Annotated in this window: 48 protein-coding genes; 25 read left to right on the top strand and 23 right to left on the bottom strand. The window is 70.2% G+C overall.

Annotated features, from left to right (window positions below; genetic code table 11):
- The first annotated feature begins 228 nt into the window (after positions 1-228).
- Together ACODT0_RS36315 and ACODT0_RS36310 are read left to right on the top strand one after the other, a co-directional pair.
- Positions 229-3,543 carry an efflux RND transporter permease subunit gene (locus ACODT0_RS36315; RefSeq protein ID WP_489043470.1) on the top strand — a complete coding sequence of 1,105 codons (3,315 nt, stop codon included), beginning with the start codon at positions 229-231 and terminating at the stop codon, positions 3,541-3,543.
- 44 nt (positions 3,544-3,587) lie between these two features.
- Positions 3,588-5,048, top strand: a complete 1,461-nt coding sequence (locus tag ACODT0_RS36310) for an efflux transporter outer membrane subunit (RefSeq protein WP_489043471.1) — start codon at positions 3,588-3,590, stop codon at positions 5,046-5,048.
- Positions 5,049-5,176: 128 nt separating this feature from the next.
- On the opposite strand, the gene ACODT0_RS36305 is transcribed toward ACODT0_RS36310, so the two are convergent.
- Positions 5,177-5,542 carry an SPW repeat protein gene (locus tag ACODT0_RS36305; protein ID WP_057592842.1) on the bottom strand — a complete coding sequence of 122 codons (366 nt, stop codon included), beginning with the start codon at positions 5,540-5,542 and terminating at the stop codon, positions 5,177-5,179.
- 86 nt (positions 5,543-5,628) lie between these two features.
- On the bottom strand, positions 5,629-6,495 hold the full coding sequence (locus tag ACODT0_RS36300; protein ID WP_057592841.1) for a MurR/RpiR family transcriptional regulator: 867 nt from the start codon (positions 6,493-6,495) through the stop codon (positions 5,629-5,631).
- Positions 6,496-6,668: 173 nt separating this feature from the next.
- Between ACODT0_RS36300 and ACODT0_RS36295 the strand changes: the two genes are divergently transcribed.
- From ACODT0_RS36295 to ACODT0_RS36285, 3 genes are read left to right on the top strand one after another with little or no spacing between them, the layout of a single operon-like run.
- Positions 6,669-8,003: an aspartate aminotransferase family protein gene (locus ACODT0_RS36295; RefSeq protein WP_489043469.1), complete on the top strand. Its 1,335-nt coding sequence runs from the start codon at positions 6,669-6,671 to the stop codon at positions 8,001-8,003.
- Between the two features lie 55 nt (positions 8,004-8,058).
- A complete protein-coding gene (locus ACODT0_RS36290; protein WP_413762872.1) occupies positions 8,059-8,958 on the top strand; it encodes an amino acid ABC transporter substrate-binding protein in 900 nt (299 codons plus the stop codon).
- Between the two features lie 16 nt (positions 8,959-8,974).
- Complete coding sequence (locus ACODT0_RS36285) at positions 8,975-9,637, top strand: aspartate/glutamate racemase family protein (RefSeq protein WP_489043468.1); 663 nt, start codon at positions 8,975-8,977, stop codon at positions 9,635-9,637.
- Here ACODT0_RS36285 and ACODT0_RS36280 read toward each other — a convergent pair.
- Positions 9,629-10,537, bottom strand: coding sequence for a hypothetical protein (locus ACODT0_RS36280; RefSeq protein ID WP_057592837.1), 909 nt, complete (start codon positions 10,535-10,537; stop codon positions 9,629-9,631). The two genes, ACODT0_RS36285 and ACODT0_RS36280, sit on opposite strands and share 9 nt — an antisense overlap.
- Before the next feature lie 205 nt (positions 10,538-10,742).
- Here ACODT0_RS36280 and ACODT0_RS36275 point away from each other — a divergent pair, with 205 nt between their 5' ends.
- Complete coding sequence (locus ACODT0_RS36275; RefSeq protein ID WP_057592836.1) at positions 10,743-11,570, top strand: undecaprenyl-diphosphate phosphatase; 828 nt, start codon at positions 10,743-10,745, stop codon at positions 11,568-11,570.
- A 17-nt stretch (positions 11,571-11,587) separates the two neighbouring features.
- Here the strand turns inward: ACODT0_RS36275 and ACODT0_RS36270 are convergent, their stop codons facing one another.
- Both ACODT0_RS36270 and ACODT0_RS36265 read right to left on the bottom strand, forming a co-directional pair.
- The gene (locus ACODT0_RS36270) at positions 11,588-13,510 is read right to left on the bottom strand and encodes a sensor histidine kinase (protein ID WP_479670386.1); all 1,923 of its coding nucleotides are present in this window, start codon (positions 13,508-13,510) and stop codon (positions 11,588-11,590) included.
- A complete protein-coding gene (locus ACODT0_RS36265; protein WP_489043467.1) occupies positions 13,420-14,169 on the bottom strand; it encodes a response regulator transcription factor in 750 nt (249 codons plus the stop codon). The genes ACODT0_RS36270 and ACODT0_RS36265 overlap by 91 nt, the downstream gene beginning before the upstream one ends.
- Positions 14,170-14,268: 99 nt before the next feature.
- Between ACODT0_RS36265 and ACODT0_RS36260 the strand changes: the two genes are divergently transcribed.
- Positions 14,269-14,784, top strand: a complete 516-nt coding sequence (locus ACODT0_RS36260; RefSeq protein WP_057592834.1) for an MOSC domain-containing protein — start codon at positions 14,269-14,271, stop codon at positions 14,782-14,784.
- A gap of 1 nt (position 14,785) precedes the next feature.
- Here ACODT0_RS36260 and ACODT0_RS36255 read toward each other — a convergent pair whose 3' ends face one another.
- Together ACODT0_RS36255 and ACODT0_RS36250 are read right to left on the bottom strand one after the other, a co-directional pair.
- Positions 14,786-15,754, bottom strand: a complete 969-nt coding sequence (locus tag ACODT0_RS36255) for a tripartite tricarboxylate transporter substrate-binding protein (RefSeq protein WP_489043466.1) — start codon at positions 15,752-15,754, stop codon at positions 14,786-14,788.
- Between the two features lie 16 nt (positions 15,755-15,770).
- Positions 15,771-16,454 carry a DJ-1/PfpI family protein gene (locus ACODT0_RS36250; protein WP_296729976.1) on the bottom strand — a complete coding sequence of 228 codons (684 nt, stop codon included), beginning with the start codon at positions 16,452-16,454 and terminating at the stop codon, positions 15,771-15,773.
- A gap of 156 nt (positions 16,455-16,610) precedes the next feature.
- On the opposite strand from ACODT0_RS36250, the gene ACODT0_RS36245 reads away from it, so the two are divergent.
- Entirely contained in the window at positions 16,611-17,606 is a 996-nt protein-coding gene (locus tag ACODT0_RS36245; protein ID WP_296729977.1) for a GlxA family transcriptional regulator, read from the top strand.
- Positions 17,607-17,613: 7 nt separating this feature from the next.
- On the opposite strand, the gene ACODT0_RS36240 is transcribed toward ACODT0_RS36245, so the two are convergent.
- The 3 genes from ACODT0_RS36240 to mutS are packed head-to-tail and all read right to left on the bottom strand — an operon-like array spanning position 17,614 to position 21,888.
- Complete coding sequence (locus ACODT0_RS36240) at positions 17,614-18,417, bottom strand: alpha/beta hydrolase (protein ID WP_489043465.1); 804 nt, start codon at positions 18,415-18,417, stop codon at positions 17,614-17,616.
- A gap of 5 nt (positions 18,418-18,422) precedes the next feature.
- Positions 18,423-19,262, bottom strand: a complete 840-nt coding sequence (locus tag ACODT0_RS36235) for a proteasome-type protease (RefSeq protein ID WP_057592829.1) — start codon at positions 19,260-19,262, stop codon at positions 18,423-18,425.
- 28 nt (positions 19,263-19,290) lie between these two features.
- Positions 19,291-21,888: a DNA mismatch repair protein MutS gene (gene mutS / locus ACODT0_RS36230; protein WP_057592828.1), complete on the bottom strand. Its 2,598-nt coding sequence runs from the start codon at positions 21,886-21,888 to the stop codon at positions 19,291-19,293.
- A 541-nt stretch (positions 21,889-22,429) separates the two neighbouring features.
- On the opposite strand from mutS, the gene corA reads away from it, so the two are divergent.
- Genes corA through ACODT0_RS36215 form a run of 3 tightly spaced genes read left to right on the top strand, consistent with a single transcriptional unit; the run spans position 22,430 to position 25,461 of the window.
- Entirely contained in the window at positions 22,430-23,407 is a 978-nt protein-coding gene (gene corA / locus ACODT0_RS36225; RefSeq protein ID WP_057592827.1) for a magnesium/cobalt transporter CorA, read from the top strand.
- 51 nt (positions 23,408-23,458) lie between these two features.
- The gene (locus ACODT0_RS36220; RefSeq protein WP_489043464.1) at positions 23,459-23,935 is read left to right on the top strand and encodes a MarR family winged helix-turn-helix transcriptional regulator; all 477 of its coding nucleotides are present in this window, start codon (positions 23,459-23,461) and stop codon (positions 23,933-23,935) included.
- Entirely contained in the window at positions 23,932-25,461 is a 1,530-nt protein-coding gene (locus ACODT0_RS36215) for a DHA2 family efflux MFS transporter permease subunit (protein ID WP_057592825.1), read from the top strand. Before ACODT0_RS36220 ends, ACODT0_RS36215 begins: the two co-directional genes overlap by 4 nt.
- A gap of 22 nt (positions 25,462-25,483) precedes the next feature.
- Here the strand turns inward: ACODT0_RS36215 and ACODT0_RS36210 are convergent, their stop codons facing one another.
- Positions 25,484-26,311 (bottom strand): siderophore-interacting protein, encoded by an 828-nt coding sequence (locus tag ACODT0_RS36210; protein ID WP_489043463.1) that lies wholly within the window; start codon positions 26,309-26,311, stop codon positions 25,484-25,486.
- A 13-nt stretch (positions 26,312-26,324) separates the two neighbouring features.
- Entirely contained in the window at positions 26,325-26,900 is a 576-nt protein-coding gene (locus tag ACODT0_RS36205; protein WP_203202007.1) for a PadR family transcriptional regulator, read from the bottom strand.
- Between the two features lie 181 nt (positions 26,901-27,081).
- On the opposite strand from ACODT0_RS36205, the gene ACODT0_RS36200 reads away from it, so the two are divergent.
- The 6 genes from ACODT0_RS36200 (at position 27,082) to ACODT0_RS36175 (ending at position 33,824) form a co-directional block, all read left to right on the top strand.
- On the top strand, positions 27,082-27,543 hold the full coding sequence (locus ACODT0_RS36200) for a Fur family transcriptional regulator (RefSeq protein WP_057592822.1): 462 nt from the start codon (positions 27,082-27,084) through the stop codon (positions 27,541-27,543).
- A gap of 99 nt (positions 27,544-27,642) precedes the next feature.
- Entirely contained in the window at positions 27,643-27,792 is a 150-nt protein-coding gene (ykgO, locus tag ACODT0_RS36195) for a type B 50S ribosomal protein L36 (RefSeq protein WP_057592821.1), read from the top strand.
- A 168-nt stretch (positions 27,793-27,960) separates the two neighbouring features.
- Positions 27,961-28,668 (top strand): ABC transporter ATP-binding protein, encoded by a 708-nt coding sequence (locus ACODT0_RS36190; protein WP_261212490.1) that lies wholly within the window; start codon positions 27,961-27,963, stop codon positions 28,666-28,668.
- A gap of 2 nt (positions 28,669-28,670) precedes the next feature.
- On the top strand, positions 28,671-30,071 hold the full coding sequence (locus ACODT0_RS36185; RefSeq protein WP_489043462.1) for an ABC transporter permease subunit: 1,401 nt from the start codon (positions 28,671-28,673) through the stop codon (positions 30,069-30,071).
- Positions 30,072-30,087: 16 nt separating this feature from the next.
- Positions 30,088-31,578 carry an ABC transporter permease subunit gene (locus ACODT0_RS36180; RefSeq protein WP_489043461.1) on the top strand — a complete coding sequence of 497 codons (1,491 nt, stop codon included), beginning with the start codon at positions 30,088-30,090 and terminating at the stop codon, positions 31,576-31,578.
- A 44-nt stretch (positions 31,579-31,622) separates the two neighbouring features.
- Positions 31,623-33,824 carry a TonB-dependent receptor gene (locus ACODT0_RS36175; RefSeq protein WP_489043460.1) on the top strand — a complete coding sequence of 734 codons (2,202 nt, stop codon included), beginning with the start codon at positions 31,623-31,625 and terminating at the stop codon, positions 33,822-33,824.
- Here the strand turns inward: ACODT0_RS36175 and ACODT0_RS36170 are convergent.
- The 3 genes from ACODT0_RS36170 to ACODT0_RS36160 all read right to left on the bottom strand — a co-directional run bounded on the left by ACODT0_RS36170 (position 33,821) and on the right by ACODT0_RS36160 (position 37,005).
- Positions 33,821-34,681 (bottom strand): glycosyltransferase family protein, encoded by an 861-nt coding sequence (locus tag ACODT0_RS36170; RefSeq protein ID WP_489043459.1) that lies wholly within the window; start codon positions 34,679-34,681, stop codon positions 33,821-33,823. The two genes, ACODT0_RS36175 and ACODT0_RS36170, sit on opposite strands and share 4 nt — an antisense overlap.
- A gap of 37 nt (positions 34,682-34,718) precedes the next feature.
- The gene (locus tag ACODT0_RS36165) at positions 34,719-35,492 is read right to left on the bottom strand and encodes an ATP-binding protein (protein WP_489043458.1); all 774 of its coding nucleotides are present in this window, start codon (positions 35,490-35,492) and stop codon (positions 34,719-34,721) included.
- Positions 35,493-35,655: 163 nt separating this feature from the next.
- The gene (locus ACODT0_RS36160; RefSeq protein ID WP_489043457.1) at positions 35,656-37,005 is read right to left on the bottom strand and encodes a cytochrome-c peroxidase; all 1,350 of its coding nucleotides are present in this window, start codon (positions 37,003-37,005) and stop codon (positions 35,656-35,658) included.
- 226 nt (positions 37,006-37,231) lie between these two features.
- Here ACODT0_RS36160 and acpA point away from each other — a divergent pair, with 226 nt between their 5' ends.
- Positions 37,232-39,454, top strand: a complete 2,223-nt coding sequence (gene acpA, locus ACODT0_RS36155) for an acid phosphatase (protein ID WP_489043456.1) — start codon at positions 37,232-37,234, stop codon at positions 39,452-39,454.
- A gap of 64 nt (positions 39,455-39,518) precedes the next feature.
- Here the strand turns inward: acpA and ACODT0_RS36150 are convergent, their stop codons facing one another.
- Positions 39,519-39,881, bottom strand: coding sequence for a VOC family protein (locus ACODT0_RS36150; RefSeq protein ID WP_489043455.1), 363 nt, complete (start codon positions 39,879-39,881; stop codon positions 39,519-39,521).
- A gap of 86 nt (positions 39,882-39,967) precedes the next feature.
- Between ACODT0_RS36150 and ACODT0_RS36145 the strand changes: the two genes are divergently transcribed.
- The 7 genes from ACODT0_RS36145 (at position 39,968) to ACODT0_RS36115 (ending at position 47,601) form a co-directional block, all read left to right on the top strand.
- On the top strand, positions 39,968-40,807 hold the full coding sequence (locus ACODT0_RS36145; RefSeq protein ID WP_057592812.1) for an AraC family transcriptional regulator: 840 nt from the start codon (positions 39,968-39,970) through the stop codon (positions 40,805-40,807).
- A gap of 89 nt (positions 40,808-40,896) precedes the next feature.
- Complete coding sequence (locus ACODT0_RS36140) at positions 40,897-41,793, top strand: DMT family transporter (protein WP_489043454.1); 897 nt, start codon at positions 40,897-40,899, stop codon at positions 41,791-41,793.
- Between the two features lie 24 nt (positions 41,794-41,817).
- Positions 41,818-42,543, top strand: a complete 726-nt coding sequence (locus tag ACODT0_RS36135; RefSeq protein ID WP_057592810.1) for an alanyl-tRNA editing protein — start codon at positions 41,818-41,820, stop codon at positions 42,541-42,543.
- 7 nt (positions 42,544-42,550) lie between these two features.
- Positions 42,551-43,687 carry an acetylornithine deacetylase gene (gene argE / locus ACODT0_RS36130; RefSeq protein WP_489043453.1) on the top strand — a complete coding sequence of 379 codons (1,137 nt, stop codon included), beginning with the start codon at positions 42,551-42,553 and terminating at the stop codon, positions 43,685-43,687.
- A gap of 55 nt (positions 43,688-43,742) precedes the next feature.
- Positions 43,743-44,393 (top strand): DNA-3-methyladenine glycosylase I, encoded by a 651-nt coding sequence (locus ACODT0_RS36125; protein WP_489043452.1) that lies wholly within the window; start codon positions 43,743-43,745, stop codon positions 44,391-44,393.
- A 218-nt stretch (positions 44,394-44,611) separates the two neighbouring features.
- On the top strand, positions 44,612-46,384 hold the full coding sequence (locus tag ACODT0_RS36120; protein WP_489043451.1) for an Ig-like domain-containing domain: 1,773 nt from the start codon (positions 44,612-44,614) through the stop codon (positions 46,382-46,384).
- Between the two features lie 92 nt (positions 46,385-46,476).
- Complete coding sequence (locus tag ACODT0_RS36115) at positions 46,477-47,601, top strand: hypothetical protein (RefSeq protein ID WP_489043450.1); 1,125 nt, start codon at positions 46,477-46,479, stop codon at positions 47,599-47,601.
- Positions 47,602-47,671: 70 nt separating this feature from the next.
- Here ACODT0_RS36115 and ACODT0_RS36110 read toward each other — a convergent pair whose 3' ends face one another.
- The 7 genes from ACODT0_RS36110 to ACODT0_RS36080 all read right to left on the bottom strand — a co-directional run bounded on the left by ACODT0_RS36110 (position 47,672) and on the right by ACODT0_RS36080 (position 55,230).
- Positions 47,672-49,450: a tannase/feruloyl esterase family alpha/beta hydrolase gene (locus tag ACODT0_RS36110; protein ID WP_489043449.1), complete on the bottom strand. Its 1,779-nt coding sequence runs from the start codon at positions 49,448-49,450 to the stop codon at positions 47,672-47,674.
- Between the two features lie 137 nt (positions 49,451-49,587).
- Positions 49,588-50,490, bottom strand: a complete 903-nt coding sequence (locus ACODT0_RS36105) for an SDR family NAD(P)-dependent oxidoreductase (protein ID WP_489043448.1) — start codon at positions 50,488-50,490, stop codon at positions 49,588-49,590.
- A 40-nt stretch (positions 50,491-50,530) separates the two neighbouring features.
- The gene (gene kce / locus ACODT0_RS36100) at positions 50,531-51,472 is read right to left on the bottom strand and encodes a 3,5-dioxohexanoate:acetyl-CoA acetone transferase (RefSeq protein WP_489043447.1); all 942 of its coding nucleotides are present in this window, start codon (positions 51,470-51,472) and stop codon (positions 50,531-50,533) included.
- A gap of 38 nt (positions 51,473-51,510) precedes the next feature.
- Entirely contained in the window at positions 51,511-52,230 is a 720-nt protein-coding gene (locus ACODT0_RS36095) for an ABC transporter ATP-binding protein (protein WP_057594876.1), read from the bottom strand.
- The gene (locus ACODT0_RS36090) at positions 52,227-52,982 is read right to left on the bottom strand and encodes an ABC transporter ATP-binding protein (RefSeq protein ID WP_057594875.1); all 756 of its coding nucleotides are present in this window, start codon (positions 52,980-52,982) and stop codon (positions 52,227-52,229) included. Before ACODT0_RS36090 ends, ACODT0_RS36095 begins: the two co-directional genes overlap by 4 nt.
- Positions 52,979-54,271, bottom strand: coding sequence for a branched-chain amino acid ABC transporter permease (locus tag ACODT0_RS36085; RefSeq protein ID WP_489043446.1), 1,293 nt, complete (start codon positions 54,269-54,271; stop codon positions 52,979-52,981). Before ACODT0_RS36085 ends, ACODT0_RS36090 begins: the two co-directional genes overlap by 4 nt.
- 17 nt (positions 54,272-54,288) lie before the next feature.
- Positions 54,289-55,230, bottom strand: a complete 942-nt coding sequence (locus ACODT0_RS36080) for a branched-chain amino acid ABC transporter permease (RefSeq protein ID WP_208509039.1) — start codon at positions 55,228-55,230, stop codon at positions 54,289-54,291.
- Positions 55,231-55,315 lie beyond the last annotated feature (85 nt).

Here is a 55,315-nt window from a genome sequence, read left to right as displayed (position 1 = left end):
TGAGCGAAGCGAGTTCTGCGAGACCCCGCGAAACGCGAGCACCGCAGGTTGCCCGCAGCTTCGCTGCGGGTCGCAGACAGTGGGGTCGCCTTTCTTTGCTTACTTTCTTTGGCGAGACAAAGAAAGTGAGTCGCCCGCCGGGGCGAGACCCGGCCTACGCCCTCTGCAAGAGGCAGACCGGCAGCAAGCCAACACGCCTAAGCAGGGAATCAAAGAAGGAGGCAAGAGATGAACCTCTCCCGCCCCTTCGTCCGCCGCCCCATAGGCACAGTCCTCCTGACCATAGGCGTGGCCCTGGCAGGCATCGCAGCCTTCTTCGTCCTCCCGGTCTCCCCCCTACCGCAAGTCGACTACCCCGTCATCTCGGTCCGCGCCTCCATCCCGGGCGCCAGCCCCGAGACCATGGCCACGAGCGTCGCCACGCCCCTCGAACGCCACCTGGGCACCATCGCCGGCGTCAACGAGATGACCTCGACCAGCTCGGTCGGCTCCACCCGCGTCACCCTGCAGTTCGACCTCAGCCGCAACATCGACGGCGCCGCGCGCGAGGTGCAGGCCGCGATCAACGCGAGCCGCGTCGACCTGCCCGCCACCCTGCGCAGCAACCCGACCTACCGCAAGGCCAACCCCGCCTCGTCGCCGGTCATCATCCTGGCGCTGACCTCCAAGACCAAGACCCCGGGCCAGATCTACGACGCCGTGTCGAACATCGTGAGCCAGCGGCTGTCGCAGGTCGACGGCGTGGGCGACGTGGAGATCGGCGGCGGGTCGCTGCCGGCCGTGCGCATCGAGCTGCTGCCGTTCGCGCTCAACCGCTACGGCATCAGCACCGAGGACGTGCGTGCCGCGATCCAGGCCTCGAACGCGAACCGGCCCAAGGGCATGGTGCAGGGCGAAGGGCGCAAGCTGCAGGTCTATACCCAGACGCCGGCGCTGCGCGCGAGCGACTACGCCACCATGCTGGTGGCCTGGCGCAACGGCGCGGCGGTGCGGCTGGCCGATGTGGCCGAGGTCTACGACGGCGTCGAGGACACGCGCACGCTGGGCCTGTTCAACGGCGAACCGGCGGTGATCGTGCTGATCACGCGCCAGCCCTCGGCCAACATCATCGAGACGGTCGACGGCGTGCGCGCGCTGCTGCCCGAACTGCAGTCTCAGCTGCCGCCCGACGTCGAGCTGCGCGTGGCCTCCGACAGCACCAGCTCGATCCGTGCCTCGCTGCACGAGGTCGAGTTCACGCTGGTGGCCTCGGTGCTGCTGGTGGTGCTGGTGGTCAGCCTGTTCCTGCGCAGCGCGCGCGCCACGGTGGTGCCCGCCGTGGCCACGGTGGTCGCGCTGCTCGGCACCTTCGGCGTGATGTACCTGCTGGGCTTCAGCCTCAACAACCTGAGCCTGATGGCGCTCACGGTGGCCACGGGCTTCGTGGTCGACGACGCGATCGTGGTGCTCGAGAACACCAGCCGCCACATCGAGGCCGGCATGACGCGCATGAAGGCCGCGCTGCTCGGCGCCAAGGAGGTGGGCTTCACGGTGCTGTCGATCAGCGTGTCGCTGGTGGCGGTGTTCATTCCGCTGCTGTTCATGGGCGGCCAGGTCGGGCGGCTGTTCCGCGAGTTCGCGGTCACGCTGTCGGCGGCGGTGATGATCTCGCTGGTCATCTCGCTGACCACCACGCCGATGATGTGCGCCTGGCTGCTCAAGCGCGGCGGCGAGGCCGAGAAGAGCAAGCCGCGCGGCCGGCTCGCGCGCTGGTCGGAGCGCAGCTACGAATGGGTGCTCAAGCGCTACGAGGTCAGCCTCGACTGGGCGCTCGACAGCAAGGCACTGGTGACGCTGATCCTGCTGGCGGTGATCGGGCTCAACGTCTACCTGTTCAGCGCGGCGCCCAAGGGCTTCTTCCCGCAGCAGGACAGCGGCCAGCTCAACGGCGGCCTGCGCGCCGACCAGAGCATCTCCTCGCAGGCGCTCGCGGCCAAGCTGCGCGAGGTGGTCGACATCATCCGGCGCGACCCGGCGGTCGACACGGTCACGGGCTTCATCGGCGGCTCGCGCGCGGGCGGCGGCTTCATGTTCGTCAACCTCAAGCCCGTGGACCAGCGCACGGAGAGCGGGATGGCCGTGATCGCGCGGTTGCGGCCGCAGCTCAATCAGGTGACCGGCCTGCGCGTGTTCCTCAACACGGTGCAGGACGTGCGCTCGGGCGGGCGCTCGAGCAACTCCACCTACCAGTACACGCTCAAGAGCGACAACCTGGCCGACCTGCGCACCTGGGCCGGCAAGCTGGCCGACGAGCTGCGGCTGCAGCCGAACCTCACGGACATCGACACCGACCAGGACCAGAACGGCGTGGAAACGGTGGCCGAGGTCGACCTCGACAGCGCGCGCCGGCTCGGCCTGACCTCGCAGGCGGTGGACAACGCGCTCTACAACGCCTTCGGCCAGCGTCAGGTGGCGACCATCTACACCGAGCTCAACCAGTACCACGTGGTGATGGAATGGGCGCCGCGCTACACGCGCAGCCCGAACGCGCTGCGCGACATCTACGTGCCGGCCACGCGCACCTCGGTGGTGGCGGGCCAGACCGTGACCACGCAGGTGGCGGCCAACGGCACGACCAACCAGTCGACCTCGGTGGCCACCACCAACACGGCCACGGCCTCGAAGACCGGTACCGCCTCGACCGCCTCGAGCACCACGCCCTCGGTGCCGGTGTCGGCCAACGCGGGCTCGCGCAACGCCTCCACCGGCAACGTGCTGAGCAACACGCCGACCGCGCTGGTGCCGCTGTCCTCGGTGGCGAAGTTCGTCGAGCGCTCGGTCGCGACCTCGGTGAGCCACGAGGACGGCGAACTGGCCACCACGATCTCGTTCAACCTGGCCGAGGGCGCCAACCTCGGCGATGCGCGCGAGGCCATCGCCAAGGCCGAGGCCAACATCGCGATGCCGATCAACGTGCGCGGCTCCTTCGCGGGCACGGCGCTCGCGGCGCAGCAGTCGCAGGGCCAGCAGGCGATGCTGATCCTGGCCGCGCTGGTGGTCATCTACATCGTGCTGGGCATCCTCTACGAGAGCCTGGTGCACCCGATCACCGTGCTGTCGACGCTGCCCTCGGCCGGCGTGGGTGCGGTGCTGGCGCTGCTGATGTTCCGCATGGAGTTCTCCATCATCGCGCTGATCGGCGTGTTCCTCCTGATCGGCATCGTGAAGAAGAACGCCATCCTGATCATCGACTTCGCGCTCGAGGCCGAGCGCTCGCGCGGCCTGAGCCCGCTGGAAGCGGTGCGCGAGGCCTGCCTGCTGCGCTTCCGCCCGATCCTCATGACCACCCTGGCGGCCGCGCTCGGCGCGTTGCCGCTGGCGATCGGCTTCGGCGAGGGCGCCGAGCTGCGCCGGCCGCTGGGCGTGGCGATCATCGGCGGGCTGATCGCCAGCCAGGTGCTGACCCTGCTCACCACGCCGGTGGTCTACCTGCTGCTCGACAAGCTGCGCCGCCGCGGCGCCGACGAGAGCCACCTGAGCCGCACGATGGAGGTCCAGCCATGACCGCAACGACAAAGACACCACGGCCCGCACGCGCCATCCGAAGAATGCCCGCCTCCCTGTTCCAGACCCCTTTCTTCCCGAAGCGCATCGCGCTGGCCGCGACCCTCGCGGCGCTGCTCGCGGGCTGCGCCGTCGGGCCGGCCTACCAGGTGCCCGTCGCCGTGTCGCCCGCGGGCTGGAAGGAGCAGAAGACCGCCGAGGGCTGGCTGCCGGCCGCGCCGGCCGACACGCTCGAGCGCGGCGAATGGTGGAAGCTCTTCGGCGATCCGTTGCTCGACGAGCTCGCGGGCCGGGTGCAGGTGTCGAACCAGAACATCGCGGCCGCGGTCGCCAACTATGCGCAGGCGCAGGCGCTGGTGCGCGGCGAGCGCGCGGCGCTGTTCCCCTCGGTCTCGCTGAGCGGCAGCGGCAAGCGCAGCGGCAACATCGGCGGCGACAGCAATGCCTCGAACAATTTCTCCGCCTCGCTCGCGGCCGACTGGTCGCCCGACGTCTGGGGCCGGCTGCGCGCGGCGGTCAGCAGCGCGCAGGCCAATGCGCAGGCCAGCGAGGCCGACCTCGCGGCCGCGCGGCTGTCGGCGGTGGGCGCGGTCGCGACCAACTACTTCTCGCTGCGCGAGGCCGATGCCGAGATGGTGCTGCTCGACGAGACCATCGAGGGCTACCAGCGCGCCTACGAGATCACCAACAACCGCTACCAGGCCGGCATCGCCGCGCAGACCGACGTGCTGCAGGCGCAGACCCAGCTCGTGAACGCGCGCGCCGAGCGCGTCGGCCTGCAGCGCACGCGCGCCACCTACGAGCATGCGATCGCGGTGCTCGTGGGCGCGGCGCCGGCCGACTTCAGCCTGGCGGCCGCGAAGTGGACGCCGAGCGTGCCGGGCGTGCCGAGCGGCGTGCCCTCGACGCTGCTGCAGCGCCGCCCCGACATCGCGGCGGCCGAGCGCTCGGTGGCCGCGGCCAATGCGCAGATCGGCATCGCGCGCGCGGCCTACTTCCCGAACTTCAGCCTCAACGCCTCGGTCTCGAGCAATGCGAGCAAGGTCAAGGACCTGTTCAATGCCTCGAACACCCTGTGGGCGCTCGGGCTGTCGGTGGCGCAGGTGGTGTTCGACGCGGGCGCCATCGAGGCCAACGTCGACTCGGCCAAGGCCAGCCACGAGGCGGCGGTGGCGCGCTACCGCCAGACCGTGCTCGCGGCCTTCCAGGCGGTGGAGGACCAGCTCAGCGCGGGCGCCACGCTGGCGCAGCAGGAAGGGCTGCGGCGCGAGGCCTCGGCCGCGGCCGACAAGACCGAGCAGCAGCTGCTCAACCGCTACCGCGCGGCGCAGGTCAACTACACCGACGTCGTGACCGCGCAGGTGGCCGCGCTCAATGCGCGCCGCACGCTGGTGCAGCTGCAGGTCAACCGCCAGACCTCGGCGATCGCGCTGATCCAGGCGCTCGGCGGCGGCTGGCACGCCGAGTGGATGGCCGACGCCGGCACGCAGCCCGCCACGCGCTGAACGCGCCGGTGGGGTACGGGCCGGGAAAGGGTGGCGGACGCACGCGGCTGCGCGCGCGCCCCTGAAGTCGCCGCCGCGCCGCGCGTGTTCTCGCGGCCGGCGGCGTTCGAAGCCGGACCTTCAGCGGTTCAATGGGCCGGGCGGTCCGTCATGCCGCCGAGATAGTCCTTGTCGGTCACCAGCACCCACAGCGCCAGCACCAGGATCGCCGCGGCCACGAACACCGCGTTGACCAGCGCCACCTCGAGCGTGCCGAAGCCCAGCACCCACGGCGACACCGCGAGCCAGACTGCGAGCGCGGCCTCGGTCCACTCTTCCCAGGCCTTCGGCACGAAGGTCGCCCCCAGTGCCACGGCACCGAGCACGAGCCCGGTGACGATCGCGCCCCACATGGCGAGCGCATGGCCCTGGAAACCCAGGACCCAGGGCGAGACGACCAGCCAGACGCCGAGGACGACGTTGACCGGGTCTTGCCAATGCTTCACTTGCTTCATGGTCTTTACCTCCTGTCGCGGCGACAGCAGGACGCGCGACCGCGACCGGGGTTGGACTGCGTGGCTTTGCCGGTGGTTCCGCGCGCTCAGCCGCCGCGCGCCACCGGCGGCACCAGGTAGGCTCCCGACTCGAACAGCTGCGCCTCGGCCTGGTCGATGCGCCGGATCACGGCCTTGCCCGCGCGGCTCGCGAGCAGCTCGACCAGCGCCTCGGCCACGGCCACGCCCGCGGCCACCGAGGGAAAGAACGAGGGGCTGTGGATGGTGAACAGCAGGGTCTCGTCGGCGCGCAGCGAAATCGGCGAGCCGAGGCTGTCGGTCAGCGCCACGATGCGGGCGCCCGCGGCCTTGGCGGCCTCGGCCACCTGCAGCGCCTCGCGCGAGTAGGGCGCGAAGCTCGCGATCAGCACCACGTCGCCGCGCCCGAAGGCGCGCTGCTGCATCTCGAGCGTGCCGCCCTGGCCGTCGACCAGGTGCACGCTGCCGCGAAAGAGCCGGTACACGTAGACGAAGGAGAAGGCGATCGGGTAGCAGGCGCGAAAGCCGGCCGCGTGCACCGCGGGCGCCTTCTCCATCAGCGCGCAGACCTTCTGCAGCGCCGCTTCGCTCTGCTGCTGCGTGGTCTCGAGGTTGCGCCGCTGCACCTCGAACATCTCGCCGGTCAGGCCGCGGTCGCGCGCGCGGCCCACGAGCTGCTGGGCGCGCGCGCCGTAGGCCTCGGCGCCCAGGCCCATGTCGGCGGCGAAGGCGGCCTTGAGCTGCGGCCAGCCGTCGAAGCCCAGCGTCTGGGCGAAGCGCACCAGCGTGGCGGGCGTGCTCTGCGCGCGCGTGCCGATGTTGCGCATCGAGCCCGTGACCACCTCGTTCGGATGGTCGAGCACGTAGCGCGCCACCTGCTGCAGCGCGGGGCTCAGGTCGTCGAAGCGCTGGCGGATCTGGTCTCTGGCGCCCATGGCGGCGTTCCTCGTTGTCTCTGGCGTTGGAACGAATGTACCGGAGGCGCGCCCGGCGTTCCGGGCCGGGGCTGGAACGGGTGAAGCGAGTGGAACGGTTGACGGAACAAATGTTCCAAGAAATAATTCACCCGAAACGTTGGTTCCAAATTCCATCCGCCGGTCTCCACGCCATGACGCACGTCTTCCATCGCCATCTCCGCCAGACCCCGCCCGTCGCCACGGGCTCGCATGGCCTCTACATCCGCGACGCCGAGGGCCGCGAATACCTCGATGCCTCGGGCGGCGCGGCCGTGTCCTCGCTGGGCCACGCGCATCCCGAGGTGCTGGCCGCGATGCATGCGCAGATCGACCGGCTGGCCTATGCCCACACCAGCTTCTTCACCAGCGAGGTGGCCGAGCGCCTGGCCGACGAGCTGATCGGCGCGGCGCCCGAAGGCATGAGCCATGCCTACCTCGTGAGCGGCGGTTCCGAGGCGGTGGAGGCGGCGCTCAAGATGGCGCGCCAGTACTTCGTGGAGATCGGCCAGCCGCAGCGCACCCACTTCATCGCGCGGCGGCAGAGCTACCACGGCAACACGCTGGGCGCGCTCGCGGTCGGCGGCAATGCCTGGCGGCGCGAGCCCTTCGCGCCGATCCTGGTGCCGGCCACGCATGTGTCGCCCTGCTATCCCTACCGCGAGCAGCGCGCCGACGAGAGCCCCGCGCAGTACGGCCAGCGGCTCGCGAACGAGCTCGAGGCCGCGATCCTCGCGCAGGGCGCCGACCGCGTGATCGCCTTCGTCGCCGAGACCGTGGGCGGCGCCACCGCGGGCGTGCTGGTGCCGGTGCCCGGCTACTTCCAGGCGGTGCGCGCGGTCTGCGACAGGTACGGCGTGCTGCTGATCCTCGACGAGGTGATGTGCGGCATGGGCCGCACCGGCACCTTGCATGCCTGCGAGCAGGAAGGCGTGGTGCCCGACCTGATGACCATCGCCAAGGGCCTGGGCGGCGGCTACCAGCCGGTGGGCGCGGTGCTCGCGCAGCGCCGGGTGGTCGAGGCGATGTCGCAGGGCAGCGGCTTCTTCCAGCATGGCCACACCTACCTCGGCCATCCGATGGCCTGCGCGGCCGCGCTCGCGGTGCAGCAGACGATACGGCGCGAAGGCCTGGTCGCGAAGGTGCGCGAGGACGGCACGGCCTTCGGCGCGATGCTGGCCGAGGCGCTCGGCGCGCATCCGCACGTGGGCGACATCCGCGGCCGCGGCTTCTTTTGGGGCCTCGAGCTGGTGGCCGAGCGCGCGGGCAAGACGCCCTTCGATCCCGCACTCAAGCTGCATGCGGCCGTCAAGAAGGAGGCGATGGCGCGCGGGCTGCTGTGCTATCCCTTCGGCGGCACGGTCGACGGCCGCCAGGGCGACCACGTGCTGCTCGCGCCGCCCTTCGTCGCCACGCGCGACGAACTGCGCGAGATCGTCGCGCGTCTCGCCGATGCCATCGACGCGGTCACGCGCCGCGCCGCGGGCTGAGTCCGCGCTTCTTCCTTCCCTTTTTCTTTCACCCACCGCCTCGAGGAGCACCTCCATGCCCAAGCCACGCCTGCCGTTTTCCTTCCTGCTCGCTGCCGCCCTCGTGCTGCCGGCGCTCTGCGCGAGCGCGCAGGAGAGCGACACCCTCGCCAAGATCAAGGCCAGCGGCGCCATCACCTTCGGCTACCGCGAATCCTCGTTCGGCTTCTCGTACCTCGACGCCAACCTCAAGCCGATCGGCTACAGCATCGAGATCTGCAAGCGCATCGTGGAAGCGCTGAAGAGCGAACTCAAAATGCCGGCGATCGAGATCCGCTACCAGGCCGTGACCTCGGCCAACCGCATCCCGCTGGTGCAGAACGGCACGGTCGACATCGAGTGCGGCTCCACCACCAACCTGGTCGAGCGCCAGAAGCTGGTGGCCTTCTCGCCCGACATCTTCCGCTACAACGTGCGCATGCTCGTGAAGGCCGATTCGGGCATCAAGAGCATCGCCGACCTGCAGGGCAAGACCGTGGTGACCACCACCGGCACCACCTCGTTCCGGCTGCTGCGCGAAGCCGACAAGGGCCGCAACCTCGAGGTCACGAGCCTCGGCGGCAAGGACCACAGCGACTCCTTCCTGCTGGTGGAGAGCGGCCGCGCGCAGGCCTTCGTGCTCGACGACATCCTGCTGGCCGGCCAGCTCGCGAACGCGCGCAACCCGAAGGATTTCGTGATCACCGGCGAGAGCCTGCGCACCGAGAACCAGTCGCTGATGTTCCGCAAGGACGATCCGGCCTTCAAGGCCATCGTCGACCGCGTGGTCTCGGGCATGATGAAGTCCGGCGAGATGGAGACTCTCTACGGCAAGTGGTTCACCTCGCCCATTCCGCCCAAGGGCATCAACATCAACTACCCGCTCAACGCCGAGACGAAGGACGCCTTCGCCAATCCCTCGTCGAAGGGCATCTGAGCCGCATCGCGTTCCCATGACCCGCATCGCCCTGATCCACGCGCTCGCGCATTCGGTTGCACCCATCAACGACGCCTTCGCGCGCGACTGGCCGCAGGCGCTGCGCATGAACCTGCTCGACGACAGCCTGTCGGCCGATCTCGCGCGCGGCGGGCGCGGGCTCGACGCGGCCATGCACGAGCGCTTCCAGCGGCTCGCGCAGTACGCGGTCGACACCGGCGCCGAGGGCATCCTCTTCACCTGCTCGGCCTTCGGTTCCTGCATCGAGGCGGTGGCGCGGCGCCATGCGCCGCTGCCGGTGCTCAAGCCCAACGAGGCGATGGTGGAAGAGGCGGTGCAGGCACTGCGCGAGGCCGGCCCCGGCGCGCGGCTCGGGCTGATCGCCAGCTTCGCGCCCACGCTGGCCTCGATGCCGCCCGAATTCCCGGCCGGCGTCGCGCTGGTGCCGGCACTCGCCGAAGGGGCGCTCGAGGCGCTGAATGCGGGCGACGGGGCGCGGCACGATGCGTTGATCGCCAAGCAGGCCGAGGCCTTGCGCGCGCAGGGCTGCAGCCACATCGCGCTCGCGCAGTTCAGCATGGCGCGCGCACGCGCGGCCTGCGAGAGCGCCTCGGGGCTGCCGGTGCTGACCACGGTCGACAGCGCGGTGCGCGCGCTGCGCCGGCGCACCTCAGGCTGAACGGTCGCCGCGCAGCAGCGTGTAGATCGCGGTGGCGGCGAGCTGCGCCGCGTCGCTGCGCCCGAGCGTGCGCGGGCGTCCGGTCGCGCGGTCCGCGGCCTGCAGGCCCTCGGCCAGGCGGCGGTAGATCTCGGCCGAAGGCATGGTGCCGCTGGTGCCCAGCGCATCGCAGTAGGTCTCGACCAGCAGTTCGTTGAGGCGTTCGCACTCGGCATTCGAGAGCTTCATCGCATCGCCGTCGAACAGCGTCGCCACCGCGTGCATCAGGTAGGCCTGGGTTTCGAGCGAGAAGCCCTGCTGCCGTACGCAGTCCTCCATCGCGCTCCAGAAGCAGGGGCCCGAGGTGCGGCGCCAGCTCTCGAGGATGCGGCGCGCGCGCGCCGTGAGGTCGGCCTGCGGGTCGCGCGGCGCGCAGGGCCGCAGCGCCAGGCCCTGCAGCGCGAGCGCGGGGGCGGCGTCGGCGCCGCCGAGCAGGAAGCTCCAGAGCTGCCAGCGCACATACCACTTGCGGTCGTGGGCGGGGTCGAGCGCCTGCGTCAGGCCGCGCTCGATGTATTCGGCCGCACCGGCCGTCTGCCAGGCCATGTGCCCGTCTTCCAGGTCCAGCGGCTGCATGCGCTGCGACATCCGGTCGGCCGCGACCTGGCCTTCGGCGACCAGCGTGGCGCCGCGGCCGCGGCGGTCGATCTCGCCCAGGCAGCGCGCGAGCCGTTCCAGTTCGCCGGTCGAGGCACCCGTGGCGCGGGTGGCGCGGGACAGGGCCGCCTGCCGGTCGGTCTCGCGGCGGCGCGCACCGTGGCGCGCATGCGCGGCGTAATCGTCGGCGGTCGACGCATGCTCCTCGAGGCACAGCAGCAGTTCGTGGGCGTCTTTTTCGCGCTCGGGCGCGGGGGCGAGCATGCAATGTCCTTCGGTTGGCCGTCGGCGCGGGACGCCGGCGCGATGGGACTGTGACCGCGCCCGGCGGTCGGCGCCATCCCCCAAACTAGGTATGTCATAGAACGATACGAAGATGGGTGAACGGGCCACGGCGGCGGCCCGCGGAGCCTGAACCGGACCTGACCGGCTCCCTCGCGATAATTGCCGCTCTTTCAAGGAGTACGCGTTGGATATCGTTCTGCTGGTCAAGGCCGCCGTCATGGGCATCGTGGAGGGGCTGACCGAATTTCTGCCGATCTCGTCGACCGGCCACCTGATTCTTGCGGGCTCGCTGCTCGGCGGCTTCGACGACGAGCGCGGCAAGGTGTTCGAGATCGCGATCCAGACCGGCGCGATCTTCGCGGTGATCATGGTCTATTGGCAGAAGATCCGCTCGACCGTGGTGGCGCTGCCGCGCCAGGCCAAGGCGCAGCGCTTCGCGCTCAACGTGCTGATCGGCTTCCTGCCCGCGGTGGTGCTGGGCCTGCTGTTCGGCAAGGTGATCAAGGAACACCTGTTCACGCCGGCCGTGGTGGCCAGCACCTTCATCATCGGCGGCTTCATCATCCTGTGGGCCGAGAAGCGGCCGCCGGGCTCGGTGCGGGTCGAGAACGTCGACGACATGACGCCCTGGGACGCCCTCAAGGTCGGCCTGGTGCAGTGCTTCGCGATGGTGCCGGGCACCAGCCGCAGCGGCTCCACCATCATCGGCGGCATGCTGCTGGGGCTGTCGCGCCAGGCGGCCACCGACTTCTCGTTCTTCCTCGCGATCCCGACGCTGATCGGCGCCGGCGTCTACAGCCTCTACAAGGTGCGCTCGCTGCTGTCGGTGGCCGACATCCCGCTGTTCGCCGTCGGCCTGCTGTTCTCGTTCCTCAGTGCCTGGCTGTGCGTGCGCTGGCTGCTGCGCTACATCAGCTCGCACAGCTTCGTTCCCTTCGCCTGGTATCGCATCGCCTTCGGCATCCTGATCCTCGTCACCGCCTGGCAGGGCTGGATCGTCTGGGCCGAGTGAGGCCCTAGCCTGTCGTCTCAGACGGCGCCGACCGGCATCCGCAGCCCGACGCGGGTGGCGCCCGGCGCCGAGGCGATCTCGAAGGCCCCGCCCAGCCGCCGCGCCCGCGTGCGCAGGCTGCGCAGGCCGGTGCCCTCGGGCCGCGGCGGCGCCTCGGGCTCGAAGCCGCGGCCGTCGTCGCGCACCTCCAGCCGCAGCTGGCCGTTCTCTTCCACCAGCGACACGTCGACCCGCCGCGCGCCGCTGTGGCGCAGCACGTTGGTCAGCGCCTCCTGCAAAAAACGCAGCAGGTCGAGGTTCTGCGAGGGCGCGAGCGTCAGCGCCTGCAGGCCTTCCACGCGCCAGCGGCATTCGATGCCGTTGGCCTCGAGCAGTTGCGTGAGCCGGTGCCGCAGCGGCGCGACCAGGTCCGCGAGCGCGTGCGCGCCGTCGTCGCGGCCGTTGGTGTCGATGATCAGCCGCAGGTCGTCGCGCAGCCGCTTGAGCATGGCCAGCAGCTGAGGTGCGCTCAGGTGCTCGGGCGTGCGCTCCAGCGTCGCGATGCTGCCCACCAGCATGCCGCCCAGGCCGTCGTGCAGGTCGCTCGCGAGGTTCACGCGCTCGCCGATGCGCGCATGCGCGAGTTCCAGCGCATGGCGCTGCGACAGCGTGGCCGCGAGCTCGTCCTTGGCGGCGTTCACCTCCTGGATCAGCTCGGTGTTGAAGTTCTCGATCCGGCGCAGGCTCTGCACGAAGCGCCCGGCCTGCGTCAGCGCCATGCCCAGCAGCAGCGCGTAGGACGACATGGTCGTGTAGTAGGTGTTGCTGTCGATCACCTGGGTGAACACCAGCAGGTCGTGCGCGCCCGTGAGTCCCGACACCGCCATGAAGGGCGCGAGCGAACGCATCGGGCTGCCGCGGTGGCGCCAGGCGTGGACGATGGCGGCGCTGTTGACCACGATGATCGTGAGCCCGCCCACCAGCGTCCACACCGCGCGGTGCAGCGGCAGCGCCGCGGGCGCGGCCAGCCACAGGTCGAGCACGCCGATCGCCGCCGCCAGCAGCGAGGCGCCCTCGAGCAGCGGCATGCGGCGCTCGCAGAAGCGCAGCGCGAACACCGCGTAGGCGGTGCTGAAGACCAGCAGCAGCGAGGTGTTGAGCGCCTGCCAGGCCGAGGTGGTGGCGAAGGGCCAGGGGCTGGTGGCGATCTGGTTGTAGCCGAACAGCAGCCACAGCATGGACATCAGCGCGAACCAGCCGTAGGCGGTCTCGCGCCGCCGCAGCAGCCACAGCGCCGCGAAGAAGGCCGACACCGCCGCGCTGACCGCGAGGCCCAGCACCTGCAGGTCGCGCCGCACCACGCGCTCGCGTTCGTAGGTGGCCTGCAGCACGGCCGGCGGTCCGACCACGACGGGCCCGAGCCCGGCCTGGTAGACCGCGAGCCCGGAGACGCGCACCAGCAAGGTGTTGGTGCCCGTGCGCAGCAGCGGCGGTGCCAGCAGCCAGTAGCGCGGCGTGTTCCAGGCCCGCGTGAGCGGCTCGACCAGGCTGGCGTCGCGCGAGATCGGCGTGCCGTTGAGGTACACGGCGCCGGCCATGTTGAGGTAGTGCAGCAGCAGGCCGGTTTCGCGCGGCTCGGCGGGCTGTTCCCAGCGCAGCCGGTACCAGGCCACGCCGTCGAAGCCGCTCCAGCGGTCGGCCCAGTTGTCGGGCAGGGCGGCGACCGGCTCCCAGCCGTCCTCGGGCGGACGGGTGTCGTTCCAGCCGGCGGCGCGCACGGCCTCGATGCGCAGCGCGGGGAAGTCCTGGGCCAGTGCGCCGTGCGCGCACAGCAGCAGCGCCAGCGCCGCGGCCAGGCGGCGCAGGAAGCTCAGCGCAGCAGCCCGTGCAGCCGCGCCTGGTACACCGCCTCGGTGCGCGATCCGACGGCCAGCTTGCGGTAGATGTTCTTGGTGTGGCATTCCACGGTCAATCGGGAGATCGAGAGCATTTCGGCCATGTCGCGGTTGCTGAGGCCTTGCGACACCAGTTCGAGGATGCGGTGCTCGCGCCGGCTCAGCAGCGCAGACGAGGCCCCCGCCGAGGCGGGCAGCAGCTCGCCCGGCTGGGTGTCGGCGGTCATGGCCGGGACCGGCAGCGATGCCGGCAGCGCGCTCGGCTGGAGCGTGAGCCAGCCCAGGATGCGCCGCGCGATCGCGGGATCGATCGGCGCGCCGCCCTGCGCGATGCTGCGCAGCGCGATGCCGAGCTCGAGGTCGTCGCGTTCCTTCAGCAGGTAGCCGATGGCGCCCGCGCGCAGCGCCGCGAAGATGGTTTCCTCGGTGCGGTAGGCCGAGATCACCACGGCCGGCAGCCGCGGATGGTGCGCGCGCAGCCAGCCGATCAGGTCGACGCCGCTGCCGTCGGGCAACCCGATGTCGACCAGCGCCACGCCGAAGCTGCGTCCGGCCAGCAGCGCCTGCGCCGAGGCCACGCTGTCGGCCCAGGCGATCTGCGGCGCGGTGCAGCCCAGCGTGCCGAGCACATGGGCCAGCCGCTGCTGCATGGCCGGATCGTCCTCGACCACCAGCGCGGGGGTCAGCGACACGGGTTCTGGGGTTTCCGGAAGAGGCGTGGACATGGCGGCGGGCGTTTTCCCTGGATTGTCGCCAGTTATTGCAATTTGTATCGCCGTCGTGGTTTTCCTGGCGTCCGCCGGGAGCCACGGACAATCGCGCGCATGCCCGACCTTCGCGAACTCATGCGCCAGTTTCCGCGCGCCGGCCGCCTCGAGGCCGTCTACCTGCGACCCGCGCGGCGCCAGCCGGTGCAGGCCGTCGAGGGCGCGCGGGCGCTCGCGGGCCTGGGACTGGAAGGCGACCGCGCGAGCGCGGCCCGGCCCGGCGGCAAGCGCCAGGTCACGCTGATCCAGGCCGAGCACCTGAGCGCGATCGCCGCGCTGGCCGGCCATGCGGCCGTCGACGCCGCGCTGCTGCGGCGCAACCTTGTGGTGTCGGGCCTGAACCTGATCGCCGCGCGCTCGCTGTTCCGCGACCAGCCGCTGGTGCTGCGGCTCGGCGACACGGTGCGGCTCGAGATCACGGGCCCGTGCGAGCCCTGCTCGCGCATGGAGGAGCTGCTGGGCCCAGGCGGCTACAACGCGATGCGCGGCCATGGCGGGCTGACCGCGCGCGTGCTCGCGGGCGGCCCCTTGCGCGCGGGCGACGCGGTGCGCTGCGAGCCCGCCGAGGTCTGACTCAGAGCCTGAAGCCCGAATCCTTCACGAGCTGCCCGAGCATGCGGTCGATCTTCGCGAGCCGCTCGCCCTGGTCGGCCGGCGTGCCGGGCACGGTCGTCATGTCGAGGCCCCTGAACTTCTCGACCACCTCGGGCTGCGCGAGCACCTGCGCCAGCGCGGCGTTGTAGCGCGCCACCGTGGCCTCGGGCACGCCGGCGCCCGCGTAGAGGCCCAGCAGCTCGGTGAGCTCCATGCCGGGCAGGCCTGCCTCCTCGAACGAGGGCACCTCGGGCAGCAGCGGCGTGCGCCGCGTCGACGCGAGGATGCGCAGCCGGCCGTTGCGGTGGTAGGGCAGGAAGTCCGACACGCTGGTGATCGCGCCGTGCAGCGTGCCGCCGAGCAGGTCGGGCAGCATCGGCGCCGAGCCCTTGTAGGGCACGGGCAGGCTCTCGACCTGGAAGTGGCGCGCGATCCGGCTCGCCATGAACTCGGGCGCGCTGGCCGCGGCCGGCACGCCGATGGCGGCGTCGCCGCGGTGCGTGGCCAGCCAGCGCCCGAAGGCCGCGAGGTTCGAGGCGTTGGTGGTCGCGGGATTCGTCGCGAGCGCCAGCTCGAAGGTGGCGACGCTGCCCACGGGCCGGAAGTCGCGCGTGGTCGAGAAGCCCGGGTTCTTCACCGTCAGCGGCACCGTCGCCACCGTGTGGGTGTTGGTCAGCATCAGCACCGAGCCGTCGGCCGGCGCGGCCTTGAGCGCGATCGCCGCGAGCTGGCCGCCGGCGCCGGGCCGGTTGTCGACCACCACCGGCTGCTGCAGCTGCAGTGCGAGCTTCTCGGCCACGATGCGCGCGGCGATGTCGGCCGGGCCGCCGGCCGCGTAGCCGACGAGGATGCGGATCGGGTTGCCTTCGGCCCGCGCACGCAGGAAGGGCGCGGCCAGCAGGCCGGCGCCGAGGGCCAGTGCCGAGCGGCGGGGCAGGGACGTGGTCATGTCGTCCTCCCTCGCTTCAGGCGGTCACCGGGGCCGTGCGCCCGATGCGCGCCAGGATCGCGCGCCGCTCGGCCACCACGCCGGCCACGCGCGCGCGCGCCGCCTCGACGATGTGGGCCGGCGCCTTGGCCGGCGCGCCGCTGTCGAACGGCGGCTGCGGGTCGTATTCGGCGAACAGCTGGATCGCGCGCGCCGTGTCGTCGTCGGTGGCCTGCGCGATCGCGCGCAGCGCGCAGTCGATGCCCGAGGTCACGCCGGCGCCGGTGATGCGGTTGCGGTCGACCACCACGCGCTGGTCGCGCGGCGTCGCGCCGACCATCGCCAGCAGTTCGTGCGAGGCCCAGTGGCAGGTGGCCTCGTAGCCCTCGAGCAGGCCGGCCACGCCCAGCAGCAGCGGGCCGGTGCAGATGCCGACCACCCAGTGCGCGCCGCGGCCCTGGCGCGCGAGGAAGTCGACCGTCTCGCGGTCCTCGAACAGCGCCGCGACGCCGGGGCCGCCGGGCACCACGAGCATGTCGAACTGCGGGCAGTCGGCCATCGCCCGCGTGGCGCGGAACTCCCAGCCGAGCTCGGTGCGGATCGGGTCGGTGTGCTTCCACACCAGCGAGAGGCTGGCGCCGGGAATGCGCACCAGCAGGTCCGCGGGCGCGACGTAGTCGGTCGCGGTGATGTCGGGAAAGACGAGCATGCCGATCTTCATGGGGAGACTCCAGGTGGTCCAGGTTGGGGATCGGCCCAGTCTAGGAAGCGGCGGGCTGGCATTCGAGACAATTGCCCCATCATTCCTGCCAGCCCTGGCGCGGCCCGCCGGCTTCGGTTCTGCTGCGTCTTTCTCTTTCGCGAAGGCAACGTCTCCATGTCGATCCTGCCCGTCTGGTTCGTGGTGTTCGAGCGCTTCCAGCTGCTCGACGTGTCGGGTCCGCTGCAGGTGTTCGCCACCGCCAACGACGAGCTGCGGCTCGCGGGCCGCGCGCCGGTCTACCGCACGCGCGTGCTGGCCGCGCAGGCGGGGCCGGTGGCGAGTTCGAGCGGGCTCGCGGTGCAGGCCGAGGCCTGGCCCGCGCGCGTGCGCCATGCCGAGGCGGGCACCAGCACCGTGGTCGCGCCCGGCGGCCCGGCCGCCTGGAACCCTTCGACGCAGCTCGGCGGTGGCGGCACCGAAGCCGCCGAGGCCTGGCTGCGCCGCCATGGCGCGCGCTTCGACCGCGTCGCCTCGGTCTGCACCGGCGCCTTCGTGCTGGGCCGCGCGGGCCTGCTCGACGGCTGCCGCGCCGCCACCCACTGGGGCGCCTGCGACGCGCTGAGCACCGCCTTTCCGCGCATCGAGGTGCAGCGCGACGCGATCTATTTCCGCGACGGCCGCCGCTGGACCTCGGCCGGCGTCACGGCCGGCATCGACATGGCGCTGGGCATGGTCGAGGCCGATCTCGGCCGCGCGATCGCCATCGGCGTGGCGAAGAAGCTGGTGGTGTTCTACAAGCGCCCGGGCGGGCAGTCGCAGTTCAGCAGCGCGCTGCTCGCGCAGGAGGCCGAGGACCCGCGCATCGAGTCGCTGCATGGCTGGATCGACGAGCACCTGCACGAGACGCTCGACGTGGCGCGGCTGGCCGACCGCATGGCGATGGCGCCGCGCACCTTCGCGCGCTTCTACCTGCAGCGCACCGGCGTCACGCCCGCGCATGCGGTCGAACGCATGCGGCTGGACCGCGCGACGCGGCTGCTCGAGTCGTCGGGCGCCAGCATCAAGGCGGTGGCGCAGCGCTGCGGTTTCGGGTCGGAGGAGATCATGCGGCGCGCGTTCCAGCGGCGCTTCGGGGTGCCGCCGCTCGATTACCGGGCGCGCTTCCGCTGAGGCCCTGTCAGCCCATCAGGTTGCGCAGCGCCGCCTCGATCGCGGCCGCCGTGGCCAGCGGCTTCTCCATCGGGAACAGGTGCGTGCCGTCGAGCATCGCGATGCGGCCCTTGGTCACCTGCTGCGTCATCGCCATGCCCACGCGCTTCATCTCGGCCGACTGGCGCCCGCCGATGAAGGCCGCCTTGCACTTGAGCGGATGGCTGCGCAGCAGCGCGCCGAGGTTGTGCGGCAGCGTGTTGTAGATGGCGGTCTCGACGTCGCGGTCGAAGCTCAGCGCGCGCGTGTCCTCGCTATCGAAGGTGCCGTGGTCGATGTAGTCGTGCAGCACCTGCTCGTCCCACTTGGCGAAGGCCTTCTTGCTGCGGAAATGCTCGAACACCGCCTCGCGGTGCTCCCAGCTGTTGCGGCGCCGGCGGCTGATCGCGCCCGGCGAGATGCTCTTCATGAGCGGCGTGCGCTTCACCATGTTGAGCGTGTTGGCGCGCCAGCCGCCGAGGATCGGCGAGTCGACCAGCACCACGCCGCGCGCCAGCTCGGGATGCCGCGCGGCGCACATCAGGCTCAGGAAGCCGCCGAGCGAATGGCCGACCAGGAACACCGGCCCGCCCGCGCGTTCGGCGCGCGGCCGCGCGAAGGCGGCCAGCTGCTCGACCAGGTGCGGCCAGTTGTCGGTGACGGGGTACTTCGGGTCGTGCCCGAATTTCTCGATGGCATCGACCTCGAAGCCGCGGTTGCGCAGGCTGTCGAGGACGACGCGGTAGGTGCTCGCGGGAAAGCTGTTGCCGTGCGAGAAGACGATCGGCGGCACGGGGTTCAGATGAGCTTTTCGTCGGGCGTGGAGATCTTGCGCAGCGCGCCGTGCCGCGTCGCCGGCATCTTCAGCGGATGCTCGGTGGCGCTGTCGTCCCACACCGGGTCCTCGATGCTGTCGAACACCTCGCGCAGCTTCTGGCCCCAGCTGTTGTGCACCATGCGGTAGTAGGGGTTGTCGGCGTCGATGCAGATCACGCGGTCGGTCTCGAGCTTGTTGGCCTCGTAGACCACGAGGTCCAGCGGCAGGCCGACCGAGAGGTTGGACTTCATGGTCGAGTCCATCGACACCAGCGCGCACTTGGCGGCCTCGTCGAGCGGGGTCTCGGGCGTGAGCACGCGGTCGAGCACCGGCTTGCCGTACTTCGATTCGCCGATCTGGAAGTACGGCGTCTCGGTCGTGGCCTCGATGAAGTTGCCGGCCGCGTAGACCAGGAACAGGCGCATGCCCTCGCCCTTGACCTGGCCGCCGAAGATGAACGAGACGTTGAAGTCCAGGCCCGCATGCTTGAGCGCCTCGGCATCGCGGTCGTAGACGTGGCGCACGGCCGAGCCGAGCACGCGCGCGGCATCGAACATGCTCTTGGCGTTCCAGATCGTGGTCGGCGTGCCGGGCTCGCCGTTTTCCTGTGTCTCGCGCAGTTCCTCGATCTGCAGGATCTCGCGCACCGACTGCGAGATGCTGAGGTTGCCCGAGGACAGCAGCACCATGACGCGGTCGCCGGGCTGCTCGTAGACGATCATCTTGCGGAAGGTGCTGATGTGGTCCACGCCCGCGTTGGTGCGCGAATCGGACAGGAACACCAGGCCGGCGTTGAGTTTGATGCCTACGCAATAAGTCATTTTTTCGTCTCGCAAGAGCAGTGCCTGCTCATGGGGCTCCGCGGTCGCGTGCATTCAGTTTCTGTAAGGCGTAGAGCGCGTCGAGGGCTTCGCGCGGGGTCATCGCGTCGGGGTCGAGCGCGGACAGCGCGGATTCTACGGCGCTGATCAGGGGGGTCTCGGAGGCCGGGGGCGGGGCGAACAGGTCGACCTGGGCCCGCGTCTGCGCATGCTGCGACTCGAGCGCTTCCAGCGCCTGGCGCGCATGGTTGACCACCGCCGCGGGCATGCCCGCCAGCCGCGCGACCTGGATTCCGTAGCTCTTGCTGGCCGGGCCGGGCTGCATCTCGTGCAGGAACACGATGTCGCGGCCGGCCTCGGTGGCGCTCACGTGCATGTTGACCGCGCCATGGTGCGTGGCCGGGAACTCCGTGAGCTCGAAGTAGTGGGTGGCGAACAGCGTGAAGGCCTTGGCCCGGTCGTGCAGCTGGGCCGCGATGCCGGCGGCCAGCGCCAGCCCGTCGAAGGTGCTGGTGCCGCGGCCGATCTCGTCCATCAGCACCAGCGACTGCGCGGTGGCGCCGTGCAGGATCTGCGCGGCCTCGGTCATCTCGAGCATGAAGGTCGACTGCGCGTTGGCCAGGTCGTCGGCCGCGCCGATGCGGGTGTGGATGGCGTCGATCGGCCCCAGGCGGCAGGCCGCGGCCGGCACGTGCGAGCCGATGGAGGCCAGCAGCACGATGATCGCCACCTGCCGCATGTAGGTCGACTTGCCGCCCATGTTGGGGCCGGTGATGACCTGCATGCGCTGCTGCGGGCCGAGCTGGGTGTCGTTGGCGATGAAGCCGCCCGAGGATTTCTCGGCCAGCCGCGCCTCGACCACCGGATGGCGGCCCTGCTGGATCTCGATGCATGGGTGCGAGACGAAGCTCGGCGCGCGCCAGTGCAGCGTGTGCGAGCGCTCGGCCAGCGCGCACAGCGCGTCGAGCGTGGCGAGCGCCGTGGCCAGGCGCGTGAGCGCGGGCACCGAGGCCTGCAGCGCGTCGAGCAGCTGCTCGTAGAGCCACTTCTCGCGCGCCAGCGCGCGGTCCTGCGCGCTCAGCGCCTTGTCCTCGAAGGCCTTGAGCTCGGGCGTGATGAAGCGCTCGGCGTTCTTCAGCGTCTGGCGCCGGCGGTAGTTGTCGGGCACCTTCGACAGCGCGCTCTGCGTGACCTCGATGTAGAAGCCGTGCACCCGGTTGAACTGCACGCGCAGGTTGCTGATGCCGGTGCGCTCGCGTTCGCTGACCTCGAGCTTGAGCAGGAAGTCGTCGCAGTTCTCGCTGATCTCGCGCAGCTCGTCGAGCTCGGCGTCGTGGCCGGTGGCGATCACGCCGCCGTCGCGCACCAGCGCGGCCGGGTCGGGCTTGATCGCGCTCGCCAGCAGCTCGGCGCAGCCCGGCGGCGGCGCCAGGCGTTCGGCGATCTGCGCCAGCAGCGCGGCCGCACCGGGCAGGGCGGGCGCGAGCTGCTCGGCCTTGGCCAGCGCCAGCCGCAGCGCCAGCAGTTCGCGCGGGCGCACCTGGCGCAGCGCGATGCGCGCCGCGATGCGTTCCACGTCGCTGGTGTTCTTGAGCTGCTCGCGCAGCGTGCGCCAGGGCGCGCCGGCGCCGCCGAGCACGGTGGCCTGCAGCGCGCCGATGGCCTCGAGCCGCGCCTGCGCGTCGCCGCGCTCGCGCCGCGGCGCCAGCAGCCAGCGCTTGAGCAGGCGGCTGCCCATGCCGGTCATGCAGGTGTCGAGCAGCGAGAACAGCGTGGGCGAGTCCTCGCCGCGCAGCGTCTGCACCAGCTCGAGGTTGCGCCGCGTGGTGGGCGGCAGCTCGATCAGGTCGCCGTCGCGCTCGACCGTGAGCCGCTGCAGGTGCGACAGCGCGCGGCCCTGCGTGTGCTCGGCATAGCCCAGCAGCGCGGCCGCCGCGGCATGGGCGTTGGTCAGCGATTCGGCGTTCCAGGCCGCCAGGCTCTGGCTACCCATCTGCTCGCTGAGCTTGCGCTCGCCCAGGCCGCCGTCGAACTGCCAGGCCGGCCGCACCGACAGCGTGAAGGGCGTGGCGCTGCGTGCCGCCTTGAGCCGCTGCTCGAAGGCCGGCGTGACCTCGGCGCCGTAGAGCAGTTCGCTCGGCGCGATGCGCGCGATCCAGGCCTCGAGCGCGTCGGCCGGGCATTCGGCCAGCCGCAGCTCGGCGCCGGTCACGCTGAGCCAGGCCAGGCCGCAGAAATTGCGCGTGCCGGCATGCACCGCGAGCAGCGTGGCATCGGCCTTGTCGTTGAGCAGCTCGGCATCGGTCAGCGTGCCGGGCGTGACCACGCGCACCACCTTGCGCTCGACCGGGCCCTTGGCGGCGCCGACCTCGCCGACCTGCTCGCAGATCGCCACCGATTCGCCGAGCTTGATGAGCCGCCCGAGGTAGGTGTCGACCGAGTGGAAGGGCACGCCGCACATCACCACCGGCTGCCCGGCCGACTGGCCGCGCTGGGTCAGCGTGATGTCGAGCAGGCGCGCGGCCTTCTCGGCGTCGGCCCAGAAGAGTTCGTAGAAATCGCCCATCCGGTAGAAGAGCAGGGTGTCCGGATGGTCCGCCTTGAGCCGGAGGTACTGGGCCATCATCGGCGTGTGGCCGGCGTAATCGGGGGCGGCTGCGGCGGGGGTATCTGTCACGGAATGGGCGCGTAAGCCATTGCTGGCGTTGGAGAAAGTGCTGTCTGAGGGTTCGGGCATGGGCGCATCGTCGCGAGGATCCCGGCCAGGCCGTGGCGCGGGGCGCCCGGTATTGTGGCCGACGCGCAAGCCGGTGGGCGGCGGGTGGCGAAGGGGATTCGCGCGGGCAAAAAAACACCCGCGCGCGGCGGGTGGAGTTCTTCCCTGATAGCTGTGGGCGGCTGCTCTTCTTTGTTGGTTGGGCGCCCCCTTTTGCGTGACAGCGCCGCGATGTTCGTGTGTCGCCCACGCAACGCATGTCAGTCTTTGCGCGCTAAGACTTGTAGGCGGACGAAAGAAGTGAGAAAAAAATCACGCAACTAAACCCTTCGGGCGCTTGCGAGCAGGGATGTTTTAACTTTCGCGCTCCGCCTCGGGCCGGTCAGGCAAGGGCCCGCGGCGCCGTGGCACCATCGCCACCCTACCACCCAACCGCGACCCTGGAGCGCCGATGCTGATCAATTGCGTGGCTTACGAGAACGGCGCCAAGCTGGCCGACATCCCGGTCGAGAGCATCAGCGAATACATCTCGCGGCCCGGCTGCTTCGTCTGGGTGGCGCTCAGCGACGCCACGCCCGAGGAACTGGCCGTGATGCAGCTCGAGTTCGGCCTGCATCCGCTGGCCGTGGAGGACGCCCAGCACGGCCACCAGCGGCCCAAGGTCGAGGAGTACGGCGATTCGCTGTTCGTGGTGATGCATCTGGTCGAACCCTCGGAGGCCGGCGAGCAGTGCATCCATGTCGGCGAGGTCGACGTGTTCGTGGGCCGCAACTACGTGCTGTCGGTGCGCAACCGCAGCCGGCAGGGCTTCCTGGGCGTGCGCGAGCGCTGCGAACGCGAGCCCGGACTGCTGAAGAACGGCGCCGGCTTCGTGCTCTACGCGCTGATGGACGCGGTGGTCGACCGCTACTTCCCGGTGATCGACGCGCTCGAGGACGAGCTCGAATCGATCGAGCAGCAGATCTTTGCGCAAAGCGGTGCGGCGCGCGACAAGATCAAGCAGCTCTACGAACTCAAGCGCCGCAGCATGGTGCTCAAGCGCGCGGTCGCGCCGCTGACCGAAGCCGCCGGCAAGCTGCACGGCGGGCGGGTGCCGCAGATCTGCATGGGTTCGCAGGAGTACTTCCGCGACGTCGGCGACCACCTCGGGCGCATCAACGGCTCGATCGACGCGATGCGCGACACGGTGGCCACCGCGATCCAGGTCAACCTCTCGATGGTCACGATCGAGGAGAGCGAGGTCACCAAGCGCCTCGCGGCCTGGGCCAGCATCTTCGCCGTGTGCACCGCCTTCGCGGGCATCTGGGGCATGAACTTCGAATTCATGCCCGAGCTGAAATTCCGCTGGGGCTATCCCACGGCGCTGGCGCTGATCGCGGGCACCTGCGGCTATCTCTACTACCGGTTCCGGCGCGCGGGCTGGCTCTGAGAGCAGGCCGCTAAGGCCCAACTAATAAACATGTAGATAATCAAGTCCCTTATGAAAAGGGACTTCAGCCAGCGTTTCGGCTTCATCGTGAAGGACGTGGCCAAGCGCTACGGCGAGGCCTTCGACCGCCTCGCGCGCGAGCGCATCGGCCTGAGCAGCGCCCAGTGCCGGCTGCTCGGCGTGCTGGCCATGGAAGGCGAGGAGACGCCGCTGTCGCAGGCCGAGCTGGCGCAGCGGCTGGAGCTCACGCCGATGGCCGTGGGCGGCCTGTGCGACCGCATGGAGGCGGCCGGCTGGATCCGCCGCGAGGCCAGCGCCACCGACCGGCGCGTGAAGCTGATCCACCTGCAGCCCAGTGCCGAGAAGGCGCTCGATGCCGCGCTCAATCTCAGCGACGGGCTCAATGCGCGCGTGATGGCGGTGCTGGCGCCCGGCGAGCGCGCCCAGCTGCTGGCGCTGCTCGGCAAGGTGCGCGGCAGCCTGCTCGAGATCACGGGCGGCAACGGCCCCGAGGGCGAGGGCAAATGACCGCCGCGCCCGGAACCGCGGTGCCGCACCGCGGGATGATCACCGTCTCGATCATGCTCGCGACCATCATGCAGGCGCTCGACACCACGATCGCCAACGTCGCGCTGCCGCACATGCAGGGCAGCCTGCAGGCCTCGCAGGACCAGATCACCTGGGTGCTGACCTCCTACATCGTGGCCTCGGCGATCGCGCTGCCGCTCACGGGCTGGCTCTGCGGCCACTGGGGCCGGCGGCGCGTGTTCATCATCTCGGTGATCGGCTTCACCATCGCCTCGGCGCTGTGCGGCCTGGCGACCTCGCTGGTGGGCATCGTCGGCGCGCGGCTGCTGCAGGGCATCTTCGGCGCGGCGCTGGTGCCGCTGTCGCAGGCGGTGCTGCTGGACATCAACCCGCGCGAGAAGGTCGGCCAGGCGATGGCTATCTGGGGCGCGGGCATCATGGTCGGGCCGATCCTCGGGCCGCTGCTGGGCGGCTGGCTCACCGACAACTTCGACTGGCGCTGGGTCTTCTTCATCAACCTGCCGGTGGGCGCCTTCGCCTTCTGGGGCATCGCGCGCTACCTGCCCGAGAGCCGGCCGCAGGGCGAGAAGCTCGACATCTTCGGCTTCGTCACCCTGAGCCTCGCCATCGGCATGCTGCAGCTGTTCCTCGACCGCGGCGAGCAGCTCGACTGGTTCGACTCGTGGGAGATCCGGCTCGAGGCCGCGGCCTCGCTGGTGGCCTTCTGCTTCTTCGTGGTCCACACCTGGACCGTGCGCGGCGTCTCCTTCTTCGACCGCGACCTGCTGAAGGACCGCAACTTCGTCACCGGCCTGCTGTTCGCCTTCATCGTCGGGATGATCCTGTACGCGACCATGGCGCTGCTGCCGAACTTCCTGCAGGGCCTGATGGGCTATCCGGTGGTCTACACGGGGCAGGTCACGGCGCCGCGCGGCATCGGCACCATGATCGCGATGCTGGTGGTGGGGCGGCTGGTGCAGCGCGTGGACGTGCGCGCCATCATGGCGCTGGGCTTCGGGCTCACGGCCTTCTCGCTCTACCAGATGACGCGCATCACGCTGCAGATGGACAGTACCTTGATCATCGTCTCGGGCTTCGTCCAGGGCCTGGGCATCGGCTTCACCTTCGTGCCGCTGTCGACCGCCACCTTCGCCACCCTGGCGCCACGGCTGCGCAACCAGGGCACGCCGATCTTCAGCCTGCTGCGCAACATCGGCAGCAGCGTGGGCATCTCGATCGTGCAGGCGCTGCTCACCGAGGGCTCGAGCGCCGCCCATGCGCAGATCGCGACCACCGTGGCGCCCGGCAATCCGGCGCTGGCCACGCTGCCTTCGATGATGTCGCCCGACAACCCGCTGGGCCTGGCCCTGCTCAACGCCGAGGTCACGCGGCAGGGCGCGCTGGTCGGCTACCTCGACGACTTCGCGATCATGATGGTGATCACGCTGGTGGCGATCCCGCTGCTGCTGCTGATCCGCAGCCCGAAGCGCGCGGCGGCCTCGGGGCCGGCGGAAGTGCCGCACTGAGCGGCACCGCGCGCGAGGCCGATCAGTCCTCGATCGCGTCGTGCGTCGCGGCCGTGCCGCGGCGCCAGTAGCCCGAGGCCCGGATCCACTTCGGATTCGCGCCGCGCTCGCCCACCAGATGCGCGCGCACGGCCTTCGCCACGCCGGTCTCGCAGCCGACCCAGGCGTGGTAGTCGCCCTCGGGCAGCGCCTGCTTCTTGAGCGTCTCGAGCAGCATCGGGCTCAGGCCCGCCGACACGCCGCGGCGATGCACCCACACCAGCGTGAGCGCGGCCCGGGTCTCGAACGGGATCTCGTCCTCGGGGCCGTCGACCTCGGCCAGCACCACCACGCGCGCGCCCGCGGGCAGCTCGGCCAGGCGGCGCGAGATCGCGGGCAGCGCGGTGTCGTCGCCGATCAGCAGGTGCCAGTCGAACTCGGTCGGCACGATGAACGAGCCGCGCGGGCCGCCCACGCCGATGCGGTCGCCGGGCCTGGCGTTCTCGGCCCATTGCGTGGCGGGGCCGGCCTCGTGCAGCGCGAAGTCGATCTCCAGCGTCTTCGCGGCCGCGTCGTGGCGGCGCGGCGTGTAGTCGCGCATGGTGGGCCGGCCCTCGGGCCAGACCGGGCCTTCGGGGCCCATGGTCGGCAGGGTCAGGCGGCCGGTGGCCGGGTCGGGGAAGAACAGCTTGGCGTGGTCGTCGAAGCCCGGGCTGTGGAAGCCCTCGAGCTCGTCGCCGGTGAGCACCACGCGCAGAAGGTGCGGCGTGACGCGCTGCACGCTCTTCACCGTGAGCTGGCGAAAGCGCAGGTCGTGGCGCACGCGGCGCGGCAGGCGGTCGGGTTGGGGGGAGGTGGAGAAGTCGGTCATGTGCGGTTGACTTTCAAAGACGTTCGATCTGTTGTGCGGCGCTGTCGAGCACCGCGGCGAATTCGTGGGCTTGTTGTTCGGTGAGGGGCGTGCCCGAGAGGCGCAGGCGCATCGCGAGCTTGAGGTTCTCGATGGCGCGCGTGACCTGCGGCGGCCGGCCGCCGCGCGCGCCGGCGCCGTCGACGCCGCCGTTGAGGCGTTCCATCATCGATTCGGCGGTCTCGCGGTTGGCCGCCAGGTACTCGCGCCCGCTGTCGGTGAGGGTGTAGCGCTTGCGGCCGCCGCCCTCGGCGCCGCTCTCGACGCTGAGGTGGCCCAGCTCCTCGAGCAGCGTCAGCGTGGGATAGACCACGCCGGGGCTCGGCGCATAGCTGCCGCCCAGGCGTTCCTCGATCAGCTTGATGAGCTCGTAGCCGTGCGAGGGCTTGTCGGCGATGAGCTGCAGCAGCACGAAGCGCAGGCCGCCGTGGCCGAACACCCGGCCGGCGCCGAAGCCGTGGCGCCCGCCGCGGCCCCGCCCGCCCGAGAGGCCGTCCTCGTGCTCGCCGCGCGGGGTGCGGTGGCAATGGTCGAAGTGGAAATGGCGCATGGGAGCCTCTCTTTCTGAATCGATATCTGTTTGTGTCTAAATTATTTTAGATATATCTAAATCAATGCGTCAAGAGGGGCGGAAGGCAAGACCGGGGCGCCGTCGGGGCCAATTTAGATAGCCCCCGATGCGGTCCCCGGGCGCCGCGAGGCGTTTTCCGACGCGCCGTACCATCGAGGCCATGGAACGTCTTACCCGCCAGCGCGCCGCCGTGTTCTCGGCCTTCAGCGATGCCAGCCGCGTGCTCACCGCCCCCGAAATCCATGCGCATGCGCGCGAGCTCGTGCCCGAGATCAGCCTGTCGACCGTCTACCGCCAGGTGTCGGCGCTGCTCGCGGACGGCGAGATCGCCAAGGTCGAGCTGCCCGGCGAGCCCGCGCGCTACGAGGTCGCGTGCCGGGAGGAACACGCGCACGGCGACCACGCCCACGAACACGAGAAGGGGCAGGGCCGCGCGGGCGACCACCACCATCACTACTTCCATTGCCTGTCGTGCGGCCAGGTGTTCCTGCTGCACGCCTGCCCGGGCCCGATGGACGACCTCGCGCCGCCGGGCTTCCAGGTCGCGAGCCACGAGGTGACCCTGCACGGCAGCTGCGCGGCCTGCGTGGCGAAGGCGGCGCCGGCCGGCCGATCGCACTGAACAGGGCACCCGCGCGGGTGCTCATTCTTCTTTACAAAGTTATTGCGAATGAATTCGCAATAACTTAGACTGCGACTTTCCATCCAACGGCGCGACGCCATGCAAGTCCTGTCCTCCCTCAAAGAAGCCAAGAAGCGGCACCGCGATTGCCAGGTGGTCACCCGGCGCGGACGCACCTACGTGATCTGCAAGTCCAACCCGCGCTTCAAGGCGCGGCAGGGCGGTGCGAAGAACAAGCGCGCCCGCTGATCGCCTGAAGCCACGGCACCGGCCGCGCCGGCGCCCCGCCAACTCCCTTTTCCCTCGAACGCCACGGCATGCACCCGCATGCGCGTGAGCCTGCGCGCGTCCACCGCGGATGCATGCGGGCGTGCGCACGCCGTTTTCCCGCTCCTTCTCTTCGACCGGACCCCTCCCATGCTCAAAGCACAGGGCCTCACCAAGCAATACGGCAGCCATGTCGCGCTCGACCGCCTCGACCTCGACATCCGCGCGGGCGACATCTACTGCCTGCTCGGCGCCAACGGCGCGGGCAAGACCACCACCATCAACCTGTTCCTCCACTTCATCGCGCCCAGCGCGGGCACGGTGGAGATCAACGGCGTCGACGTCACGCGCCATCCGCTCGCGACCAAGCAGGACGTGGCGTACATCCCCGAGCACGTCACGCTCTACGGCACGCTCTCGGGACTGGAGAACCTGCGCTTCTTCGCCGGCCTCGCGCTGGGCCGCGCGCTGCCGCGCGAACGGCTGCTCGAGCTCATGACGGCGGTGGGCCTCGACCACGCGGCGGCCGACAAGCGCGTGTCGGCCTATTCCAAGGGCATGCGGCAGAAGGTCTGGATCGCCGTGGCGCTGGCCAAGGAGGCCAAGGCGCTGCTGCTCGACGAGCCCACCTCGGGCCTCGATCCGCATGCGGCCAGCGAGTTCTCCGCGCTGCTGCGGCGTGCCGCCGACCAGGGTGTGGCCGTGCTGACCACCACGCACGACCTGTTCCATGCGCAGCAGACCGCCACGCGCGTCGGCATCATGAAGAGCGGCCGCCTCGTCGACAGCCTCGAGGGCGCGCAGCAGATCGCGCGCATCGACCTGCAGTCGCTGTACCTGCAGCACATGAGGGCCTGAGCATGTGGCGCTGGATCGCGAACCGCGAATTCACCGAACGGCTGCGCGACGGCCGCCTGCTGTGGGCCGGCGGCCTGGTGCTGGTGCTGCTGTTCACCGCGCTCGGCGTGGGCTGGGCGCACCAGCGCGAGGCGCGCGCCGAGCAGCAGGCCGCACAGGCGCTCGACTACCGCGACTGGCTGGCGCAGGACCGGCGCCATCCGCACGACGCCGCGCACCAGGGCATGCATGCCTTCAAGCCCGAGGCGCCGCTGGCCATGGTCGACGCGGGCATCAACCCCTACATCGGCAGCACCGTGTGGCTGCAGGCGCACCGCCAGAGCGAGGTCAAGTTCAATCCCGCGCAGGACGCCACCGGCCTGCAGCGCTTCGGCAACCTCTCGGTCGGCTGGATCCTGCAGGTGCTCGGGCCGCTGCTGGTGATCGTGCTGGGCTTCAACGCCTTCGCGGGCGAGCGCGAGCAGGGCATCCTGCGCCAGACCCTGAGTCTGGGCGTCTCGCCGCTGCGCCTGCTGGCGGGCAAGGCGCTCGCGCTCGCGGCCTCGCTCGCGGTGCTGCTGGTGCCGGCCGCCCTGGTCGCGGCGCTCGCGGTGGGGCTGGGCGCCGCGCCCGGCGAACGCGCCGATGCGCTGCTGCGCCTTTCGGCCTGGAGCCTGGGCTATGCGGTCTACCTCGGCGCCTTCGTGTTCGTGGTGCTCGGCGTGTCGGCGCTGTGCGCCACCTCGCGCGCGGCCATCACCGTGCTGCTCGCGCTGTGGGTGGCGCAGGCCGTGATGGCACCGCGCGTGCTGTCCGAGGCGGCGCGCGCGGCCTATCCGAGCCCGACCCGGCTCGCGTTCAACCAGGCGCTGCAGGCCGAGCTCAAGCAGGTCTCGGACCGCACCTGGCTGCAGGCCTTCGGCACCACCGAGCGCTGGGGCCGCGACGTGCCACTCAGCCAGTGGGGCATCGCGCTGCGGCTCGACGACCAGGCCTCCTACCCCGTCTACGATCGCCACTACGGCCGCCTCTGGGACACCTGGGAGCGCCAGCAGCGGCTGCAGGAATGGAGCGGCCTGCTGCTGCCGCTGCTCGCGATGCGCAGCTACTCGATGGGCATGGCCGGCACCGACTTCGCGCACCACCGCAGCTTCACCACCGCGGCCGAGCTGCACCGACGGCGGCTGCAGGACCTGATGAGCGAGGACCTGGTCGCGCATGCCGATCCGCTCGGCGACCGCCACTTCGCCTACCAGTCGGGCCCCGAGCTGTGGGCCAAGGTGCCGCCGTTCGTGCACCAGCCGCCGCGCGTGGGCTGGGCCCTGCGCCACCAGCTGCGCAGCCTGGCCGTGCTGTGCGCCGGCCTGCTGCTGGCCGCGGCCTTCGCGGCCGTCGCGGTGCGTCGCCAGCGCGCGCTGGCCTGAACCGAGGAAAGCCTTCATGTCCGTCTCCATCGCCCCACCGCCCCAGGGCTTCCGGCTGCGTGCCGTCATGCGCCAGGAGCTGCGCCTGCTGCTGGCCGACCGCAGCGTCTGGGCCGTGGCCCTGCTGTTCCTGCTGCTGGTCGGCTACGCGCTCGGCAACGGCCTCGCGCAGACCGCGCAGCGCGACCGCGCGCAGGCGGCCGTGGCCCAGGCCGACCGCGACACCCGCGCGGCGCAGCGCGCGCAGCTCGAGGCCATCCTCACGGGCCGGGCCCAGCCCACGCCGTTCGAGAACCCGGCCGATCCCTCGCGCATGGCCAGCAGCTACGGCGCGCAGCACGCGATCCTGCCGAGCGCGCCGCTCGGGCCGGTCGCGCTCGGGCGCAGCGACCTGTTCCCGAGCCAGTTCCGCGTCACGCACCAGAGCCGCGTGGCCTTCATGAACCCGAGCGACATCGAGAACCCCTGGTACCTGCTGAGCGGCCAGTTCGACCTGGCCTTCGTGCTGGTCTACCTGCTGCCGCTCCTGATCTTCGTGCTGGGCTACAACCTGCTGTCGGCCGAGCGCGAGAACGGCACCCTGCGCCTGCTGCTCTCGCAACCGCTGCGCCTGCGCACGCTGCTGACCGGCAAGCTCGCGGTGCGCGCGGCCGCGCTGCTGGTGCCGGCGGTGCTGCTGCCCGTGGGCGTGCTGCTGCTGGCGCGGCAGGCGGGCTTCGCGCCCTCCGCGCCGGGCGCGGGCACGGTCACCTTCTGGTGGGCGCTGCTGGTGGGCGCCTATGCGCTGTTCTGGTTCGCGCTGGTGGTGGCGGTCAATGCCTTCGGCGCGCCCTCGGCGACCAATGCGATGGTGTTGATGATCGCGTGGGTGCTGCTGGTGCTGGTGGCGCCGGTGCTGCTCAACCTCGCGGTCACGCAGGCCAGCCCCGCGCCCTCGCGCACCGAGCTCGCGACCCAGACGCGCACGCTCACGGCCGCGGCGATGAAGCGCCATGCCGAGCTGCTGAGCACCGACTACAAGCACGTCGGCCAGGGCGCGCTGCTGCTGCCGCGCGACGGCAAGATCGAGATCAGCGCGCGCGGCCTCGCCAACTACCGCATCGAGCGCGAGATCGACGAGGCGATCACGCCCGAGCTCGAACGCTTCGAGCGCCAGCACGCGGACCAGCAGCGGCTGCTCGAGCGCTTCGGCGCGCTGTCGCCCGCGGCCGTGGCCTACGAAGGCATGACCGGGCTGGCCGGCACCGGCGCGCGGCGCCATGCGCAGTTCGTGGCGCAGACGGTGGGCTTCCACCTGGCGTGGAAGCACTTCTTCTTTCCGCGCATCGAGGAACGCAGCGCGCTGATGCCGGCCGACTTCGACCGTATCCCCGCTTTTGCATGGCGCGAGGAGTCGCCGCGCGCGCTGCGCGACCGCGCGCTCGCGGCCGTGCTGCAACTGCTGCTGCCGAGCCTGCTGCTGTTCGGCCTCGCGGGCTGGCGGCTGCGCCGCTTCTCGGTGGCCTGAGCGCGCACATCCAAAGAACGATCGATCTCCGGAGGGAATTTCAGATGAAACACACGATGTCGGGCGTGGCCGCGGCCATCGCCGCGTTGTCCATGGCGGGCGCGCAGGCACAGGAACAACCGGCGCAGCAGGTGCAGCAGGCATTGGGCGCGATCACCGTCGAGTGCAACCGCGACGCCGAGGGCCTGCACCTCGAGGGCAGCAGCGGCAGCGCCTCGCGCCTGGGCCTCACGGTGCGCGAGACGCCGGCCTCGGTCGAGGTGCTGTCGCAGGACCTGATCCAGCAGCGCGGCGCGCGCACCTTCAGCGAGGCGCTGCGCGGCGTCACCGGCCTCGCGGGCGGCGGGCCGCCGTCGTCGCCCACCACGCTGTCGACGCGCGGCTTCACCAGCCTGCTCTATCTCTACGACGGCGTGCGCACCTCGGGCGCGGGCGTCACCAACCGCGTGCAGGACACCTGGAACTACGACCGCATCGAGGTGCTCAAGGGCCCGGCCTCGGTGCTCGACGGCGAGGGCGCGATCGGCGGCGTCGTCAACTTCGTGACCAAGCGGCCCGACCGCAACAACCCGAACCGCGAGCTCTCGGTCGGCTACGGCAGCTTCGGCGCCACGCGGCTGGGCGTGGGCTTCGGCGGGCCGGTCGGGGAGTCGGGCGCCTACCGCCTCGACTACAGCCACAACGACAGCCGCGCCGGCAACGTGCCGGGCAGCGGCGAGCGCATGGACCACTTCACCAGCGGCCTGGCCTTCGACCTCGGGGGGGCGGTCAAGCTCGACCTGAGCTTCGACTACCTGAAGGACGACAACAAGGCCTACTGGGGCACGCCGCTGGTGCCGGCCTGGTTCGCGACCGAGCCCACGGGCGTGGTGCGCACGCCCGACGGCCGCGTGATCGACCGGCGCATCGCGCGCATCAACTACAACGTGCTCGACAACGAGAACACCTCCGAGACGTACTGGCTCAGCGCGAGACTGAGCGGCCGCCTCGGCGACAACTGGTCGTGGCGCAACACGGTGGCGGCCAACAAGTCGCAGCGCCTGTTCCGCAACTCCGAGAGCGCCGTGTTCGTCGCGCCCGCGAGCATCGCGCGCGACCAGACCCGGATCACGCACGACCAGGACTTCTGGCTCGAGCGCTTCGACGCCACCCACCGCGGCAGCTTCGGCGGCATGGACAACCGCTTCGTGATCGGCGGCGAGCTCAGCGGCACCCGCTTCGACAGCCAGCGCCGCTTCTCCGACGGCCAGGCCTCGACCGCCGCCGCGCTGCGCGTGCCGGCGCTCGCGCCGTTCACGGGCTTCTACAGCGACGATCCACGCCTGAGCGCCACCGGCGCCGGCAACCGCACCGACACCACCTCGCGCGTCGACGTGAGTTCGGTGTTCGTCGAGGATGCGCTCAAGCCGCTGCCCGGCCTCACGCTGGTGGGCGGCTGGCGCCACGACCGCACCAAGGTGCGGCGCGGCATCGCCGACCTCAACACCGGCGGCTACAGCCGCTTCGACACCAGCTACCGCACCGACTCGGGCCGGCTCGGCGCGGTCTACGACCTGTCGCCGCAGGCCAGCGTCTACGCGCAGTACACCAACGCCACCGTGCCCGTGGGCTCGTTCTTCCTGCTGTCGCAGTCGAACGCCAGCTTCCCGATGTCGCGCGGCAAGCAGGCCGAGGTCGGCTTCAAGCACAGCCTGCCCGAGGCGCGGCTCGAGTGGACCGCCGCGCTCTACAGGATCGAGCTCGACAACGTGCTCTCGCGCGATCCCAACAAGCCCGGCGACACCGTCAACAACGGCCGCCAGTCCTCGCGCGGGGTCGAGCTCTCGGCCGCGTGGCGGCCCACGCGCCAGCTCACGCTGGCGGGCAACCTCGCCGCGCTCGACGCGCGCTTCGACACCCTGGTGGAGGCCGGCGGCGTCTCGCGCGTGGGCAACACCCCGCCCAACGTGCCGCGCCACGTGGCCAACCTGTTCGCCACCTGGCGCCCCGACAACTCGAACTTCGAGTGGTTCCTCTCGCTCAACCATGCCGGCCACGTCTTCACCGACAACGCCAACCAGATCCGCATCGACGGCTACACCACCGTCGACGCGGCCGTCAGCTACCGCATGAAGCCCGCGCTGCTGACCTTCCGCGTGCGCAACCTCACCGACCGGCTCTATGCCACCTGGGGCGGGCGGGCGGTGAGTCAGGTGCTGCTGGCGCCGGGACGCAGTTTCGAGGTGTCGGCGCGCTTCGACTTCTAGCCCGCGCCCAGGCCAGCGAAGCCCCCGGGCATCTGGCCGATCGCGGCGCGCAGGGCATCGGCCTGCCGCCGCGACTGCATCAGCGCCAGCCCGTTGGCGCCGAGCTCGCGCCGCCGCGCATCGTCGCGCAGCAGCGCGAGGCAGGTGGGCACGATGCCGTCGTACGAAGTGAAGGCCACGGCGCCCTGGTACGCGCGCTCGGCCTCGGGGTCGTCGCCGGTCTCGGACACCACGCAGCAGCCGTTGGCCAGCAGGTAGGACACGCGCACCACCTCGAACAACCGGCCCTCGTAGTAGTGCAGGTTCAGCACGATGCGGCTGCGCGCGATGTAGTCGTCGCGCGCGGCGCCGTAGACGCCGAACAGCGCGACCACGCGCAGCCCCGCGTCCTCGAGGGCCAGCAGCGCCGCGCGCCGCCGGTCGTTGACCGAGCCGTAGAACAGCACGTCGATGTCCCGCGTCTCGCGCGGCACGATGCGCCGCAGCGCGTCGGCATGGCCCACCTCGCACAGCGTGGCCGCGATGCCCATCGAGCGCAGCAGCGCCACGTTGCGCGCGCTGTAGTCCCACACCGGGTGGTGGCGCAGCAGGTCGAGGTAGCGCTCGGACCACCAGGGCGAGCCGGGCGACAGCTGCTCGAGGTTGAACAGGATCGCGCCGCTCGATGGGCTGTCGGGCACCGAGGGCAGCAGGTTGGCGCCGAGCACGAGGGTCTCGCCCTCGGGGCGGTGGTGCACGATCGGCGCGGCCACGCCGAGTTCGCGCAGGCCCTCGCTCAGCGCGAGCGCGAACTCCTCGAAGGCGCCGCTGTGGACATAGCCCGGCGGCGTGACGATCCAGATGCTGGCAGGGGGCACGGCGCGTGCTCGTCGGGGGAAAGGGGCCCGATGATAGTCAGCCGGCCGCGGCGAAGCGTCCTTCGATCGATGTGCCGGCCACGAGGCGCAGTTCGCCACGGTGCGCATCCGCGATGGCGCGCAGCAGCGCCTGGCGGTGCGCGCGGGCCTGTTGCTGGCCTGGCGTTTCGATGGCGTTCCGTGTCGGCGCATCGCCCGCATGCACGGCGATGCGAAAGCGCGCGCCGTCGATCTCGCTGACCACGATGCAGCGCGACGTGGCCCGCGGCGCCAGTTCATCGAGTGCGAGCCGCACAAACTGCGCGAGGCGCGCCGGATCGCCGAGGCAGTCGCCATGGCCGAGCCGGTCGTGCTCGATCGCGATCTCTTCGTGCGACAAACGCCGCGCCTCGATCGCCTCGCCGATCGCGTGGTGCAGCGGGAAGCGCTTCGCGGCCATGGCGATGGTCCGCCCGGCCGCGAGCCGGCAGAAGTCGGCGAGCTCCTCGGCCTGCTCGTGGGCGCGCACGGCCGCGCTGTCGATGTGCTCGAGCACCGCGTCGGGCTCGTTCAGGTCGCCGCGCCGCGCGAGCAGGTCCACGCCGAGGCGGATCGCGGACAGCGAGTTGCGCACGCCATGCATGGCGGCGTCCATGAGGCTGTCCATCGACGGGGCCGACGGCCGGCGGCCGGGGCCCAGGGCTGTGGCGCTCCAGGTGGACAGCGCCCAGTTCACGGCGGAAGGGCGCCGGCTGACGATGGCCGCGGGGGCAACGGGCGGAGCACGGGGCGATGGCGGCTGCGCATCGCCGTTCGGAAGAAGGTCGGGCATGTCGTCACGCAAGGGCGCCGTCGGGAGGAATCCGGGCGGCCGGCCTGGCGCGCTCGCGATGTCGGCGCGCATGCGGCGGGCGATCCGACTGAAGAATGATGCGCTGCCGCATGGCGGCCCGTTGTCGGGCGAAGCGGCAGCGCGTGTAGGCGGATGCCGACGTTCAGGGCTTGCGCGCGGCCGTGCGCAGCGCACCGGGATCGGGCGCGTCGTGCTGGTCGGCGTCGGTCAGCGTGCGCAGGAAGGTCGCCACGTCGCGGATCTCGGCCTCGCTCAGCGCCGGCTTGCCGCCGGGCTTCTGGCCGAAGGGCGGGTCGGTGTTGATGTTGGCGTGGTACTGCGCGGGCAGGTCGTCGTAAGGCTGCACCTTGCCGTCCTTGCCGCGCGCGTACCAGCGCTGCGGCGCCGTGTCGCGCTGCGCATAGAAGCGGATCACTTCCTCGAGCGAATGGAACACGCCGTTGTGGAAGAAGCTCTGGCGCACCGCCACGTTGCGCAGCGAGGGCGTGCGGAACAGGCCGCAGTACTCGGGGTGGTCCTTCATGTCGGTGCGGATCGGGCCGCACACGCCCATGTCGTGATAGTCGGGGTCGGCATTGGCCGCGAGCCTGCGGTTGCGCGGTACGCCCAGCGCGATCTGGCCGAAATCGCTGAACAGCGGGAAGGCGCCGTCGGGCGTGCGCTCGCTGATGTGGCAGGAGGCGCAGTTGCCCTTGTCCTCGGCGTTGAAGAGGGCGAGGCCGCGCGCCTCGGCCGCGTCGAGCTTCGTCTCGCCGCGCAGCACGGCGTCGTATTTGCTGGTGAAGGGATAGAAGTCTTGGGGCGATTGCTGGAACACCTCGAGCGCGAGGCCGGCCGCGCGCAGCGTCGCCTGCGGATCGCCGAACAGCGCGTCGCCGAAGGCCGCGCGCAGCTCGCCCGCATAGGGCGCGCGTTCGAGCTTGCGCGCCACTTCCTCGACCGAGGCATTGGCCATCTCGGCCGGCGACAGCAGCGGCAGCGCGGCCTGCTCGTGGGCCGAGCCCGCGCGGCCGTCCCACATGTGGCCACCGGTGGGGCCGGCGTCGATGCTGTCGTCGCCGTCGTTGTCGTGGTGGTGCTCGGTGAAGGCGATCAGCGTCTGCAGGTAGCGCAGCGAAGGCACGGCGCGCGGACCTTCGGTGCGGCCGTCGGGGCCGGCCAGTTGCACCGACAGCGCGTTCGGCGGTCCCCAGGCGTGCTTCGGGTCGTGGCAGCTCGCGCACGAGGCCTGGCCCGAGGCCGAGAGGCTGCCGTCGAAGAAGATGCGCCGGCCCAGTTCGCCGAGCTGCGCGGGCGTGGGTTGCGCGCGGCCCGGCACCACCGCGTAGGTGGCGCCGAGGTAGGCCGGGTGCGCGGGCTCGGTGGCGGCCGTGGGCGCCGGCGCGGCGGGAGGCGGTGTGCTCGCCGTGGGCGCCCGCTCGCAACCGCCGAGCAGCGCAAAAAGCAGGGCGGCCGCGGCATGCAGCGCCGGACGGCGAGGAAGACGGGGCATCGGGAACAGGTGGAAACGGGGCGGGGGAGAGAGCCGGGCCAGGCCGTGGAACGAGGCTAGGAGCGCCCCATGTCAGAACCATGACATGCCGGATGGAGATTTCTTAGCCCTGAATTAGGAAGCCAAACGAAAGCTTTGCTTGCAACGCCGCTGTCATCTGCCCCCGAGAGCATCGCGCGGCCGGGCTTCCGCCCCGGTTCATCCACACCTCATAACAGCACACATGATGACCGCCTCCACTCGCAGCAGCGGTGCGCTCGCCTCGGCGCGCACCTTCGTCAGCCACTTCAAACCCTGGCCCACGGCCATCGCGGCGGCGGCGCTGGTCGTTGCCTGCGGCGGCGGGTCGGACGGCGGTGGCTTCCTGCCCTTCTTCGGCGGCGCCACCACCGCGGGCGTGGTCACGGGCAGCTACTACCGCAACGCCAAGGTCTGCATCGACGCCAACAACAACGGCCGCTGCGACGCGGGCGAAGCCAGCGCCACCACCGATGCCAACGGCGCCTTCACGCTCGCGGGGCAGGGCGCCGTGGTGGCCGAGATCGGCACCGGCAGCAAGCGCTTCGATCCCGACACCGGCGTCGAGAGCGCCGTGACCCGGGCGCTGGTGTTCCGCGCGCCGGCCGGCGCCAACGGCGTGGTCAATGCGATCAGCACCGAGCTCGCCGCGCTGATGGATGCCAATGGCGGCAACCTCGGCGCCGCGCGCACCGCGCTGGCCACGCGCCTGGGCGTGAGCGAAAGCCTGCTGCTGGCCGACCACAACAAGGTCGGCGATGCCAAGGTCAAGACCGCGCTGCAGACCGAGATCGACCAGTCGCTCGAGCGCATCGCCGAAGCCGTGGCCGAGGCCGGCAGCGGCGGCGACCTCGTCGCGGCGCTGCGCAACCGCTTCGCGCTCGACGACATCACCAACGTGGTCGTGATCTATGCCGAGAACCGCGGCTTCGACAACCTCTATGGCCTGTTCCCGGGCGCCAACGGCATTCCGGGCGTGAACCCGACGTCGTCGGTGAGCACGGCCGAGCCGCAGAAGGACTTCGATGGCGCGACGCTGCCGAACCTGCCGCCGGTGTGGGGCGGCGTGACCGCGAGCGGCCAGACCACGGTGATCGAGCAGGGGAAGACCGTGGGCATGCCCAACCGCATGTTCCGGATCGATGCGGAAAGCGGCTTCTACAACACCGGCACGCCGGTGTCGCAGGGCGTCATCACGCGCGACCTGGTGCACCGCTTCTACAACAACCAGATGCAGATCAACGGCGGCAAGAACGACAAGTTCAGCGCCTATTCCGATGCCGGCGGCCTCAGCATGGGCTACTACGACGGCAGGAAGATGCAGCTCTGGAAGATCGCCGGCGACTACACGCTGGCCGACAACTTCTTCATGGGCGCCTTCGGCGGTTCGTTCCTGAACCACCAGTACCTGGTGTGCGCCTGCGCGCCGCTGTACCCGAACGCCGATGCCGACAACTCGCCGGCCAAGGCCACCATCTCGGCCATCGACACCGATGCCAACGGCAACTTCGTGCGCCTCACGCCGGCCGACAACGCGCCGAGTTCGGTGCTCAACGGTGCGCCCACCTACAAGAACGACAACACGCTGACGCCGAAGGACGCCGCCGGCAACTTCTACGCGGTCAACACCATGCAGCCGCCGTACCAGCCGAGCAGCAACGCACCGGCGGCGAACGACGCGACCCATCATTACGCCGACCCGACCAAGGCCAACACCCTGCCGCCGCAGACGCAGGCCACCATCGGCGACCTGCTCACGGCCAAGGGCCTGAGCTGGGCCTGGTACGGCGGCGCATGGAACAGCACCACCGCCATCGCCGAGGGCGACCGCAAGTTCCCGGCCGCCGTGCCGCCGGCCGCGCAGACGCCGAACTTCCAGTTCCACCACCAGCCCTTCAACTACTACGCCGCCTTCGACCCGGTGCAGCACCCCGAGGCGCGCGCCGCCCACCTCAAGGACTTCGACGCCGACTTCCTGAAGGATGCCGCCAACGGCACGCTGCCGGCCGTGAGCTTCTACAAGCCGCAGGGCAACCTGAACCAGCACGCCGGCTATGCCAGCGTGGCCGACGGCGACGCCCACATCGCCGACGTGATCGCCAAGCTCAAGGCCAGCCCGCAGTGGAAGCACATGCTGGTGGTCGTGACCTACGACGAGAACGGCGGCTTCTACGACCATGCGCGCGTGCCCAAGGCCGACCGCTGGGGGCCGGGCACCCGCATCCCCGCGCTCATCGTGTCGGACTTCGCGAAGAAGGGCTTCGTCGACAAGACGCAGTACGACACCGCCTCGACCCTGCGCTTCATCACGCACCGCTGGTCGCTGCCGGTGCTGCCGGGCCTGGTCGAGCGCGACAAGGCGCTGGTGAAGAACGGCCTGCCGGCGATGGGCGACCTGACGAGCGCGCTGGACTTCTCGAAGAAGTCCTGAGCGGCGCGAGACGACGCGCCATCGCGTCGTCCGGCTTGAAGCCTCGAGCCGGTGGATCGGGGTTTCAGCCGGCCAGCGGCACGTCGGCCACCATCAGCAGGTTGCCATCGGGGTCCTCGAAGCGCACGAACACGCCGTCGGCGATCTGCTCGTGCGCTGCCCCGATGCGCGCGAGAAAGTCTCGCGCCGCGACGATGTCGTGCGTCGCGAAGTGGAACAGCGGCTTGCGGTCGTTCGGGCCCGCGTAGTCCTTGCTGTCGAGCACCAGGCCGCTTCCTCCGTTCATCGGCAGCACGTAGATGTGGCCGAACAGCACCTCGCCATCGGGCTGCAGGCCCAGCAGCCGGCAGTACCAGTCGCGCGCGGCGTGGATGTCGCTGACGGGGATGAAGACGGCGCCGATGCGGGGAGCGATGGGGGAGAGCATCGCCCGATGCTAGAAGACCGGGCTGAGGAGATGCTGAAGGGCGGCGTATCGACTTTCTTCGCCGGAGGTGATCGAATCCCACGCAGATGGCCAAGCTCGATCCCCTGAACACCTCGCGCTACTGGCATGCCCCCGATCTGCCGGGCATGGACCTGCTGCACGCGGACTTCAGGACCCACGAGTACGCGCCGCATGTGCACTACTCCTTCGTGATCGCCGTCACCGAGGCCGGCGGCTCGGAGTTCACGAGCCGCGGCCGCACCGGCATCGCGCAGCCGCGTTCGCTGCTGGTCTTCAATCCGGCCGAGCCGCATTCGGGGCGCATGGCCGGCAGCGAGCGCTGGCGCTATCGCTCCTTCTATCTGGCCGATGCGGGTATCCGTCACCTGATGACATCGCTGGGGCAGGTCCAGGCCCGTTATTTCGCGTCGAACGCCATCGACGACCCGCAGCTCGTCGACAGCTTCCTCGCGCTGCACCAGGCCTTCGACGGCGACCTTCGGTCCGTCGATTCGCTGCGCCGGCAGGAACTGTTCGTGCAGAGCTTCGGAACGCTGTTCGAGCGCCATGCCCAGGCGGGGCGGCGCGCGTTGCCGGCGCCCGCAGGCGCGCGCGTGCTCGCGCCAGTGCTGGAGCTGCTGCACGACGCCTATGCGGAGAACCTGAACCTCGAGCGGATGGCCGCCGTTGCCGACCTCACGCCGTTCCAGCTGATCGGCGCCTTCAACCGCACCATCGGTCTCACGCCCCATGCCTACCTCACGCAGCTGCGGATCCGGGCCGCCATCCACCACCTCGCGGCGGGCCGGCCGCTGACCGACGCGGCGGTCGCGAGCGGCTTCTACGACCAGAGCGCGCTCACGCGGCACTTCAAGCGCACCTTCGGCATGACGCCGCTGCAGTACGTGCGCGCCCGCAAGGGCTGAGCGCTTCCCGCAATTTTCGCCAATACGCCGGCGCGTTCGCCGGCCAGGATGCGTGCCACGGCTTCGGCTTTTTCGCCACCGTACGCACCATGACCACGACCCTCGCGCTTCCCGCCGCCGCCCGCGGCCAGTTCCTCTCTTTCGCGGCACTGCTGCTCGGCGCGGCCGCGCTGGCGCTGGGCGGCGTGTTCCTGCGCCACAGCGAGCTGCAGCCCACGGCCAGCGCGGTCTATCGCGTGGCGCTCGCGATTCCGGTCTTCTTCCTGCTCGACGCACTGGCCGCGCGCGCCGAACCCGCGCCCCGGACCGCACCGGCGTTTCCGGTCCGGCTGGTGCTGGTCGGCTTCATCTTCTCGGGCAACCTCGCGCTCTACCACTGGTCGATGACGCTGACCACGCTGGCCAATGCCAACCTGCTCGCGAACCTCGCGCCGATCTTCGTGGTGCTCGGGGCGCGGATCTTTCTCGGCAAGAAGTTCAAGCGCGGCTTCCTCGCCGGCATGCTGTGCGCACTGGCCGGGGCCTTTCTCCTGATCGGCCACCGGCTCGACTTCGGCTCGGGCCGCATGGCCGGCAACCTGCTGGGCCTGCTGTCGGCCGTGTTCTACGGCAGCTACCTGCTCGCGGTCAGCCTCGTGCGCTCCAACTACCGCACCATGAGCGTGATGGCCTGGAGCAGCCTCGGCACGCTGGTCGTGCTGCTGCCGGTCGCGCTGCTGCGCGGCGAATCGCTGGTGCCGCACACGATGCACGGCGTGCTGATGCTGCTCGCGCTGGCGCTGGTGTCGCACGTGGGCGGGCAGGGCCTGATTGCCTATGCGCTGGCCAAGCTGCCGGCTGCGCTGTCCTCGATCACGCTGCTGGTGCAGCCCGTGATCGCGACGGTGCTCGGTGGCTGGCTGTTCCACGAGTACCTGAGCCTCACCGAATTCGCGGGCGGCGCGATCATCCTGATCGGCATCGTGACCGCGCGGCGATTTTCCTAGTCCCTCTGTCGAACCGAAGATCCGATGTCACCCTATCTCTGCCATCTCGAACCCGATTGCCTGCGCTTCGAAGCCGGCGTCATCGCGCGTCGTCCCGACGCCGTGCTGCTCGATCGCTCGTATTTCTATCCCGGCGGTGGCGGCCAGTTGAGCGACCGCGGCACGCTGCAGTGGAAGGGGCGCGCGTTGCGCGTCGACCGCATCGAGACCGAAGGCGCCAATGCCTGGCATTGCCTGGCCGAAGGCGAGGCCGCGCCCGAATCCGGGGAGCGCGTCCTCGCGAACGTCGACCCCGACTTCCGTTTCCTGATGAGCCAGTTGCACACGGGGCTGCACATCCTCAACGCGCTGGTCTACCAGCGCTTCGAGGGCTCGCTGGTGACCGGCGTGCAGATGGCCGCCGACGGCACGGCGCGCATCGACTTCGACCTGCCCGCGGCCGACAACAACGCGCTGCGCGCGCTCGAACCCGAACTCAACACGCTGATCGGCGACGGCCTGCCGGTCAACGTCCTCTACCTCGATGCGAACGAGCTCGCACGCGAGCCCGGCCTGCTGCGCAGCCGCTCGGTCGCGCCGCCGCGCCAGGACGACGGCATGACGCGCATCGTCGAGATCGCGGGCCTCGACCGGCAGGCCTGCGGTGGCACGCACCTGACGAAGACCTCGCAGTCGGCGCCGCTGCGCATCCTCAAGATCGAGAACAAGGGGCAGCACAACCGCCGCATCCGCATCGGCCTGGCCGCATAGGGCCGGCATGACCACGGTCGAGATCCTGCGCGCGCTGGTCGCCTTCGACACCACCTCGCAGCGCTCCAACCTCGACCTGATCGAGTGGGTGGCCGACTACCTCGCGGCGCACGGCGTGGATGCGCACCTCGTGCGCAGCGACGACGGGCACAAGGCGAATCTCCTCGCCCGCATCGGACCCGACGTCGCTGGCGGCATGGTGCTCTCGGGGCACAGCGACGTGGTGCCGGTGGCGGGGCAGTCGTGGCGCTCCGAACCCTTCGCGCTGGTCGAACGCGAGGGTCGCTTCCATGGCCGTGGCGCGGCGGACATGAAGGGTTTCATCGCGGCCTGCCTGTCGGCCGTGCCCGCATGGCAACGCGGCAGGCTGCAGCGCCCGATCCATCTCGCGTTCTCGTACGACGAGGAGATCGGCTGCCTCGGCGTGCCGCGCCTCGTCGACAGCCTCGAGGCGCGCGTGCAGGCGCCCGCGCTCGCGATCGTCGGCGAGCCCACCGGCATGCGCATCGGCGTGCGGCACCGCGGATTCTTCGGCCATCGCGCGCTGTTCAGCGGATTGGCCGCGCATTCGAGCGATCCCTCGCTCGGCGCCAGCGCGATCGAACCCGCGGCGCATCTGGTCACGCGCCTCGCGCGGCTGCGCCGCAGCCTCGATCGGCAAGGGCAGGTGGCCACGCTCAATGTCGGGCGCATCGACGGTGGCAGCGCGATCAACATCGTGCCCGGTTGCTGCGAGGTGCTGTGGGAATTCCGCCCCGAGGACGAAGCCGCGGCCGAGCGCGTGCGCGCCGCGGTGCGCCGCATCCTCGCGGCCCTGCCCGCGGGCGTGAAGGTCGAGGCCGAGCAGGTCGCGGGCGTGCCCGCGCTGTCGGCGCGGGGCAGCGAGCCGGCGGTCGCGATCGCGCGCGCGCTCGGCGCGCTGTGGCCCGAAGCCGAATTGCCCTTCGGCACCGAGGCGGGCTTCTTCCAGCAGGCCGGCATTCCGACGGTGGTGTGCGGGCCGGGCTTCATCGCGCAGGCGCATCAGCCCGACGAGTGGATCGCGGCGGATCAGTTGCGCGCGGCCGATGGCTTCATGGCCTCGGTGGGGGCGTGGGCGATGCGCGATGTGGCCGAGCGGTTGCGCGCGAGCCGGCGCGAATAGAAAGACCGGAATCGGCGAGGCACGCGCGAGCGCGCTTCGCGACAATGCCACCCCCATGGACCTTGCACCCGATGCCTCTCCCGCCGACGACGACGGCCTGATCCAGTCCGCCGACGGCCGGCGCCACTGCGCCTGGCACCCGCAGATGCCCGACTACCACGCCAACGAGTGGGGCCGCCCGGTGGGCGACGACCGCGCGCTGTTCGAGAAGATCTGTCTCGAGGGCTTCCAGTCGGGCATGGCCTGGATCACCATCCTGCGCAAGCGCGAGGCCTTCCGCGCCGCCTTCGCCAACTTCGAGATCGACAAGGTGGCGGCCTTCGGCGAGAAGGACATCGAGCGGCTGATGACCGATGCAGGCATCGTGCGCAACCGCGCGAAGATCGTCTCGGCGATCAACAACGCGAAGCGCGCGCAGGAATTGGTCGCCGAGGCCGGCTCGCTGGGGGCATGGTTCTGGCGCTTCGAGCCCGCGCCGAAGGACCGGCCGGCCGTGGTCGACATCGCCTACTACCGCGCCAACCCGACCACGCCGGCGTCGCAGCGCATGTCGAAGGAATTGAAGCAGCGCGGCTGGACCTATGTCGGCCCGACCACGCTCTATGCGCTCATGCAGGCGATGGGGCTGGTCAACGACCACATCGAGGGCTGTACCTGCCGCGCGGCGGTGGAGGCGGCGCGCGAGCGCTTCAAGCGGCCGGGCTGAATCGCACGTCGACCCAAACCTTGCCCCCGAGCGACGTCAATTCGGGTTTGTCGCCGGGTGCCTGTTTGGTTGTTTATTGCAAACAGACAGCTTGCAATAGATAAGAAAAATCCGTTGATCTGCACACACCGGATTAATGACATGGACTTACGCGATTAACATCTGCGACGCGCTCCGGAGAGGGAGGCGCGGTTTTCGAATTACAAAGAGGAGCCTTCATGTTGAAGAAGTCATTGGCCGTCGCCTGCGTGGCGACGTTGCTTTCCGCGTGCGGTGGTGGTGGCGGCGGTGGTGGTGGGGGAGGCTTCCCTCTGTTCCCGGCTCCTGCACCGGCACCTTCCCCGGCACCTGCGCCCGCACCGGCGCCCGCGGCCGACACGACACCGCCAAGCGTCGTGGCCTTCAATCCCACAGCCAGCACCGACGTTCCCCGCAACACCGAGATCTCGGCCACCCTGAGCGAAGCCCTGCTGGCAACGACGGTGACCGACAACAATCTGCGCATTACCCGTTTGGGGGTTGCGGTTTCGGGCGCGTTGAATTACGACGCCACGAAAAACAAGATTTCCTTCGCTCCGACGAAGGCGCTGGATCTGCTGGCAAATTACACGGTGACGGCGGGGACGGGTCTCAAGGACCTGGCGGGCAATAGCCTGGCTGCCGACAAGTCCTGGTCGTTCCGGACGGCCGATGGGAGCTGGGAAGCCCCGCACGAGCTCGAATCGGGGGCGAACAACCCTGGCAATATCGTCGCTGCCCTGGATGGCCAAGGAAACACGGTGGCAATCTGGGCGAGCCAGGTCGCCGGCGCTTTCCAGATCCGCACTGCGGTACAGAACGCGAGTGGCGCTTGGGGCGAATCCAGCAGATTGAGTACGCCCGGAAACTACCAGGCCCTGGTTCCGCAGATTCGCTTCGACAGCCAGGGCAATGGCTTGGCCGTCTGGCTGCAATTGGACAACACAGGCGCTGAAGTTTGGTCATCGCGCTTCGTGAAGGGCACCGGCTGGCAAACGCCGACACGACTGGACCGCACGATGAACACAGGCTTTGCCGCGTCGCTTGCGATCGATGCCGACGGAAATGCCTTTGCCGTCTGGGGCAAGCGTGAAACGCAGTACGGCAATTCGGATATCTGGGCTTCCCGCTTCACGCCGGCTGGAGGTTGGCAGGCGCCGGTCCGGTTGGGCAGTTCGGCCAACATCGGCACTTACGACCAGGCCGAGCAGCCGCAGGTGGCCGTAGATGCTGCCGGCAATGCCTATGTGCTGTGGGTTCAGAGATCCAGCGACGCGCCAGTATGGGTCGCGCGCTATCAAGCCGGCAGTGGCTGGCAGCCGGCGGTGTCGCTGGGCGCCGCTCGACTGGGCGATCCCTACGCCCCGAAGCTCGCCGTTTCCAGCGCGGGTCAGGTGATGGCGCTGTGGAACACCTTCGTTCCCTCGGGCACGTGGTACCGCTTCGACCTGTGGTGGAGCGCTCTCGCAACGCCGGGCGGCAGTTGGACTGCGCCCGCCCCGCTGGAGAACGACGATGCGGGCGATGCCATGAACCAGGCGCTGACAGTCGACGGCGCGGGCAACTTCCATGCAATCTGGCAGCAGCAGGACGCTTCCAACTACCGTAGCGACCTTGTCTATCGCCGGTACAAGCCCGGCGCGGGCTGGGAGGCGGTCACGACCGTCAGTACGGCGAATGGCGCCAATTTCCAGAATCGCCTCCCCAGCCTGGTGGCGGATCGCAATGGCAACTTGATGGCGCTGTGGGGTGTTTTCAAATCGGGCTATGGCGGAGCAGATGAGGGTACCTTCGCCCGACGCTACGTAGCCGGTGAAGGATGGCGCACCACGGTTCGCGTAGGCGCCACGGGCGCCACGCCAGCGGCAAGCACTTCGCTGGACGTGCAAGCGGATGGCTCCATTGCGGCGACCTGGATGGAGCCCGAGGCATCTCGCAGCAACGGGCCCATTCTCGCGGCTCGGTTCAAGTAACAAGCGCCCGTTCTGACGCTCCCCGAAGCGCATTCGGGGAGTCGTCTGTCCGACGCGCGGGGCATCCCCAGGGGGCGATGCGATCTCCGGGGATGCATCTCCCCAAGCAATTCGCAAAACAAACCAAGAGGAGAAAGAGGATGAGGAAAAACACATACCGCGCGCTCGGCATCGCGCTGCTCGCCACGCTGACCGCCTGCGGAGGCGGCGGTGGTGGAGGCGGCGGCGGCTTTCCGATCGCGCCCATCGCGGTCACGCCGAACACACCGCCACCGGCCACCAATCCCGATCCGGTGCCGCAGGATCCCGTCCTGCCCGCCCTGTCGCTGGACTTCGAGCTGCTGACCAATGAATTCGATCCCGTGAAGTTGCTCGCCGCGTTGAACGCAGAAGGGAGCAAGGGATTCCGCTGGCTCACCTCGCCCAATTTCAAGAACGATCCGAGGCATGTGCTGTCGAAGGACACCAAGGCGACGGACAAGTACATCGTCGAATTCCTGGACGTGGGGCTGTCGCAGGCCGACTACCTCACGCAGATCGATGCCCGGGGTGCCCATGGCTTCAAGCTGATCAACGACGGGGCATTGCAGCGCAACAGCGCGGTGAGTGCCTGGTACAGCTACACCCTGGAAACGAGCTTGCGCAGGAACAATTCCAATACCGATCCCAACAACGATCCGGTGAGCCTCGATGGATTCCTGGCACAGCTCAATGCGAAGGGCGCGCAGGGCAATCGATACGTCGGGGAAAAACACTTCGCACCGCTGCCGGACGGTCGTTTCAACATCCAGAGCGTCTACGAGAATGCCGGCAACGGGGCCTTCCAGTACGAGATGCTGTCGAGGGCAGGAAAGGATGCCGACTTCATCGCGCAGCTCAATGCCCAGGGCGCGCGGGGATTCCGGTTCAACTTCATCGCCTACCTGAAGAGCGGCGAGGCGAAGGCCTTCTACGTGAAGGACAAGGCTCAGACGCCGAAGTTCAGCTACTGGATCGCCGATCGTCCCGCCGATGCGTCGGCATTCCTGGCCCAGTTGAAGGACAACGCGAGCCGCGGCAGGGCCTTCTTCATCGACAACTACGCCTCGGGGACCGACAGGGTCACGGGCCCGGGTTCGTCCGAGCCGGCGCAGAAGATCATCTACTCGGCTTCCGCGCAATGCCAGGGCGTTCTTTGCGGCGACCTGTACGCGTTCTCGATCATGAGCAACTATTGAGTCCGACAACCGCTTCCACGCAGAAATGGCCCGACATCGGGCCATTTTTTTTTTGGAGGGTCTCAGCGCCTCAATTCACGCACTGGAACGACCCCGCCAGATTGACGTCCCCCGACCCCTTGTACTGCGGCCACTTCGGGTAGTCGCACAGCGGTCGCGTGCGCCCCGGCACGCCGGCGGTGTCGGTCGTGACCTGGTTGCTCGGCGCGGTGCCCTTCTCGACCCAGCCCTCGAGCGCGGTCAGCGAGTCCCAGGTGGCGTTGAACACGCTGCTGACCGCATGGCCCAGGCCCGCGACCTCGTAGTAGCGCACGAAGCCGTCGACCTCCGACGGGCCCCAGCGCGACTGCAGGCGCTGGTAGTACTGCTCGGTGGCGCGCGTGCTCACGAGCACGTCGGCCAGGCCGTGGGCGAGCAGCAGCTTGCCGCCACGCGCCTTGAAGGCCGAGATGTCGGTGCTGGCGTCGAGCTGGGTGCTCAGCGCGCTGATGCGGCTGGCCCACGGGCCCGGGTCCTCGGGGTCGAGCGAGAGCGAGTCGAAACTCGCGTCGCGCGTCACCGAGTACTTGATCCACTGGTCGGTCAGCACGCTGATGTAGGGCGCGTTGGCCGGCATCGGGCGCGTGGGCTGCGCGCTGCCGAAGGCCAGGAAGGTCACGGTGGGCTCGAGCGGCGAGGTCCAGGTGCTGATGCCGGGATCGGCGCCCCAGATGTTGTAGCCCGGGTACTGGGTCTCGCCGCTGGCCAGCGCGAAGCGGAAGTTGGTCGCGGTGTTGATGCTCTTCATGGCCGCGATCTGCGCATCGGACAGGCAGCTGTTGCCGGTGTCGGCGCCGCCCGCGCAGCGCACGGGCGCGCCCTTGAGCATGGCGGTGGCAGGATCGAAGCGCGCGTTGCACAGCGTCTGGTTGCTGATCAGGCCGTCGGCCACGCCGTCGAGCGCGTCGCAGGCCTCCATGGCGGCGTTGTAGAGCAGCTCGCGCTTGGCGGCATTGGGGTAGGCGCCGGGCTGCGCGAGCGCGCGGCTCATGCGGTGGCCGCCGAGCAGTGCGGCGGCGTCGTTCCAGGCCGGGTACCAGGCGATCGCGCCGTCCCAGTCGGCGGGCCAGCGCTGGATGGCGGTGACGGCCTCGCGCCCGCCGGTGGAGCCACCCGCGAAGTACGACTTCGAGGGGCTGGCCGCGTAGCGTGCCTGGACGATCGCGAGCGCGGCGTCGTGCGTCTTCTTGAGCGCATCGCCGCCGAAGTTGCGCACGGCCTCGTCGTTGAGGCCGAAGCGGCCGTCCTGCGAGCCGAGTGCATTGGCCTGGTGGCCCGAGTCGCTCGCGAAGGTGGCATAGCCGCGGGCCAGCGGCACGGGCTGGTCGACCGGACCGTTGGGCACGTTGCCCTTGACGCTGGGAATGCTGCCGTTGAAGCCGCCGCCGCCGAACATCACGACCTTGCGGTTCCAGTTCGTGGGCAGGGCCACGGTGAATCGGATGTCGGGCGCGCTGGCGTCGACCGGCGAGATCTTGCCCGACACCTCGCAGTACTCGGGCAGCGCGGCCACGCCGGTGCCGGCGGCCGGCACGGTCTTGGTGGCGGTGACGGTGGCGCCCGAGGTCGGCAGGCCGATGGCCGCGGCCGGCACGCTCAGGCCCGGCAACTGCTCGCAGCTCAGCGCGGCGCTCGATGGCGGCGGCGCGGGTGGCGGGGGCGGCGGTGGTGGGGGCGCGGGCGGCGGGTTGCCCGAGATGGGCAGCAGGAAGCCGTTGCCGCCACCGCCTCCGCCGCAGCCCACGAGCGTGGCGCTGACGGCGATGCAGGCGGCGACGGCCAGGACGATGTCGCGATGGCTGGATGTCATGGGTCTCCGATGTCGTTGGTTTTGGGACGCGGCACAGTCTCTCGCGCGCGGGTCCCGAATCCAATGTGCGGGCCGGACACAGCAGGCGGCGTTCCTGTGTGCGCGACCCATGCCGCGTAAACCCTGAGCGGCGGCCCTCAGTGCGGCAGCGGCACCTCGAAGCCGGCCTTCGAGAGCTCCCACTGGTACTGCTCGAAGCCCGTGCCCGGCACGCGCTCGTCGCTGCGGTCGCGGATCTCGTCCATGCGCGCCGCGACCTCGGCCGCGGTGTAGTCGCTGCCGTCGATGAAGATGCCGCGCGTCATCGTGAGGTGGGCGCTCTCGAAGCTGCCAGCGCCCGCGAGCAGGATGGTGCGCGTGGGCGCGTCCTCGCCCACCAGCGCGACCAGCCCGGGGCTCACGTAGTCGGGCTGCAGCCGGGCCAGCGCCTCGGGCGGCAGCACGCCCTCGGTCATGGCGGTGGCGGCGGTGGGTGCGAGGCAGTTCACGCGGATGTCCTGCCGCTCGCCCTCGAGCGCGAGCGTCTGCATCAGGCCGACCAGCGCCATCTTGGCCGCGCTGTAGTTCGACTGGCCGAAGTTGCCGTACAGGCCCGAGGAGGAGGTGGTCATCACGATGCGGCCATAGCGCTGCGCGCGCATGGTCTCCCACACGGCTTTCACCGCATGCACGCTGCCCATCAGGTGCACGTCCATCACGCGGCGGAAGTCCTCGAGCGTCATCTTCGAGAAGCTCCTGTCGCGCAGCACGCCGGCGTTGTTGACGAGGATGTCGATGCGGCCCCATTCGGCCACGGCGCGCGCGGCCATCGCTTCCATGGCCGCGAAGTCGGTGACGTCGCCGCCGTCCGCGATGGCGCTGCCGCCCGCGCGCACGATCTCGTCAGCCACGGCGCGGCCCGGCGATCCTTCATGCGCGCCGGCCACGTCGTTGACCACCACGCGCGCGCCATGGCGCGCGAGCGCCAGCGCATGGGCGCGGCCCAGGCCGCTGCCCGCGCCGGTGACGATGGCCACGCGGCCGTCCAGTGTCTTGTTCATTGCTGTTCCCGATGAATGAAGAAAAAAAGGGGAGCGGGGCTCAGAACGCGACCGCGTCCTTGCCCTTGAGGCCCAGCATCGCGCGCGCCTCGTCGGGGCTCGCGATCTCGAGCGAGAGCTCCTCGAGGATCCGGCGGATCTTGCGCACCTGCTCGGCGCAGGACTTCGCGAGCTGGCCGCGGCCGATGTAGAGGCTGTCCTCGAGGCCCACGCGCACGTTGCCGCCCATCACCGCGCCCATGGTCAAGAGCGGCATCTGGTGGCGGCCCGCGCCGAGGATCGAGAAGCGGTAGCCGTCGCGGCCGAACAGCCGGTCGGCGGTGGCGCGCATGGTCACGAGGTTCTCGGGATCGGGCCCGAGGCCGCCGAGGATGCCGTAGATGCTCTGGATGAACAGCGGGCCCTTGACGAGGCCCTCGTCGACGAAGTGCGCGAGGTTGTAGAGATGGCCGACGTCGTAGCACTCGAACTCGAAGCGCGTGCCGCAGTCCTCGCCGAGCACCTGCAGGATGTGCTTGATGTCGCGGAAGGTGTTGCGGAAGATCAGGTCCTCCATGCCTTCGATGTAGGGCTGCTCCCAGTCGTGCTTCCATTGCGCGATGCGCCGCGCCGTCGTGTGGATCGAGAAGTTCATCGAGCCCATGTTGAGCGAGCACATCTCGGGCTTGGCTTGCAGCGGGTAAGCCAGTCGCTCCGCGAGCGTCATGCGCGTGCTGCCGCCGGTGGTGATGTTGATGACCGCATCGGTGGCGGCCTTGATGCGCGGCACGAACTGGTCGAAGACCTTGGGGTCGGCCGAGGGGCGGCCATCGACCGGATCGCGCGCATGCAGGTGGAGGATCGCCGCGCCGGCCTCGGCGGCTTCTATCGCCTGCTCGGCGATCTGGTCGGGCGTGAGCGGCAGGTGCTCGGACATGCTCGGCGTGTGGACCGAGCCGGTGACCGCGCAGGAGATGATGACCTTGTCTTGGGTGCTTGCCATGGGATGTGTGGAAGGGATGAAGGAGGGGTGGCGCCGCGTCAGACCGCGAGCCACTCCGAGACGAGTTGCTGGTCGGCCTTGAGCGCCTGCGGCGTGCCCTCGAACACGATGCGGCCGTGGCCCATCACGCAGACCCGGGTCGAGACCTTGAGCGCGATCGCGAGCTTCTGCTCGACCAGCACCACCGACAGCCCCTTGCGGTGCATGTCGACGATGCATTCGCCGACCTGCGCCACGATCCTGGGCGCCAGGCCCTCGGTGGGCTCGTCGATCAGCATCAGCAGCGGATTGCCCAGCAGCGAGCGGCACATGGTCAGCATCTGCTGCTCGCCGCCCGACATGCTGCCGGCCTTGGTGTTGCGGCGCTCCTTGAGGCGCGGGAAGTAGTCGAACATCTGCTCGACGGTCCAGCGGTGCGCGCCGGGCACGGCGCGCTGCTCGCCCATGCGCAGGTTCTCGTCGACCGTGAGGTTGGCGAACACCTCGCGCTCCTCGGGCACGTAGCCGATGCCGGCGCGGCACACGGCATAGGGCCGCGCGCCGGCCAGCTCGCGCTCGCGCAGCCGGATGCTGCCCGCGGAAGGCGGCACCAGGCCCATGATGGCCTTCATGGTGGTGGAGCGGCCCGAGCCGTTGCGCCCGAGCAGGCTGATGACCTCGTTGCGCCCCACGCGCAGGTCGACGCCGTGCAGCACGTGGCTCTTGCCGTAATGGACGTGGAGGTCCTCGACGCTCAGCAGCGTATCGGTCGTGCTCATGCCGCCACCTCCTCGCCGAGATAGGCCTCTTTCACGCTGGCATTGGCGCGGATCTCCTGCGGCGTGCCGGTGGCGATCACCTGGCCGTAGACCAGCACGCTGATGCGGTCGCTCAGCGAGAACACCACGTCCATGTCGTGCTCCACGATCATCAGCGCGCGGCCCTTCGTGACCTCGCGGATCAGTTCGGCCGTGTAGTGGGTTTCCTCGGTCGACATGCCGGCCATCGGCTCGTCGAGCAGGATCACCTTCGGGTCGGACGCCAGCGTCATCGCGATCTCGAGCGAGCGCTGTTCCGAATAGGCCATCTCGCCCGCGATCGTCGCTGCGCGCGCGTTCAGGCGCACGAGTTCGAGCAGCCGTTCGGTCTCCTCGCGGATGGCGCGGTCGCGGTCGATGAAGCGCCAGAAGACGTACTGCAGCCCATGGCGGCGCATGACCGCGAGGCGGATGTTCTCGAACACGGTGAGCTTGGGAAAGATGTTGGTGATCTGGAACGAGCGCGCGAGCCCGAGCCGGTTGATGGCCTGCGGCGTGCGCCCGGCGATCGACTGGCCGTCGAACTGGATGCTGCCGGCCGTCGGCGCGAGCTGGCCCGAGATCAGGTGGAACAGCGTGGACTTGCCCGCGCCGTTGGGGCCGATCAGCGCATGGCGCTCGGCGCCCAGCAGGTCGAGGTCGACGCCGCGCATGATCTCGGTGGGGCCGAAGGACTTGCGCAGGCCGCGGATGCTCAGGATCGGGTCGTTCATGCGGCGCCTCCGGTGCGCTCGGCGAGGGGCGCGGCCTGCGCCGCGAGGGGAGCCTCGGCTTCGCGTTGAGCCAGGGTTCGCAGCCGTTGCCGCGCGAAGCGCGCGAGCAGCCCGCCGACAGCGAGCAGCGCGAGCGGCACGGCCCAGGTCGCGAACGACAGCGGCAGCCAGGCGCGGCCCAGGAACTGGATCGGCGGCCAGCCGCCACCCGGTTGCAGGTTGGCGAGCGAGCGGTAGTCCTGCGAGAAGGCGCGCTGCAGCATCTCGATCGCGAAGGCGCCGCCGAAGCTCAGCAGCAGCGCCGCGCCCACCGACAGCGCCAGCACCGGCAGCAACCGGGCCAGGCCGAAGCGCTGGCGCAGCCGCGCGGTGGTGCCCACCAGCCCCGCGAGGCCGGCCGGCATGAACATCATCACCAGCACGAACAGGATGCCCTGGTAGAGCAGCCACGAGCGCGTGAGGTCCGACACGGCGTAGCCGAAGAAGGTCATGAGCGCGGCGCCCAGGGCCGGGCCGAGGAACACCTGCACGCCGCCGATGTAGGTGTTGAGCACCACTGCGGCCGACAGCGCGGGATCGAACACCACGTAGTTCGCCGATTCGTTCGACACCACCTGCAGCCCGCCCGCGATGCCCGAGAACATGGCCGAGACCGCGAACACCAGCACGCCGAGGCCGTGCACGTTGTAGCCCAGGAAGCGCAGCCGGTGGCTGTTCTCGCGCAGGCCGCAGGTCAGCCGGCCCAGCGGCGTGCGGGTGTAGAGGTACAGCAGCGCGAGCGACAGCAGCACCCAGCCCAGCGTGAGGTAGTAGACCTCGGTGGTCGAGCCGAAGCCGAAGCCCCAGGCCGGCATGCGCATGGTCGACACGCCGGCCTCGCCGCCGAACAGGCCCTTGAGGTGCGGCGCCAGCGAATGGATCAGCTCGGCGATGGCCAGCGTGATCATCGCGAAGTAGGTGCCGCTGCGCTGGGTCGCGAACCAGCCCGCGATGCCGCCGATGGCCAGGCCGCAGACCGCGCCGGCCAGCGGCATCAGCGGCGTGGGCAGCAGGCCGGCGCCGCCGAGCGCGTTCATCGCATGCACGGTGCCGAAGGCGCCGACGCCGAAGTAGGCCGCATGGCCGAAGGACAGCATGCCGGCCTGGCCGCACAGCAGGTTGTAGGCGCTCGCGAACAGCGCGGCGATCAGCATCTGGATGGCCGCGTTGAGCAGCCCCTGCGACAGCAGGAAGGGCAGGGCCAGCAGCAGCGCGACGCCGGCGGCGAGCAGGGAGAGGGTGGTCTTCATCGTCTCGGCCCTCCCGCTCAGTTCTTCTCGCCCATCAGCCCGCTCGGCCGCACCAGCAGGATCAAGAGCATCAGCGCGAACGGAATGGTGGCCGACAGGCTCGAGAGCTTGAGCGTCATCAGCCCGCCGACGCCGCGCGCCCAGTCGCCCGCGCCGACCAGCGCGAACAGGTCGGCCAGGCTGCGGTCGATGCCCACGGCCAGCGAGGTGATGACGCCGATCAGCAGCGAGGCCAGCATCGCGCCGCCCAGCGAGCCCAGGCCGCCGACCACCACCACCACGAACACCATCACGCCGAGCTCGAGCGCCATGTTGGGGTTGGTGGTGTAGAAGGCACCGGCCACCGCACCCGCCAGGCCCGCGAGGCCGGCACCGACGCCGAACACGCCCATGAACACCAGCGGCACGTTGTGGCCCAGCGCCTCGGCCATGCGCGGCTTGTAGATCGCCGAGCGCACCACGATGCCGACGCGGGTGCGCGTGAGCAGCAGGTAGATGGCCACGAACATCGCGATCGCGATGCCGCCCATCAGCAGGCGGTAGGCCGGGTACTGCGCGCCGCCGATGGCGAAGGCCGGCACGTCGAGCGTGGGCGGGATGCGGTAGTCGACCGGGAAGTTGCCGAAGAACAGCTTGATGGTCTCGGCGATGATGAACGACAGGCCGAAGGTCAGCAGCAGTTCGTGCGCATGGCCGTGGTGGTGCACGCGGCGCAGGAAGAAGCGCTCGACCACCACGCCGATGAGGCCGACCAGGATCGGCGCGGCGATGACCGCGGCCCAGAAGCCGATGGTGCCCTGCAGCGTGTAGGCGAAGTAGGCGCCGAGCATGTAGAACGAGGCATGCGCGAAATTGAGCACGCCCATCATTCCGAAGATGAGCGTGAGGCCGGCCGACACCATGAACAGCAGCAGTCCGTAGACGATGCCGTTCATGAGCGAGACGATGAGCTGGTCCATGGGTGTCCTTGCGAGCAGCCGAGGCTGCGCCGGGGGGGGGGGGGGGGGGGGGGGGGGGGGGGGGGGGGGGGGGGGGGGGGGGGGG

It is taken from the genome of Variovorax sp. FG153, assembly GCF_057809595.1.
Note: the sequence above shows the minus strand (reverse complement) of the source record. Positions and strands in the feature narration are given on the sequence as shown.

Coding starts and splice junctions, on each gene's coding strand:
- ACODT0_RS36315 (WP_489043470.1), top strand. CDS start 229: ATGAACCTCTCCCGCCCCTTCGTCCGCCGCCCCATAGGCACAGTCCTC.
- ACODT0_RS36310 (WP_489043471.1), top strand. CDS start 3,588: ATGCCCGCCTCCCTGTTCCAGACCCCTTTCTTCCCGAAGCGCATCGCG.
- ACODT0_RS36305 (WP_057592842.1), bottom strand. CDS start 5,542: ATGAAGCAAGTGAAGCATTGGCAAGACCCGGTCAACGTCGTCCTCGGC.
- ACODT0_RS36300 (WP_057592841.1), bottom strand. CDS start 6,495: ATGGGCGCCAGAGACCAGATCCGCCAGCGCTTCGACGACCTGAGCCCC.
- ACODT0_RS36295 (WP_489043469.1), top strand. CDS start 6,669: ATGACGCACGTCTTCCATCGCCATCTCCGCCAGACCCCGCCCGTCGCC.
- ACODT0_RS36290 (WP_413762872.1), top strand. CDS start 8,059: ATGCCCAAGCCACGCCTGCCGTTTTCCTTCCTGCTCGCTGCCGCCCTC.
- ACODT0_RS36285 (WP_489043468.1), top strand. CDS start 8,975: ATGACCCGCATCGCCCTGATCCACGCGCTCGCGCATTCGGTTGCACCC.
- ACODT0_RS36280 (WP_057592837.1), bottom strand. CDS start 10,537: ATGCTCGCCCCCGCGCCCGAGCGCGAAAAAGACGCCCACGAACTGCTG.
- ACODT0_RS36270 (WP_479670386.1), bottom strand. CDS start 13,510: ATGCCACACCAAGAACATCTACCGCAAGCTGGCCGTCGGATCGCGCAC.
- ACODT0_RS36265 (WP_489043467.1), bottom strand. CDS start 14,169: ATGTCCACGCCTCTTCCGGAAACCCCAGAACCCGTGTCGCTGACCCCC.
- ACODT0_RS36260 (WP_057592834.1), top strand. CDS start 14,269: ATGCCCGACCTTCGCGAACTCATGCGCCAGTTTCCGCGCGCCGGCCGC.
- ACODT0_RS36255 (WP_489043466.1), bottom strand. CDS start 15,754: ATGACCACGTCCCTGCCCCGCCGCTCGGCACTGGCCCTCGGCGCCGGC.
- ACODT0_RS36250 (WP_296729976.1), bottom strand. CDS start 16,454: ATGAAGATCGGCATGCTCGTCTTTCCCGACATCACCGCGACCGACTAC.
- ACODT0_RS36245 (WP_296729977.1), top strand. CDS start 16,611: ATGTCGATCCTGCCCGTCTGGTTCGTGGTGTTCGAGCGCTTCCAGCTG.
- ACODT0_RS36235 (WP_057592829.1), bottom strand. CDS start 19,262: ATGACTTATTGCGTAGGCATCAAACTCAACGCCGGCCTGGTGTTCCTG.
- mutS (WP_057592828.1), bottom strand. CDS start 21,888: ATGATGGCCCAGTACCTCCGGCTCAAGGCGGACCATCCGGACACCCTG.
- corA (WP_057592827.1), top strand. CDS start 22,430: ATGCTGATCAATTGCGTGGCTTACGAGAACGGCGCCAAGCTGGCCGAC.
- ACODT0_RS36220 (WP_489043464.1), top strand. CDS start 23,459: ATGAAAAGGGACTTCAGCCAGCGTTTCGGCTTCATCGTGAAGGACGTG.
- ACODT0_RS36215 (WP_057592825.1), top strand. CDS start 23,932: ATGACCGCCGCGCCCGGAACCGCGGTGCCGCACCGCGGGATGATCACC.
- ACODT0_RS36210 (WP_489043463.1), bottom strand. CDS start 26,311: ATGACCGACTTCTCCACCTCCCCCCAACCCGACCGCCTGCCGCGCCGC.
- ACODT0_RS36205 (WP_203202007.1), bottom strand. CDS start 26,900: ATGCGCCATTTCCACTTCGACCATTGCCACCGCACCCCGCGCGGCGAG.
- ACODT0_RS36200 (WP_057592822.1), top strand. CDS start 27,082: ATGGAACGTCTTACCCGCCAGCGCGCCGCCGTGTTCTCGGCCTTCAGC.
- ykgO (WP_057592821.1), top strand. CDS start 27,643: ATGCAAGTCCTGTCCTCCCTCAAAGAAGCCAAGAAGCGGCACCGCGAT.
- ACODT0_RS36190 (WP_261212490.1), top strand. CDS start 27,961: ATGCTCAAAGCACAGGGCCTCACCAAGCAATACGGCAGCCATGTCGCG.
- ACODT0_RS36185 (WP_489043462.1), top strand. CDS start 28,671: ATGTGGCGCTGGATCGCGAACCGCGAATTCACCGAACGGCTGCGCGAC.
- ACODT0_RS36180 (WP_489043461.1), top strand. CDS start 30,088: ATGTCCGTCTCCATCGCCCCACCGCCCCAGGGCTTCCGGCTGCGTGCC.
- ACODT0_RS36175 (WP_489043460.1), top strand. CDS start 31,623: ATGAAACACACGATGTCGGGCGTGGCCGCGGCCATCGCCGCGTTGTCC.
- ACODT0_RS36165 (WP_489043458.1), bottom strand. CDS start 35,492: ATGCCCGACCTTCTTCCGAACGGCGATGCGCAGCCGCCATCGCCCCGT.
- ACODT0_RS36160 (WP_489043457.1), bottom strand. CDS start 37,005: ATGCCCCGTCTTCCTCGCCGTCCGGCGCTGCATGCCGCGGCCGCCCTG.
- acpA (WP_489043456.1), top strand. CDS start 37,232: ATGACCGCCTCCACTCGCAGCAGCGGTGCGCTCGCCTCGGCGCGCACC.
- ACODT0_RS36150 (WP_489043455.1), bottom strand. CDS start 39,881: ATGCTCTCCCCCATCGCTCCCCGCATCGGCGCCGTCTTCATCCCCGTC.
- ACODT0_RS36145 (WP_057592812.1), top strand. CDS start 39,968: ATGGCCAAGCTCGATCCCCTGAACACCTCGCGCTACTGGCATGCCCCC.
- ACODT0_RS36140 (WP_489043454.1), top strand. CDS start 40,897: ATGACCACGACCCTCGCGCTTCCCGCCGCCGCCCGCGGCCAGTTCCTC.
- ACODT0_RS36135 (WP_057592810.1), top strand. CDS start 41,818: ATGTCACCCTATCTCTGCCATCTCGAACCCGATTGCCTGCGCTTCGAA.
- argE (WP_489043453.1), top strand. CDS start 42,551: ATGACCACGGTCGAGATCCTGCGCGCGCTGGTCGCCTTCGACACCACC.
- ACODT0_RS36125 (WP_489043452.1), top strand. CDS start 43,743: ATGGACCTTGCACCCGATGCCTCTCCCGCCGACGACGACGGCCTGATC.
- ACODT0_RS36120 (WP_489043451.1), top strand. CDS start 44,612: ATGTTGAAGAAGTCATTGGCCGTCGCCTGCGTGGCGACGTTGCTTTCC.
- ACODT0_RS36115 (WP_489043450.1), top strand. CDS start 46,477: ATGCATCTCCCCAAGCAATTCGCAAAACAAACCAAGAGGAGAAAGAGG.
- ACODT0_RS36110 (WP_489043449.1), bottom strand. CDS start 49,450: ATGACATCCAGCCATCGCGACATCGTCCTGGCCGTCGCCGCCTGCATC.
- ACODT0_RS36105 (WP_489043448.1), bottom strand. CDS start 50,490: ATGAACAAGACACTGGACGGCCGCGTGGCCATCGTCACCGGCGCGGGC.
- kce (WP_489043447.1), bottom strand. CDS start 51,472: ATGGCAAGCACCCAAGACAAGGTCATCATCTCCTGCGCGGTCACCGGC.
- ACODT0_RS36095 (WP_057594876.1), bottom strand. CDS start 52,230: ATGAGCACGACCGATACGCTGCTGAGCGTCGAGGACCTCCACGTCCAT.
- ACODT0_RS36090 (WP_057594875.1), bottom strand. CDS start 52,982: ATGAACGACCCGATCCTGAGCATCCGCGGCCTGCGCAAGTCCTTCGGC.
- ACODT0_RS36085 (WP_489043446.1), bottom strand. CDS start 54,271: ATGAAGACCACCCTCTCCCTGCTCGCCGCCGGCGTCGCGCTGCTGCTG.
- ACODT0_RS36080 (WP_208509039.1), bottom strand. CDS start 55,230: ATGGACCAGCTCATCGTCTCGCTCATGAACGGCATCGTCTACGGACTG.